This is a genomic window from Agrobacterium sp. 16-172Ci (assembly GCF_053522725.1).
The window spans coordinates 1-57,671 of the sequence record NZ_JBNWBW010000019.1; the positions used below are offsets into that span (position 1 = coordinate 1).

The window sequence follows — 57,671 nt, forward strand, 5'->3', positions numbered from 1 at the left end:
GCGCGGGCGTTTTGTTGACCGGTGCGGCGTCAGCGGCACACGGGCGGGGATCGCCTCGAAGTGATTGCGATATTCCGGCTCGTTGCCATTGGTCTCATAAGAGAGATCGACAATATTGTGGCTTGCCCTGATGATCACATGTTCTTCATAGGCGTGTTCGGGGTGGGCGACCTCGTAAGGCGTGAAACGGCGGCCGGCCTCCAGAATGCGCGAGGTCGACGAACCGAAAACCCGGTCGTGATCGGCTTCGATGGACTGGGTGCGCAGTTTCTGCGCGCGCTCGGCCTCTTCCACCGTCTTGATGCGGGCCGGATATTCGTAAAGCTCGCGCTTCGTCGCATCCGGCATCTGCACCAGCGACGGTGTCATCGTGCCCGGCACCATGCCCGGCGTCTCGAAATTCCAGTCCGCGCCAGCGCGCTGGCCCGAAACATAGGAAAAACGCCGCGCCCAGTCGTTGATGTGGTTACGATCCGAAGACCCCTGCGCCAGACGCACCGTCCCCTCCCCCTGGGCTGCCGGCGACGGCCCAAGCCAGCCGCTGGCGCTATCGGCCACATGCAGCTTGTGGGAACCATCCTCATGGCTGAACCAGTAGAACAGGCCGTCCTCTTCAAAACGGCGGGTGAGATAATCGAGATCCGTCTCGTTCCATTGCACGCTGTAATGCTGTGCGGGCGGCGGCGAGATGATGCCCGATGTATCGGGAGCGGGAATGCCGTGTTCGGAAAACAGCGTCTCGACGACCTCCACCGCCGTCTTGTCCATCCAGATACGGCAATCCGACCGGCGCGACAGAAGCCACATTTGCGGGCGGATCGTCAGCGCATAGGAGCGCATGCCGCGGGTGATAGGCGGGCCTTCATGCAGCTCCGTCACCAGGCCGTTGAAGGGGCGGCGAACACCGCCGCCATCGCCGTCGCCCTGGCTGATCTCGATGGAGATATCGACCAGCCGTCCGATCAGCTCTTCGGGCTTGACCGCTTCCTTCTTGGCACGCACCGTCAGGCGAATGTCGAAGAGCTGCGATACGCCCTCCTCGACGGACAGGCGCTCCGGAAGAAGCTGGTCTTCGCCGAGTGGCGAAGACACCTTCAGAACGCGGCTCGCCTGAACGAAATCGGAAAAAGACGGCTGGTCGTTCATGGGATACTCCTAATCAGGACCCGCGGCTGGACTGCAGGGGCCAGAACCAGATCGTTTCCGAATTGTAGTAGCAGGCCGAAGCGCATTGGGTGGCTTCGGAGCCGCCCCGCACAAGATCGATATGACCGCCGCCGGTGTAGCCGGGGATATTGTTGAACGCCACGACACCGTTGCGCGCGCCGATGCCGTTGCGCGCCGTCGCGGGGGTGAAAGGCTCGGGTTCGCCAAGATAGCTCGTCCGCTTCATCAGGCTGGCAAGGCGGCGCATGTTCACCTCTATGCCCTTTCCGGCATAGGGGCCCTTCTGGATGCGGTGCGAGGCGGGCACGATGTTAATGCCCGACTTCACGAAAGCGATGCTGACGCGGATGGCGCAGGTATTGTGATAGTTCGGATTGCCGATGAAATCGTCCCAGCCGATTTCCGTGAACAGATCACGCTGGCTGAGATAGTTCGGATGCGACGGGTCGCTGCTCGGATAATTCTTATAGAGAGTGTCAAAGTTAACGCGCATCGTTCGTCCCACTAGTTACTTTTCTGCTCACAGGGAAAGGAGACCTTGAGCGCCTCCCGCACGAGAGTGGCTGCCTGTTCATCCAGTTTTTCCGCAGAAAGATCGCCGAGATAGGTGTAGATCCGGTCGGTGAGTTCATGGGGCGCCACGGCGCCCGCACCGCACCAGTCCGATCCGCTTGTCAGATCGGCCACGCCGGCGATATAGGCGCTCGATTTTGCGACGGAAACCAGCCGCCGCATTTCCGGATCAGACACTTCCGGGGCAAGTTTGCCCTCGATGGCCTGCTTGAGTTCAGCACCGGAGAATATCCAAGTCCGTTCCTCGGCAGCCGCCGGCGAAAGACCGGACAGAGCCAGAACAACCGGCACGGAAACAAAAAACGCATATAGGGAGCGCATGAAAAATCCGCCTCGTCCAACGTGGATGAGAAACATCACGACGTGAGCCGCAAAACTGCAATGAAAACGTTCCGGTGCCGGCAAATACCGGCACCGGGTCGCGTCGCTATCAAGCGGCCTTCGTCGTCGCCAGATCGTAAGAGGCGATCATCGGAGACTGCGGCGAGTTGTTGTCGTCGAACGGTGTGTACTTCACTTCCATCTTGGTGAAGTTGAGCTTGATCGTTTCCACCGGACGGTCACCGCTGGAATCCACCGAGTAGCTGGCGATGAGCGTGTTCGTCAGCAGATACTCGATATAGGTGTTGCCCGGATTGCCCGTAGTCACCAGATGGATGGTTGCGAGCTTGCCAGTGCGGCCGGCGCAGGCTTCCTGGAAAAGCTTGGTGGAAGAAGAATCGCTAACCTTGGTCAGAATGACTTCCGAAATGGTCGGTTCGGATGCTTCGCGGTTTGCAGCAGAACCGGCAGAAGTGTTCATGTTGCGCGCTACGTTCCAGTGAATGGCTTCAATATCCATCCACTTGCGGTGTTCCTCATGCGTGGCGTCGCCCTGGATACCGTCAATCTGCAGATAAATTGGCATGCTGTAAGCTCCTGTAGCTGAAATGACCTCTTGCTTCGAGGCCGCGTTACCCTTCGTTTAATGCCGCATGCGTCGGGTAGCCCCTTCCGACGCGGCAACTTCATCCACCCCACCCTCTTCGGGCGCGGCGAATTCATCTGTTTCCCCAGCCGCTTCGGCACGAATGCCGAACCTGTTTTCACCAAAATCGACGACGATCTTGCCCACGCGTTCTCCCGCGATGACTTTTTCGAGGAAAAAGCTGGAAAGAGGCGGCAGGAGATCCTTGCCGATCATGATTTCAATGGCGCGTGCGCCAATTTCACTTGCACCGGCGCGCGCCACCAACGCGTCGCGCGCGGTATCGGAAAGGGTCAGGTCGGCGCCGTATGTTGCGAGAACGCGTTCCCTGATCTTGCCGATCTGCATATCCACGATCCTTGCGAGCTCTTCCGCACCGAGCGGCATGAAGGGCAGGATGATCGTGCGCCCGAGGAATGCGGGCTTGAACTGTCTGGTCAGTTCCGGCATCAGCAGCGCTTCCAGCGCCTCGCCTTCCGGCATCGTATCCGGATCGGCGGAAAGCGCGGCCAGCAGCTCTGATCCGGTATTGGCCGTCATGAAGATCGTGGTGTTCTTGAAATCGACATCGCGGCCTTCGCCGTCGCGAAGCACGCCCTTGTCGAACACCTGATAGAAAATATCCTGGACGCCGGGATGGGCCTTGTCGATCTCATCGAGAAGGAGAACGCCGAACGGCCGGCGGCGCACCGCCTCCGTCAACACGCCGCCTTCGCCGAAACCGACATAACCGGGCGGCGAACCGAGAAGCAGCGAAACCTTGTGCTCCTCCTTGAACTCCGACATGTTGATCGTCGTCAGATGGCTGTTGCCGCCATAAAGCAGATCGGCCAGCGACAGCGCCGTCTCGGTCTTTCCCGTTCCGGACATACCGACGAGGAAGAACACGGCGGGCGGGCGGCGCGGATCGGACAATCCGGCACGGGCGGTGCGCATGGCATCGGCAATGCGGGTAATGGCAGCATCCTGCCCCACGACCCGCTGGCGCATGCGCGCATCCAATGTGCGCGCGCTTTCGATCTGGTCGGCCAGAAGCTTACCGAGCGGAATACCGGTCCAGCGCGATACGACGGATGCAATCGCTTCACGATCGACCACCGTCGGCACAAGTCTTTCGACGTTTACCGGCTTGGTCTCAGCCGCAGGCCGCAGGCGCGACACATTCGATGCGCCGTTTTCAACGGGCTGATCTTCGCTGAGTTCAGCCATTTCCGCATCGTAACGGCCGCGCAGATCGTCGATCCCGCTCTCGAGCTTCTCGACTTCGTCGCGTATCGACTGGATACGGCTCTGCACCTCGTCATCCTGCGGTTCACGCAGAAGCCAGTTCAACTCATCGGTCAGAAGACGCCGCTCGCTTTCCATGGCGCGCAGCCGTTCCGGCAGGGTCTGCCGCGCCAGCGAAACGGCAGCCGCGGCCGTATCGAGAAGGCTGACGGCCTTGTCCGGCAATTGCCGCGCCGGCATGTAACGCGCCGATAATTGCACCGCCGCCACAATCGCCTCGTCACGAACCACAACGTTATGATGGCTGACGAAGCTGTCGGCGACACCACGCAACATGCGGATCGCTGTCGTCTCATCCGGTTCGCGCACATGCACGGGCTGGAAACGACGCGTCAGCGCCGCATCCTTTTCGAAATATTTCTTGTATTCGCTCCAGGTCGTGGCCGCGACGGTGCGCACTTCGCCGCGCGCCAGAGCGGGCTTGAGAATATTGGCCGCATCGCCCTGTCCGGCTGCACCACCGGCGCCGACAAGGCCATGCGCCTCGTCGATGAACAGGATGACCGGCTCGGCCGAGCGTTTTACCGCATCGATCACGCCATGAAGACGGCGCTCGAACTCGCCCTTCACGCCGGCACCGGCCTGCAGCAGCGAAATATCGAGGTTCAGCAGGCGGACGTTGCGCAATTTTTCCGGCACATTTCCGGAAGCGATTTCGAGCGCCAGCGCTTCGGCGACCGCCGTTTTGCCAACGCCGGCCTCACCCACCAGAATGGGATTGTTCTGACGACGGCGCGTAAGAATATCAACGAGTTGGCGCAATTCATCATCGCGCCCGATCACCGGATCGACCTTGCCGTTCCGGGCGTCGGCTGTCATGTCCTGGGTGTAAAGGCGCAGAAAATCGTTCTGGCCGGCGGCCGTCGCGGCACCCGCCGCCGCGGCAGGAACTTCTCTTCCGCTGCTGTCTTCAACCGAACTGCGAAGGCGTTCGAGAGCCGCGCGATCCATCGCCTTCAGCGACGGAAATGCCGAGCGGACGAAAGAGCGAAGCGAGGTTTCCTCGTCCATCGCCAGAAGCAGATCGCAAAGCGTCACGCGGTCGCGCCCGGCCTCCAGCGACGCGAGAACCCATGCCTCACGGCCCGCCGTCAGAATGTTCTGTGAGAGCGACAAAGCCTCGCCATCGCCGATCACGGCCTCTTCCAGGCTGCGGCCGATTTCCGCCTGCAATACCGGAAGTGGAATTTTTAATTCCTCGAATGTTTTCGCATAGATACCAGCATCTACAACCGCCAGCAGCCAATGCGGGATATCCACGTACCTGTGCCCCATACGCACCGCAACGGAAGCCGCAGCTTCAAGCGTGACGCGCAGGTCAGGCTCAAGCGCTTCAACGAGGCGATTGAGATCGATATGCGACATGCAATGAGCCTCCTGCCCGGGTTCATTCCACAACGTGACGTGGAATAACTATGATGATGAAACCGGGTTGTCCACCCCGAAGTTTATTTTTTATCGGGTTAGATTAGGCAGTAGACGCCACAATTTAGACACATTTTGAATAAGTCTGTCTGAGGAATAGCCTTACGTAAGGGAAGTAACTACGAAAAATCCATTACTATTTTCTGGGGATAGACTGCTCTTGAACGCGCCGCATGTTAAAAGAGATATAGAGTTTTTTGGAGATTGCGGAGAAAACATCCGCATCGATTCAAGAACGCGTGAAATATACTACAGAATTAAGGATGAAAGAAACCAGGCGCGCACAGAAGAGCGCGCCGCGTCCCCACAGGATAACTTAAAGATTTCCAGTAGCTGGGACAGTGTCAGCAATCTTGGATTGCAGATTATATATTCCGAAAGCAAGGACATAGAAATATTGGCGTGGCTCGCCGAAGCAAGCCTGCGGTTGCGCGGCTTTCCTGGATTGCGAGAAATCTATGAGCTTTGTGGCGATCTTTTTTACAACCACTGGGACTCATTGCGCTCCATCAGCGACGATAATGATGAGGAAAAATTTGCACCTTTTGCGGGATTGAACGGCATCGGCACCGAGGGAACGCTTGTGCAGCCGCTCCGGCTTGCGCCGCTGATCCCCGGAGGGAAATTTGGAGAGCACAGCCTCTGGGATTTCCAGCTAGCGCAGCGACCCAACGAGAGCAAACGGCGCGAAGAACTGTATCGGCTGGCGTCGGAAGCAGGCGTTGCCGCCATGTCTTCCCATCTGGCCGAGGTCAACGCCTGCCTCTCCAGCTTCGACGCCATCATGGCGGTTCTTTCCGAACGCTGCGGCCAGTCCGCACCCCCCAGCTCCAACATCCGCAACACGCTCATCGAAGCTGCTGCGGCCATTCGCACGCTGGGCGGGCGCGAGCAGGAGCCGGCACCGGTCGAGCAGGCGGCAGCCGCGGTTCCTGGAACCAACGACAACGGGCAACCGGCGGTACGAACAGCCGCGACGTCACCGGAAGGCATATCTTCACGCGATGAAGCGTTTGAAACTCTTCTTTCGGTTGCGCGTTACTTTCGCCGAACCGAACCGCATTCGCCGATCTCTCTTTCCATCGAAACGCTGGTTCGCAGGGGACGCATGGATTTTTCCGAACTGCTGGCGGAGCTTCTGCCCGAGGCACAGGCCCGCAATGCAGTTCTGACGGCCGCCGGGATCAAGCCCGGCGGAGACAACAACGGAAAATAACGAGGCAAGGGGCGGAAACCCGTCCCCTCACAGTCAGCCATGCCAAGGGGCATCAAGGAGGTTGAAATGGCAAGTGTACACGAAAAGCTGGAACGGGTTCGCAAGCCCCGCGTCCACATCAAATACGAAGTCGAAACCGAAGGCGCGATGGTGGTCAAGGAACTGCCCTTCGTCGTCGGCGTACTCGGCGATTTCTCGGGCAATCCGACCCAGCCGCTGAAGCCGTTCGGCGAACGCAAATTCGTTCAGATCGACCGCGACAATTTCGATGAGGTGATGCGCCGCATGACGCCTGGCCTCAACATTGCCGTTGCCAACACGCTGCAGAAAGACGGCACGGACATGCAGGTCAACCTGAAGTTCGAAAGCATGGACGATTTCGAACCCGGCGCCGTGGTGCAGCAGGTTCCCGCCCTCAAGGCGCTTCTGGACGCCCGCAACGAACTGCGCGACCTGCTTTCCAAGGCCGACCGTTCGGAAGATCTGGAGCGGATGCTGGAAGATATTCTGCAGAACAAGACCGATCTCGCAACGCTGGTTTCCGAACTCAAGGAAAAGAACGGCGCGAGCAAATAATCGCCTGTGCGGAGGAAAACCTCCCCGAACGGCCCCGATTGCGGGGCTTCAACTGTTCAAGCGGCATTTCTCGAAGCCGCATGTGGAAGGACTGAAACATGAGCGCTGAAAGCCTGCTGAAAAACGAAGCACAGGCAACGACCGCCGAAGATCAGGGACTGCTGTCCAAGGTGGTTGCCGCAACCCGCCAGACCGAACCGGACCGCGCGCAAAATCTTCTGCGCACGCTGACAGACCAGGCGCTGAAGGGAACGGTCAAATACGACCGCAACCTCACCGTCACCCTCAACCACGCCATTGCCGAACTGGACCGAACGATTTCCGAACAGCTCGCCGCCATCATGCAGGCGCCGGAATTCGCCAAGCTTGAAGGCACCTGGCGCGGGCTCAACTATCTCGTCAAGAATTCCGAAACGAGCGTCAACCTGAAGATCCGCGTCATGAACGCCGGCAAGCGGGAACTGGCGCGCGATCTGGAAAAGGCCGTGGAATTCGATCAGTCGCGTCTCTTCAAGGCGATCTACGAAGACGAATTCGGCACACCCGGCGGCGAACCGCTCGGCGCGATCATCGGCGATTACGAATTCGACAATTCCTTCGATGACGTACAGCTGCTGCAGGGCGTTTCATCGATTGCGGCGGCGGCTTTCGCACCGTTCATCTCGGCGGCAAGCCCGCACATGTTCGGTTTCGAGGATTATCGCGATCTCGCCCGTCCGCGCGATCTCGAGAAGATTTTCGACACCGTGGAATATGCCAAGTGGCGCAGCTTCCGCGAAAGCGACGATTCCCGTTTCGTCACGCTCGCTTTGCCGCGTGTTCTGGCGCGCATGCCCTATGGCCCGAAAACCAACCCGATTGACGATTTCGCCTATGACGAAACCAGGGGTGCGGTGAATGGCGACCTGCAACATGACGAATATTGCTGGATGAACGCCGCCTATGTCATGGGCACGAAGCTGACCGACGCTTTTGCAAAAAGCGGCTGGTGCACGGCGATCCGTGGCGCGGAAAATGGCGGCCGGGTGGAAAATCTGCCCATGCATGTCTTCTCCAGCGATGACGGCGATCTCGATTTGAAATGCCCGACCGAAGTGGGCATCACCGACCGCCGCGACGCCGAACTCGGCAAACTCGGCTTCCTGCCGCTCTGCCACTACAAGAACACTGATTATGCGGTATTCTTCGGCGCCCAGACCGCACATAAGCCGAAGCTCTACGACAAGCCGGAAGCCACGGCCAACGCCGCCGTTTCAGCCCGCCTGCCCTATATCATGGCCACGTCGCGCTTCGCGCATTACCTCAAGGTGATGGGCCGCGATAAGATCGGCTCCTTCATGGAGGCGTCCGATTGCGAAGTGTGGCTCAATCGCTGGATCGCCAACTACGTCAACGCCAATGACGAAGCGGGCGAAGAAAGCCGGGCGAAATATCCGCTGCGCGACGCCAAGGTGACCGTGCAGGAAGTGCCGGGCAAACCCGGCGCCTACAATGCGGTCGCCTGGATGCGGCCCTGGTTGCAGATGGAAGAACTGACGACCTCGCTGCGCATGGTCGCCCGTATTCCGTCGAAGAACTGAACCCGGACCGGGGTGGTCCGCCACCCCGGCCCCGTTCGTCACCCGGAGCCCGCTCATGGCGCATCAGTCCTTTCCGGATGCCCGCATTTTCGCCGACCAGCTCATCGCTCTCATCGACGATGCGCTGACCGGCCAGGTGAACGCCATTCTCCACCACCCTGATTTTCAGGCGATGGAAGCGAGATGGCGCGGTCTGGCCATGGTCGTGCGTGAGGCTGGCCGCGGCGCAGACGTCAAGGTGAAGCTGCTGAATGCCAGCTGGCGCGATCTTGCCCGCAACACGGAACGCGCCACCGACTTCGACCAGAGCCATCTTTTCGAAGTCGTCTATAATCGCGAATTCGGCATGCCGGGCGGCGAGCCGGTCGGCCTTTTGATCGGCGACTACGCCTTTTCCCCCGATGATATTCAGGGCGCCGATTCCATCACGACGCTGTCGCAGATCGGCATGGTGGCTGCGGCCGCCTTCTGCCCCTTCGTCGCGGCGGCAGCACCTTCCGCCGTCGGCCTGCAGGACTTCGCCGAACTCAGCCGGGTTCACGATTTTTCCTCGCTGAAGCAGGATAAATCGCGGCTGCGGTGGAATGCGCTGCGCGCACGCGACGATTCCCGCTTTGTCGGCCTTGTCGCGCCGCGCGTTTTGCTGCGCTCGCCCTACAGGCCCTATGCGCGGGGGCGGGATGACGGATTTCCATTCCGCGAGCATGTGGCGGAAAGCGGCGAGACCCTGCTGTGGGGCAATGCCGCCTTCGCTTTTGCAACGGTAGTGGTGCGCAATTTCGTCGACTCCGGCTGGTTTGCGGATTTGCGCGGTGTGACGCAGGACGCCGTGGATGGCGGCATGCTCTCTTCCCGGCAATTGCCGCCGCTCGATCTCGGCATCGAAAGCAACGGCCTTTCCGCACAGCCGCCCGTCGAAGTGCAGCTGACGACCGGACAGGAACAGCAATTTTCCGATCTCGGCATCGTACCCGTCTCCACCACCTATCTCTCCGGCATGGCGATCTTCAACGCCAACCAGTCCCTGCATGCGCCCGGCCATTATTCCAGCGAAGCGGCAAGACAGAACGCCCGCCTCGCGGCCATGCTGCAATATGTGCTGTGCGCCTCCCGGTTCTCGCACTACCTCAAGGTCATCATGCGCGACGATATCGGCCAGCTCAGCGATGCCTCGACGATAGAGCGTAAGCTGGAAGGCTGGCTTTCCTCCTACACGCTCGGCAATGACGATGCGGAAGCGGCGCTGCGCACGCGCTACCCGCTGCGTTCCGCCGGCATCAACGTCTTCGAGGTTCCCGGCAAGCCCGGAACATTCTCCTGCACCGTGCGCCTTCAGCCGCATTTCCAGCTCGATGACGTCTCCACGAGCTTCCATCTCATTGCCGAAACCATGATGCCGCCCGCCGCCGCATCCCGGTCTCCGGCCGAGCCGCAAAGGATACCCGCATGACGCTGCGCGACGATATTTCCCGCCTTCTCGACGATGACCGGCTGCAGGACGCGATCGGTCTTGCGCGCGAACACGTAAAAACGAAGCCCGCCGACAAGGATGGCCGCCATTTCTACATCGACCTATTGGTCCTTGCCGGCGACTATGAGAAGGCCGATGCGCAATGCAATCTGGCCGCAACATTCTCGCCGCAGGAAAGCGTCGGCTTTTCTCTCTTTCGCCACCAGTTGCGCGCCATGGCCGCACGCAATGCGTGGTTCGAAACCGGCGCGGTGCCGGATTTCCCCGGCGGTCCGTCCGAACTCGATCAACTGGCCATCCGGGCGAATATCGCCGCACGCAGCGGCGATGCGGATGCCGCCAGAACCGGACTGGCTGAACTCGATGAAAAACGCGGCAATGTACCAATCGGCCGCAACGGCAAGAGCGCCGGCGATATTCGCGATCTGGACGACCGGATTCCGCATGCGCTGGAGGTGCTGACCAATGGCGGCCGCTACCTGTGGATCGATTACAGCCGCATAGAAAGCCTCGCCATCGACCCGATGAGCCGCCCGCGCGACCTCGCTTTCCGCGGGGCTGAGCTGACGTTGCGCGACGGCGCGGTCGCATCCGTGCTGCTTCCGGCCATCTATCACGGTGCGAAGGACGATGTCAGCCTCCTCCTCGGCCGGGAAACCCGATGGAGCGAGGAAGACCAGCCTCTGGCAACCGGGCAAGGCCAGCGCTGCCTGCTGATTGGCGACGATGTGGTGCCGTTCCACGAGATCGGCTCCCTTTCCGCCGCCTCCGACGATGAAAGGCAGATCGCCCGTGGTTGATCCGCTCGAGCAATATCGCGCGCGGCAGAGAACGCTGTCACGCTCCGTTCTGGACCGGCTGCTCGATGACGCGCCGGACTCGGAAACGGATATGCTCGTCAGCCTGAAGGATCAGGCACGCGAGATGCGCGAGGTCATCCGCCGCGATCTCGAGGCATTGCTCAATACCCGCCGTAACCCCGCCGGTCCGCCGGCGGCGCTGAAGGAACTGTCCGATGCGCTGGTGAGCTATGGCGTGGACGGCATTCTTTCGGCCAATCTGGTGACGGATGCCTCCAAGGCGCGGCTCGCACGCAGCATCGAGCGGCGTATTTCCCTGTTCGAAACCCGCCTTGCCGACGTGCATGTGACGATCCTCAAAAACCGCACGGATGGCGACCGCGCCCTTCGCATGCGCATACAGGCAAGTTTCCGCCTTCAGGAAGGCATGCCGCCGATCAGCTTCGAATCCCGGATCGATCCGTCCACGCAGCGTTTCCTGGTGGAGGCGACGAATGGCTGACGGCTTTCTCGAAAAATACAATGATGAACTCTTTGCGCTCCGAAAACGCGCATCGCGTTTCGCAGCGGCGTTTCCGAAGATCGCCGGCCGGCTGCGCATGACGGGCGATGTCGCCGACGATCCGCATGTCGAGCGGCTGATCCAGAGTTTCGCCTATTCCGCCGCCCGTGTGCGCCAGAAGCTGGACGACGAGTTTCCGGAACTGTCGGACAGCCTCCTGGAAACGCTCTACCCGCATTATCTTGCGCCAATCCCGTCCATGAGCGTGGTTCAGTTCACCCCAAGCACGGCGCTCGCAACCGTGCAGACACTTCCCCGGCACAGCGAAATCCTTGCCGAACCCGTTGGCGGCGAAAGCTGCCGTTTTCGCACCACGCAGGCAGTGGAAATCGCGCCGCTGCAAATCGCAGCCGCAACGCTGTCCGGCCAGCCGATCGACGCGCCTTTTTCGGCCTCGTTTGCCGGCGCCGCCAGCTGCCTGCGGCTGTCGCTGCGCAGCACGGCGCCGCGCGGCGGCACTTTCCCGGAAATGGGCCTGACGAAGCTTCAGATTTTCCTGGCTGCCGCATGGCAGCAGGCCACGGCGCTTTACGAGCTTTTGACCAATCATTGCGTGGGCATGGCGCTTGCGCGGCACGCCGAGGACAAGGAAGCCGTTTTCCTGCCCGCCGGCAATCTCACGCCATCGGGTTATACGCGCGATCAGGCCATGTTGCCCTATCCGGCCAACAGTTTTGACGGATACCGGCTTCTCACGGAATTCTTCGCGCTGCCGCAGAAATTTCTCTTTCTCGATATCGACGGGCTACAAAAATGGAGCGGCGGCGATTGCGAACTTTACATCTATCTGGATACGGCGGACACGCAGCTTGAGCGCATGGTGTCGGTCCGGGATTTCGTATTGAACGCCTCGCCGGTCATCAACCTGTTCAAACAAAGCTGCGAACCGCTCAGCCTCGATGGTACGCGCACGGAATATCGGCTGCTGCCGGATGCACGGCGGCAGCGGACCCGCGAAATCTATGCCGTCGAGAATGTTCAACTGACCAGCCGTTCCGGACAGACGGAAAAGACCTCCCCGTTTTTCGGCCGCACCCAGCGCAATAACGGCGCGAACGTTTTCTGGCAGATACAGCGCCGTTTCGATGACGACGGTTCTTCCGATACGGACATCGCTTTCGTGGATCAGAAGCGCGGACCGCTTGGACCGCTCGACATGGTGGCGAGCATCGATACGCTGTGCATCAATCGTGAACTGCCGAGCCAGCTTCCCTTTGGCGGCGGGCACCCCTTCCTGCAGCTTTCGTCCGGCAACGAGGCTATAAAATCCATCCATGCGCTGATGCCGCCGACGGCGGCGATCCGCGTCAACGAGCGCTCGGCGCGTGAATGGCGGCTGATCTCGCATCTCCTCCTCAACCATCTCTCCCTCACCGACAGCGGCGGCGCGCCGCTGAAGGACATTCTTTCGCTCTATTCCTTCAGGGACAGCCCGGAAACGCGGCAGCTGGTGGAGGCGATCAGCAATGTCGAGGCGCAGAATTCCCACGCCCGGATCGGCTCGGCCATGGTGCCGGGAACGGATATCACCGTGGAGTTCGACCCCGCGCTGATAGCCCGGCCCGCCGCATTTGTTTTCGCCAATGTCCTCAATCATTTCTTCGGGCTCTACACGTCGATCAACAGTTTCACGCGGCTGACGGCAACGATGCGCGGCCACTCCAAACCGATTGCCCGCTGGCCGGCCCGCGCGGCCGACCGGCCGCTGCTCTAGGAGACCGGGATGGAACAGCAGACGCCAACCATGAAAGACCGGCAGGCGGCGCTTCTCAGCGACGATCCCGGCCGTTTTGAGCCCGCCACCGCGTTTCGCGTCGCCCAGCTGGTTTCGGCGGATGACGGGATTGTCGTCGGCGCTCATGGCGGAACACAGCCGACCCCGCTGGCGATCAGCGGTTTCAACCACAAACGCGGCCAGGCCGAACTGAAATCCGCCTTCGCGCCCATTGTCGGGCCGCTCGGTTCGCTGCCGCCGGCCTATGGCGAATTGCTGCAGCGGGAAGAGCGCAATCGCTCCGGCGCGCTGGCGAGCTTCTTCAATCTGTTCGCCGCAAGGTTCAGCGAACTGTTCGTATCCGCGACGGAAAAATACCGCCTTGCAAGGGGATTGCGCTGGTCGGCCGAGCAGAGGGAGAACGGTTTTCGCAAAACCCTGCTTGCACTCACCGGGTTCCGCACGGCCGGTCTGGTGGAAAAGGCAGGCGTGAGCGAAGATGCGCTCCTGCGGTTCAGCGGCCTTCTGGCCGGCCGCAACCGCAATGTCTCGGCCCTGACCTCCATGCTTTGTGAATTCACGGGACTTCCGGTGAATGTCGAACAGTTTCGCCGGCGATGGGTGGCTTTGCCGCTTCACGAACAAAGCCAGCTCGGACAGGCATCCGGGCTGAGGCTCGGACAGAACACGACGGCGGGAAGCGCTGTCGAAGATATGAGCGGCGGTTTCCGGATCGTGATCGGTCCCGTCGCCTATGCGGATTATCTCGCCCTGACGCCCGGATCAAAGCGGCTTGCGGAGATATTTTCGCTGACACGCCTGTTCGTTGGAAGCGCATTGCATTTCGATGTGCAGGTGATCCTGAAAAAGGAGGACATTCCCTTTTGCCGCCTCGGCCAGTCCGATGCCCCCGCCCGCCTCGGCTGGAACAGCTGGGCTCGCGTGGCGCCCGCAGAAAAAGACAGCGCCGATGCTGTGGTGACCGAGCGGGAAGGCTCGGCGATTTCCGCGTGAGGGCACGGATATGAAGCTTGCACTCAAGGACACACGAAATATCGGAGCCGCAAGAGCCAGTCAGTGGAGCTTCGAGCGCGGCCGCCGCGTCATCGGCCGGTCTCGCGATTGCGACTGGCAGATCGATGACAATGAGCGGCGCGTTTCCAAGCTGCACTGCACGCTCAGCCGCGATGGCGAAGGTTTTACGATCCTTGACCAGAGCGCGAACGGCACGCTGGTCGATGGCCGCCTGCTGCTGGAAGGCGAAAGCGCGCGTCTGCGCGACGGTTCGCAGATCAACATTGGCGGGCAGGTTTTTCAGGTCGCCATCAGCGGCGACGCCGAGCTGGATTTTTCCGATCCCGACGCTTCCTTGCGCATGAGTGACGAGCCACTGACCATTTCGGCGATCCTTGCCGACATCGCCCCGAATGGCCGTTCGGCCGGCGGCGTGATGGGCAACACCGCCTCCGCCGACGACTGGTCCGAAACATGGCGCGAGGGCGCGAAGCGGAAGGCGAAATCCATTTCGCGAATTGTCGAGATCGGCTGGAGCGAACCGCCCGCAGCGCGCGCAATAGGCGCTGTTCTGCCTGATAACTGGGACGAGGAACCGGTTGCGAGCAGCGAGCACGAACATACCGACGCGCTGAACACGCCGGTGATGATCTCACGTCCGGTTTCGGCCTCAGGTAACGAGGATTTCGACAGCGTTTTCCCGGAAACGGGCGAAGACCTGACCCTGGAGAACGCATCAACTGCCGATGCTTCGACTGCGCAGGAGATCGGCGATCTTCTGACCGTGCTGGAACAGGAAAGCGCCGATTGTCTGGCCATTCTCGACATTGAAGGCGAGCGCACCGGCCACGGTTCGTCAGCCTCCCTGAGCGAGCGGGTGGAAACGCTCATCCGCCAGCAGCGGCGGCTCGCCGCCTCTCTTGAAACCCTTATCCACGGCTGCACGCAAAAACTCGAGCCGAGGCTTCTCGAAGCCTCCGTCGATGCCGGCAACGATCTTCGTGCCAAAATCGAGCGCCGCGACTGGCAGGGACTGATCATGAAGACCGATTACTGGTCCACTTACAAAAAGCAATTTGAGGAAAACGGCCGTCCATTGCCTGTCAGGCAGTTCCTGCAGCGGGCAGCGCGCGGTGAGGCCGCGCCGACGCAGGAACCTGACGCGATAACGGCCGATGCAAAGGGGGTAAACAACCACGATGAGACATGAGAACCGTGTTGCCTGGAGCGAGGGCATGTTTCTTCGCGTTCAGCATTTTCAGCAATCCGACCGATGGACCGAACGGCTGGTGCGCAACACCACGCGCAACCTCTCGCCCTACCCGTGGGGCATCGCCGAAATCGGCGTGGACCGTAGCGCGCTGTCGATAGGGCAATTCGCCCTGTCGAACCTGCGCGGCGTTCTTCCCGATGGAACGCCTTTCGAAGCGCCGGAGGATTCCGACCTGCCGCCGCCGCTCGATCTCGACGAAAGCGTCAAAAACGCCGTTATCTATCTCGCCCTGCCGGCCCGGCAACCCGGCAAGGCCGACATGTCCGCCAGCGGCCGCAACGATGCGAACAATGTGCGCTTCACCGCCTCAAGCTATGAGGTCTCCGACACCAATATCGAGACGGATTTCGTGGCCCCCATCGATGTCGGCCGTCTCAGCCTGAAATTCCTGAAAACCGGCGACGATCTTTCCGGTTACGATCTCATCGGCCTTGCAAGGGTCATCGAGGTCCGCTCAGACCGCGCGGTCATTCTTGACCCGGATTTCATTCCTCCGAGCCTGAGCTGCGCGGCGGCGCCCCGCCTCAACGAATTGCTGACGGAGCTTCTGGGGATCGTGCGCCACCGCGCCCAGGCGATTGCCGAACGCATCGGCGATCCGACGATCAGGGGAACGGCGGAAGTGGGCGATTATTTCCTGCTGCAAATCCTCAACCGGGCCGATCCGCTGCTGGCGCATCGCTGCGCCAACGCCACGCGTTTTCACCCCATCCGGTTTTACGAAGACTGCATCCAGCTTGCTGGCGAGCTTGCAACCTTCACCACGGACAAAAAGCGGGCGACGGATTTCCCGCCCTATCGGCACGAGGACTTGAAAGCCACCTTCGCGGCAGTTTTCGACGATCTGCGCACATCGCTGTCAGCGGTCCTGGAACAGGCGGCCGTTGCGATCGAGCTGGTGGAGCGCCGCCACGGCGTCCGCGTCGGCACCATCCACGACCGCACGCTGCTGCGCGATGCCGGCTTCGTGCTTGCGGTGCGCGCGGATATGGCCGCCGAAGACATTCGCCGCCGCCTGCCGGCACAGATCAAGGTTGGGCCGGTGGAGCGGATTTCCGAACTGGTCAACGTGGCGCTGCCGGGCATTCCCGTGCGCTCCCTGCCGGTCCTGCCGCGGCAATTGCCCTATCGGTCCGGCACCGTCTATTTCGAGATCGACACACAATCACCCCTCTGGAAGCAGCTTGAGACCTCCGGCGCGATTGCCCTGCATCTGGCGGGCGAGTTCCCCGGGCTTGAGATGGAAATGTGGGCGTTACGCGAATGAGCAAGGAAAACCCCTCTTCCTGGCAGGATTTGCCAACGGTGGTCGAAATCACCGAGGAAAGCCGCAGACGCAACCAGAATGCCCGCAACATGGCGGCGGTCCTCGAAGACATTGTCGAGACCGACGGGCCGGCCGGGCGACCGAAGGCAAGCGCGGCCGCCATGCCGGTCGATCAGCTGCTCTCCGGTTTCCATTTCGGCGGCGGCGATGTGCCGACGCTCGTGCAATCGGCCGCTCCCCTTCTCAACCTCGCGCATCTCCTGCGGTTCAGCGATGCGGAGCCGGATCCCGATCAGCTTCGCCGCGCCTGCATTGAGGCGATCACCCGCTATGAGCGCGATCTCGCTTCCGCCCGCATCAGCCCCGAGCGGGCAAGGGCGGCGCATTATGTCGTCTGCGCCACGGTGGATGATGTGGTTCTGAGCAAACCCTGGGGCGTGCGGGCAGGCTGGGCGCGCTCCGGCCTTGTCTCCACTTTCCACAACGATGTCACCGGCGGCGACCGGGTTTTCGACATTCTCGACCATTTCCATCAGTCGCCCGGCGCCAGCAAGGATCTGCTGCTGCTGATCTATCTATGCCTGTCGCTGGCTTTCGAAGGGCGCACCCGCGTTTCGCCAAAGGGTGCGCTGGAGCTTTCGCGCATCCGCGACAGCCTCTACAAGACGCTGATAGGCCAATACGGCACCTTCGAACGGGAGCTTTCGCCGCACTGGAAAGGCGTGGAAGCCCGTCATACGCCATTGCGCACGATGGCCGCGCTGTGGACCCTGCTGTCCCTGATGGCGCTTGCCTTCGCGCTTGGTTATCTCTTCTTCACGCTGTCGCTCAACAACGCATCCGATGTCACTTTCGAGAGGCTCGCCCATCTGCCGCCGAACGAGACGCCGAGCGTGCTGATCGCAAGCCCGCCCCAGCCGCCGGCGCAGGTCGAAACGCCCAAGGTCGTGGAACCGCCGAAGCCGGTGGAGCCACGGCAACCCTCCCGGCTTGAAAAGCTGATGGCCTTCCTTCAGCCGGAAGTCGAAAAGAAGCTGGTCACGCTGGCGGATGTAAACGGGCGGCTGCGCATTCGCATCAACAATTCGGGCCTGTTCTCCACCGGCAGCGCCGATGTCAGCCCGCAGTTCCGCGATCTCATCCAGCGTATCGGCGGCGCCCTTGCGGCCGAAAAATTCCGCGCCGTCGTCATCGGCTATACCGATACCGTGCCGATCAAGACGGTGGAATTTCCGTCCAACTGGCACCTTTCCGAAGCCCGCGCCAAGGCGGTCGGGGACATTCTTTCACAATTCACCGGCCCGGAAGCGATCCTGACGGAAGGCCGTGCCGACAGCGACCCGATCGCCGACAACAAAACGGAGGAAGGCCGCCAGATCAACCGCAGAACGGAAATCATGGTCCTGACCAATCCCGATGAAAAACTGAGCGACGCCGGCATTCTCTCGCCGACCATAGAGAACAGTTCGGGACAGCAGCCGCAAGAGGCACAGCCATGAATCCATTGAGCTATTTTTATACGATCCGATCCTATGTCGAGAGCTATGCCGCTCTCATCGGCCGCCGTTTCCTGTCGCTGTTATGGGTGGTCGCGCTCTGCATCGTCATCTGGTTTTACGGCTATCTGGTCGCGCTGGGCGATTTCAAGCCATTGGGAACGACGCAGGCCCGGCTCATCGCTATCGGCATCGTTCTTACCATATGGCTGATCTATATCGCCGTCACCATTTATCGCGGGCGCAAGCAGGACAAGGAACTCGTCGACAGTATCGAGCGCGAAGCTCTGGCCAACCGCCAGGCCGAAGTCGGCGAGATCCAGATGCGTCTCAAGGAAGCGCTGGCGCTGCTGCGACGGGTCACGAAAAAACGTTTCGGTTATATTTACGACCTTCCCTGGTACGTGATCTTCGGCGCACCCGGCTCCGGCAAGACGACGGCGCTCACCAATTCCGGCCTGCAATTTCCGCTTGGCGATGCGCTCGGCGAAAACGCGGTAAAGGGCATCGGCGGCACGCGCAACTGCAACTGGTGGTTCGCCGACGAGGCGATATTGATCGACACCGCCGGCCGTTACACCACGCAGGACGACCTCGATGGCTCATCCAAAGCCGGCTGGGAAGGGTTCCTCGGCCTTCTGAGACGCTATCGCCGGTCGCAGCCGATCAACGGCGCGCTGATGACATTGTCTATCCCCGATCTTCTCACCCGCGATCCCGAGGAACAACGGCAGGAACTGCGCTCCATCCGCCAGCGGCTTTCGGAACTGGACGAATATCTGCATGCCCGCGTTCCGGTCTATATCGTGCTGACCAAGGCCGATCTGCTGCATGGTTTCGTGGAATTCTTCGACGGTTTCAACAAGACCGACCGCCAGCAGGTATGGGGCACCACCTTCAAGCTGGATGAGAGCTATACCGCCGAGAACCTGCCGCAACGCCTGACGGAAGAGTTCGAACTGCTGCAACAACGGGTCGATGCGATGCTGATCGAGCGCCTGCAGCAGGAGCAGAATGCCGAGACGCGCGGCCGCATCTTCCGTTTCCCCGCCGAACTTGCGCGGTTGAAAGACCGGCTCCATGAGGCCCTGACCGAACTTTGCGCACGGTCTCCGCTCATCGAAGCGCCGCTTTTGCGTGGCGTTTATCTCGCTTCGGGAACGCAGCCGGAAACGGAAAGGTCTCCCGCAGCGGCCAGAACCCGCCGAAGCTACTTCCTGTCGCGGCTGTTCAAGGATGTCATCTTCCCCGAAGCCGCGCTGGTGATGCGCGACAAGCGCCTTTCCGGACGGCAATTGCTAGTGCGGCGCATCGCCTATGGTGTTTCGGCCGCAGCAGTCGCCATCGTCTTCACCGGCTGGATTTTCACCTATTTCGCCAACACGCAGGCGCTTGCCGAAGCGGATCGTAAACTTGGCGCTTATGAACAACTCGTTCAGGGCATTCCCGTGCGCGATGTTTCCGACGCCGATTTTCTCCGCATCCTTCCGGCGCTCGACAATCTGCGCGATGTCAATTCCGGCTTTGCCCGCGAGAGAGTGTGGAATGTCAGCTTCGGGCTTGATCAGGAAGACAAGATCGCCGGACGGCAGCGCGACGCCTATCAGCGCGCGCTCAACGCCCTGCTCCTGCCGCGCATGATCGTGCAGCTTCAGAAACAGCTCAAGGACGAAAAGGATATCACGCGCACCTTCAATTCGCTGAAGCTCTATGGAATGCTTGGCGGCATGGGTGCGCTGGACCCCGATTTCCTGACCGTGCAGACGCACCAGATGTTCGCATCCCTCTATCCCGGCGATGGAAGGGCGGCGGCGAGAGAAGCGCTCGACCAGCATGCGAAAGCGCTGGCGGACGGCGTGCTCGCCCCGATTGAGCTGGACGCACGGCTCATCGCCACTGCCCGTGAAACCATCCGCGACCAGGCTGTCGGCACGCGCGCCTATGATATTCTCGCCGGTCTTCCGCAGACGCGGGAACTGATGGAATGGACACCAGCCACGGCCTTCGGCCCGCTGGGAGAGCGCGCCTTCGAGCGGCGCAGCAAAGCGCCGATGGCGGAAGGCATCGAAGGTCTTTTCACCGCGGAGGGATATCGCAGCGTCGTCATCCCGCAGGTCGCCCATGCGGCCCGTATCGCGCTTTCCGAAGGATGGGTGCGTGGTTCCGATGATGCCATAAGGGGTGCCACGGTCGAGCAGGTGGCGCAGGCCGCGCTGCAAATCTATTTCGACCGTTTCGAGAAAAAATGGGCCGATACGCTGGCCGACCTTCGGGTCAAGCCGTCCCAGACCCTTGGCGACGCCGTGGAAACAACCCGCGCGCTTGCCAATGAACGCAATATCTTGGTGGAGGCTGCGAGATCGATCGCGGAGGCGACCGATCTGCGCCCCGGAGCAAACCCCGCCGCCCTCGCCTCCGCCGCTGAAGGCGACGCGACGGCAGCCGTTCTGGCCGCCACGGTGAACGCGGCCGATCCCTATGCGAGACTGCGGGACATGCTGGCGGCGAAGGGCGCGGCCACAACGGGCGAGCAGGCCAATGGCGGCAAGGCCGGAGGCTCGCCATCGGAACAGTTGCTCGCGCACTTCAAGATGCTGAACGAGCAGCTTGCCCGCTCGGCAACCACCTCCGACGAAGTCGCCAAGGTGTTCGACGTGGACAGCCAGCTCACCAAGGCCAATCAGGATCTGTTGCAGCAGGCCCGTGAATTGCCGGCGCCCCTCGATGTGTGGGTGGCGGGCGTTGCGGCGGATGTCGGCTCGCTTGCGGTCAAATCCGCCCGCAGCCGCATTGCCGAACTCTGGGCGGCCGATGCGGCATCGCTGTGCTCTTCCATCGTGACCGGGCGTTATCCTTTCGACAGGTCATCTTCCCGCGATGTCGCCATCGCGGATTTCACCCGTCTCTTCGGGCCGACCGGGGTTTTCCAGTCCTTCTTCAAACAGCGTATGGAAGCCTTTGTCGACAAGACGACCAACCCCTGGAGCTGGAAAGGCACTTTCGGCGCCGCCGGCATTCCAAGCAGCGCCGTCGCCCAGTTCGAAAATGCCGATAAGATTTCGCGTGCCTTTTTCCCGAATGGCAGCGAGACGCCGGCGGTGTCGATCAATGTCAAACCCGTTTCGCTCACCAATGCCTCCAGGGCGGTGATGCTGGAAATCGAAGGCGAGCGGGTGGTTTATTATCACGGCCCCATTCAGGCGAAATCGATCACCTGGCCCTCGCGTGAAAACACGGCGAGCCTGTCGCGCATCGCGTTCCAGCCGGGCGGCTGGCAGCAGGCGAAAACCGAAAACGGCGACTGGTCGCCATTCCGGCTGTTCGACGGCGCCGACATCGAAAACCAGTCGGGTGACCTGCTGCGGGTGCGATTTGCGAATGGCGCTCAGGCTGCCGAATTCGATATTCAGTTCGGCTCGGTTCTCAACCCGTTCAGGCTGGACGCCATCGCCGGCTTTGCCTGCCCCGCGCAATTTTAGCGGCGGGACGGCGCACCGTTTTTTTAAAGGAGGGGGATCTATGATGAAAGCAAAGACGAAAAGCACCGCGGTCAATAACGACTGATGGCCAATCAGGCATCGAGGCCCGCGGAGACCGCAGCGGAAAGTGATCGCATCGGTTTCTTCGGCAAGGTCCCCAGCCATGGCGACTTCATCTCCGACGGGCTTGAACGGGAGCTGATCGGGACATTTGACGACTGGATGCGATCCGGCCTGCATGCCTGCGCGGACCTGTTTTCGGGCCGATGGCCCGAAATATTCACGTCATCGCCGCCCATTCGCTTCATCATCGAAAGCGGTATATGGGGAAACTGCGCCTATGCCGGCGTGCTGGTGCCCAGTGCAGACCGGGTGGGGCGCAAATATCCGCTTGCCATCATTGCCCAGCTCAATAGCTTCCGGAAACATCCGAGAACACTTTATCTCGACGACACCTGGTTCATGGCCGCCGAGGCGCTGGCCGAGACATCCATGACGGGCGATTTCGACATGTCCCGGTTTAACACCTCCGTTAAAAAACTGCGCCTGCCGAAACCACGGGAAGAGGATGACGCGCCGGAAATGGTGCGCGGCCGCGCACCGACCAGCCTCTGGTGGCGCATCGATCCCGTCAGCCGCCGCGCCCGCGGCCTCAAATTCGACGGCAAACCGAAAGCTTCCGATTTCCTTCGCCTCTTCAGCGACATGGCAGGCAAGGGCGAAGAGGACGGCTCGACATCCGTACAGCCGCAGGAAAGTGCGAAACACAAAACTCCGCCGGTGATGACGCCCGCGCCCGCACCGGCAACCGAACAGCCGTCATCGGTCGTCTACAGCTATGCCACGCACCCCGGAACACGGCTCTCCCTGAACGCGGATTCGCTCTTCGTTTCCCAGAGCCCTGCCCTCTTCGCCATAGCAGATGGACAGGGCGACACGCACAGCGCCGTGGAAGCAGCGCGTCTGGCCACCAATATTCTTGCCGAGACACCCGATGCCGAAAGCCCCGAGGTGATGGCGCAGCAGATCAGGGGAAAGCTCGGCACCGTCAACAGCCTGCTTCTTTCCCGACAAGCCATGGGTGCCGACGGCAGGCCGATGGCAAGCGTCATCATTGCCTCCATTATCGGCCGCAGGCTGAGTGTCCTGTGGTCCGGCGATGCGCGCGCCTATCTCCTGAAAAACGGAACCATGCACCAGCTTTCGCGCGATCACGTCGTTGTCGGCATGAAAAGGCAGCTCGCGCAATGTGTCGGCCTTTCCCAGCAGTTCCGGCCGGATATCGTAGGGGAAGACTGGGGGTCGCAGGACAGGCTGCTCCTGTGCAGCTATCCGCTGGTACAAATCCTGAAGGAGCGGGCCATTGCCGAGATTGTCGGCAACACCCCGATCAAGGACTGCGCCAGCGCCCTGATCCAGGAAGCGCTGATCGAGGACGCACGCGAGAATGTCAGCGCCATCGTGATTGGAAACCGCCTTGAGCAAGGGTAAACAACCGGGCGACGGGCCTGCCTATCCGCAGGTTGCCGAGCGCTTCTCCGATCTGTGGCAAAGCATTCGCCATGACGGCACGCGGGAAAGGCCAGCCGAAGAACAGAAAGACCTCATCGATCAGGTCAGAAATGCGCTGGACCGGAAAATCTCGCATTTTTCCGATGCAAGACCCAGCTGGATCGCCGACAGTTTTGCCCTCGAACGGATTGCCTACGAGAGTAAAAACACCCTGCTGCTGCAGGTGCGGCACCGCGATCTCGGCTCCCTTCACGCCCTGAAAACCACGCCGCCGGCGTTGAGAAACGACGCGGCGCTGCTGCAAAGATTACGCGAGGAGGCGCAGCTCGGCCTGACATTGCGCCATCCTTGCCTGGTGGAGACATCGGCGCTGCTGAGACTGGCCGATGGCCGGCCGGGCCTGTTACAGCCTTGGTTTTCGCAATCATTGGCGTCGCTTGCATCGCAGCGGGCGGTTAGCGCGCCGCAGGCGATCGCAATCCTTCGCCGCCTGCTGGAAGGGCTGAGCGCCATACATGCACGGGGATATGTCCACTGCGATGTCACGCCAGCCAATATTCTGCTGGAGGACAGCGATTTCGAAACGGGCAGGCTTGGCGATTTCGGCATTGCGCTGGAGATCGGCCAAAAACACGCAGACCGGGGCATGAGCTTTGCCGCCTCGCGCGAATTTGCAGCACCGGAACGGATGCGGGACGCAACCGCGAAGCCGGATCAGGATATATTCTCCGTGGGGCGGCTTGCCCGGCGGCTTATCGCGACGGATGAGATGCGAACAACGCAAAGGCTGGCGGATTTTGCGGACGCCTGTTGCCAGGACGAACCCGCGTCGCGTCCGCAATCGGCAATGGAAGCGCTACAGCTTCTGTAGCGCCACATTGGTCAGTTGCCGCTGCCAGGAAGCGGTGCTGCCGCCGTCGGCACGCTCTTCTGGAACACGGTCAGGAGCTTGGCCGAATCCACCAGCGGAGCGTTGCTGGCATAGAGCACATCGCCCTTCTGCATCTGGAAGAGCTGCATGAGGGCGATGCTGGAAGCATCGCGCATATTGACGTGATAAATCACCGGCCGCATGGTCGTGGCCGTCGCGACCGGGCCTTTCGCGCCCGATACGGTTGCCGACGGCACCTGAATGATCTCGTTGCGGAAGACATAGACATTGCGCGCGTCCGCACGGTCATCCAGCAACCCGCCGGCGCGGCCGACAGCCTGAGCGAGGGTCAGTTTTCCGGCTTCGAACTGGAATTCGCCGGCGCTCTTGAAAGCGCCGAGCGCGGTGTAGCTCGCGGCGTCGCCATCGATCATGATCTGATCGTCCGGCGACAGGCGGATATTCTGGCGGTCCTCCCGCATGACGCGGTCAAGCGGCGCGCTCGCCCTGTGCGAGCCGCGAACGACGGTAACCGTGGCAGCGCCCGGAGCGACGGTCGGGCCGCCGGCCTGATTGAGCGCATCGAGCACCCGCTCCTGACGGGCGGTGAGCGTTATTTTTCCGGGGTTTTTCACCGCACCGCTCAGCATGACGGCGCTTGTCGGCTTGTCGACGACGGTGACGACGGCCTGCGGGTTCACGGCCGATCCCTTGAGCCCGGCGACGACCTGCGATTGCAGCCCCTCGGGCGTCGAATCCACCACCCTCTGTTTGCCGACGAAGGGGATATTCACCGATCCGCTCTGGTCCACCGTAAAGCGTCCGAGATTGAGCGTCTTGCTTTGCGTTGGGGAGAAAAGCCCGTCTTCGCCGGTATCGAGCACGGTGATGTCGATCACGTCGCCGCGACGCAATCTCTGGGCGTTGTAGCCGGTGTTGCGAAGTGCTGTGAGGCCGGGGCCGGAGGCATTCTGCAGGCTTCCGGCGGAAACCGTGGCCGCCGGTGCATTCGCCAGCTCGATGACGGGGATTTTCTCGTTGGTTCGAGGGAAGGTCGCAGATCGGATATTGCCTGCGGTCGGTCCGTCAGATGGCTTTGCACATGCGCTCAAAAGAGCCACCAGCAAAACCGCCCCCAACTTTTTCATCCCTCATCCCCTTGATGATTCAACCTGACGCAGAGATAACATCCAGACACGTCATCGCAACAACTTTAGCGGTTGCAATTTAGCGAAAACTTGTCTTCCGGAGAAAAGGTGTGACCATTCCGCAACCTTTTCGGAACCGCCTGCCGCAAACCCCAACAATGTACCGATGAGAAATCACCAGTCCTCAGCGGCTGGCGCTGGCCAGCGACATTCGATGGAACGGTTTTGCAGTCGAGGAGTTTGTTTTCTGCAAACCAAGACAGGAGCAAGAACAATGGATCACACCAATCACGTACGCCTGGTTGAAACCGAACTGACGCCGTCCGTTCTTGAAGGCGCCACCGTTTATGGTGCAGACGATCACAAGGTCGGCAAGGTCGATCATGTCCACGGCGTCGGGGCCGGCAGCACCGCCATCATCGATGTCGGCGGCTTTCTTGGTATCGGCGCAAAGCCGGTCGCAGTACCGCTCAGCGATCTTGATTTCATGCGGGATGAGGACGGCGATGTCCACGCGGTCACTTCATGGACCAAGGACCAGCTGAAGGACATGCCCGAGCATCGTCATTAACAGCGTTGTCATTCACTAAGAGGAGCGCCCGGCTGTTTGCCGGGCGTTCTTTTATTTTCGGGCAGGCGTTTGCGCGTCAGCCCCCCGCGCACATCAAACGGCGAGGAAACCGCCATCGACCGGCAATACGGCTCCAGAAATCATGCGGCTGTCATCCGACAGGAGCAGCGCGATGCTCTGAGCCACCTCTTCCGCTTCGGCGAACCTATTGAGCGGATGGCGAACCATCATCGGCTGGCTTTTCGCCGGGTCGTTCCACGCTTCCGCGGCCAGTTCGGTGAGGGTGATGGTCGGCGCAACCGCGTTGACGCGAATGCCGTGCGGGCCAAGCTCCTTGGCAAGAACGCGGGTCGCCCCTTCCAGCCCGGCCTTGGACGCGGCGTAGCAGAGGTGATCCTGAAAACCCCGGTGACCGGCGATGGAGGTGATGTTGACGATGGCGCCGCCGCCGCCCTTCGCGACGCGGGCGCGGGCAAATTCCTGACATGCGACCAAAGCCGCGCGCAGGTTGATGCCGAGAACGGCTTCATAACCCGCATCGCTCATATCCAGCACGCTTTCGAGCACGTTGATGCCGGCGCTGTTGATCAGGAAATCGCAAGGGCCCGCTTCCTTCATGGCGGCGCGGGTGGCGGCGACATCGGCAAGATCGACGCGGATCGAACGGCCGCCGATTTCGCTTTTCAGATTGTCGAGATCGGACTGCGTGCGGCTGATCGCCACCACTTCCGCACCGCGCGCGGCCATCAGGCGAGCGCAGGCGCGGCCGATGCCTTTGCCTGCGCCCGTGATGATGACGGATTTTCCGGAAAACTGCATGGAATCCTCTTTATTTTGCGGCCGATACAGCCGGATGATCTAAACTTTTGACAGCGCTCAGGAATGGCTGGCAGAACGAATGGCGCGCGCCGCATTTTGCAGCGCCAGAAACGCGTCGTAACGCGCCTGATGAACCTTCTGAAAATCTGGATCTGGCGCAGCACAGCTGTCGATACGCGACATCGCGGGCATGGCGACCATCAGGTCCCGATAGGTCCCGGCGGCGACGGCGCCCAGCATGGCCGAGCCGAGAAGCACCGGCTCCTCGCATTCAGTCAGTTCCACGGGAAGCCCCGTCGCGTCCGCCAGCAGCTGCCGGGCAAGCGGATGCGCACCCGCCCCGCCGCTGACGCTGATGGTTTCCACCGGCGCACCATTGCGGGCCTGCGTTTCGATGATCTGGCGAAGCCCGTAACCGAGGCCGAGAAGCCCCGCCACATAAAGCGCGACAAGGGAATCCACACCCGTCTCCATGCCGTAACCGGCGATGACGGCGCGGGCATGGGGATCGGCAAACGGCGCGCGGTTACCGAGAAATTCCGGCACCACGTGAAAATCCTCGGCGATCTTTGCGGCAGCGGACGCGGATGCGGCAAGATTGAGCGCCCGGTCAGCGAGCCAAACCGGCAATGCTTTATCTTCCTTAGCGGCAAGCGCCTTCGCCTCTGCATAGGCCGGGTGCAGTTGCACGAGATAATCGATGGCAGCGCCGGCAGCGGACTGGCCGCCTTCATTGAGCCACGCGCCCGGAACCATGGCGGAATAATAGGGTCCCCAGACGCCGGGCACGAAGGCGGGTTCGGTGGTGGTCGTCATGGTGCAGGACGAAGTGCCGAAAACATAACCGAGGCATCGCGACGCATCGCCGCCCGCGGCCACCGTGCCGACGCCGCCGGCATGGGCGTCGATCAGACCTGCCGCAACCGCGGTTCCCGCAACCAGACCCATGGCTTTTGCAGCGTCTTCCGTCAAACCGTTACCCAGCGCCGTGCCGGGATGGACGACGCTTTGACCGATGCGGCGAAAACCCTGCTCGGCGAGATCGCCAAGCCCGATGCGGGTGAAATACTCCGCATCCCAACGGTTCTCATGGGCCAGATAAGTCCATTTGCAGGTCACCGTGCAGGCGGAGCGATCAAGCGCGCCCGAAGCCTTCCATGTCAGAAAGTCCGTGAGGTCGAAGAAGTGCTCTGCCCGGGCATAGATGTCCGGCCTGTTTTCGCTGAGCCACAGCAGTTTCGGCGTCTGCATTTCCGGGGAAATACGGCCGCCGACATATTTCAGCACGGCGTGTTCGCCGGCATTGATGCGCTCCGCCTGTTCGACGGCGCGGTGATCCATCCAGACGATGATGTCGCGCTCGGGATGATCGGGCGCGCCAACCGGCAGGGTCTCATCTTCCGGTCCACGCACCACCAGCGAGCAGGTGGCATCGAAACCGATACCGGCGACCTCGGCGGGATCGATGCCGGCACGGGAAACGCTTTCCCGAACGCTGTCGCAAACGGCCTGCCATACTTCGCCGCTCGATTGTTCGGCAATGCCGCCATCCTCGCGATGCATGCCGATCGGGCGTTTGGCGGTGGCGAGAAGCTTGCCCGATACGTCGAAGACACCGGCGCGCGCCGAGCCGGTCCCGACATCGACGCCAATCAGATAGGAAGCCATTTGCGATACTCCTCGGAGCGGATCATCCGGTGCTTGAACAGGGTTGAGCGGCGGGACCGTTTCCGGTTGTCCCGCCGCTCCAGAGATTTTTAAACGCGGTCGAAGTTGGTCGGCAAGACCAGCATGTCGCGGATGGTGACCGTGCGCTTGCGCGTCAGCATGTAGACAACGGCATCGGCCACTTCGCTCGCGTCGATAAGGCTGCCCGATTCCTTGGCCTTGCGGAGGTTTTCCTCCGGCCAGTCGGCCAGCAGTGCGGAAACGACAGGGCCGGGAGAAACCTGAGCGACGCGCACGCCGTGCGGGATCATCTGGCGGCGCATGCCCTGCACGAAGCTGGTGATCGCCCATTTCGAGCCCGAATAGACCGGCTCCCAATAGGTGGGGAAGTGGCCGGCAATCGAGCAGGTGACGACGATATCGCCGGTCTTGCGCTCCGACATATGCGGCACGACGGCATGGACGTTCTTCATGACGGCGTTGACGTTGAGGTTAAGCATCTTGTCGATGGCTTCCGGCGTCGTCTCGGTAAGATCGCCGCCGATATAGGTGCCGGCGTTGCAATAGAGAATGTCGATATGATCGACCTTTTTGAGGATCTCGGGGATCATCGCGTTGCAGCTGTCGGCATCGAGCAGATTGGTGACCTGCGGGATGGCGCGGTCGCCGAGCTTGGCGACCAGATCATTCAAGGCTTTCTCATTCCAGTCGACCATGACCACGGTTGCGCCCTGCTCCAGCAGCGCTTCGGTGGTGGCAAGCCCGATGCCGGATGCGGCGCCGGTGATGACCGCAATCTTGCCTTGCAGCGATTCAGACATTTAATTCTCCTGCGTTTATGAAGATGTTTCCGGGCCGGCTCAGCGCCATTCGCGCCCGATATAGATGGCCAGCAGGATGATGCCGCCCTTGATGACATCCTGCAGATAGGGGTTGATGCCCATCAGGTTGAGGCCGTTATTGAGGATGCCGAGCAGTACCGCACCGATGAGCGTGCCGAGGATGAGGCCCCTGCCGCCGGCAATCGCCGTGCCGCCGAGAACGACCGCTGCGATGGCGTCCAGTTCGAAGCCGACGCCAGCATTGGGCTGACCGCTCATCAGGCGGCCGGTGAGGATGAGCGCGGCGAAAGCGGCCGTCACACCCGAAATGCCATAGACGGCGAGCTTGACGCGCTGGGTCTTCACGCCCGAAAGACGGGCCGCCAGTTCGTTTCCGCCGAGAGCATAGACATGGCGGCCGAAAGCCGTGCGCTGCAACAGTACCCAGGCGATGGCATAGATCACCACCATGATGACGACCGGCACCGGAACGACGCCGATACGGCCGACGCCGAACCAGGAAATCCAGCTCGGAATGCCGCTGACGGGGTAGCCACCGGAATAAATGAGGCCGAGACCGCGCGCCATGCCCATGGTGGCGAGCGTGACAATGATCGCCGGCATCTTGCCCCAGGCGACGAGCGCGCCATTGAAGATGCCGATGCCGAGACCGATGAACAGGCCGGCCGGCAGGGCAATTGCAGGCGAGAGGCCGGTATTCACCATCAGGCCAGCGGACAATGTGCCGATCAGCGCCATGACCGCGCCGACCGACAGGTCGATGCCGCCGGTGAGGATAACGAAGGTCATGCCGACGGCGAGGATGCCGACGACAGAAACCTGCCGCAGCACGTTCATGATGTTGTTGAGGCTGAAGAAATTGTCGCTCGCAAGCCCCATGAGGATCGATACGACAATCAGGCCCGCCAGCGGCAGGGCAAGCGGCGAGCGCAGCATGGCGCTGAGACTGAAACCGCCCGTTTTCGCGGCAACGCCGGTGTTTGCATCAAGCGACATGTTCAACTCTCCCGGTGGTGGCGTTTGTCATTATTGTTTCTGAATTGATGTCGTCTCCCTCGACCGTGGCGACGATGCCGCCGGAACGGAAGACGCAGACCCTGTCGGACATGCCGATCACTTCCGGCAGCTCCGAGGAGATCATGATGATCGAATGGCCCCTGGCGGCGAATTCCCGCATCAGCGCATAGATTTCCGCCTTAGCGCCGACATCGATGCCGCGTGTCGGCTCGTCGAAGATCAGCACGCGCATGTCATGGTTCAGCCAGCGGGCGATGACGATCTTCTGCTGGTTGCCGCCCGATAGCGTGTCGACGCGGGCATAAGGCCCCTGCGCCTTCACCTGCACCTGCGCCATGGCCTTTGTCGTGTGTTCCAGTTCCTTTTTGAGATCGAGGAACCAGTGGGCCTTGCGGTATTTGCGGTAATTGTTGAGCGAAATATTCTGCAGGATGGAGAAGCTGGTAATCAGCCCCTCCTCCTTGCGGCTTTCCGGCAGCAAGCCGATGCCGCGCATCAGCGCTTCATCAGGGCCGGAAAAACGCGTCTCCACACCATCGAGCTTGATCTTGCGACGCGAGGCTGAATGCGCCCCGAGCATGGCGAGAACAGTTTCCGTACGGCCCGAGCCAACAAGCCCGGCAAAACCAAGAATTTCGCCCTTGCGCAGCGCGAAACGCGAGACAGGACCGCCCTTCTTCAATTGCAGCTCTTCCACCTCGATAACCTTTGCGGCGGAAGGATCGAGCTCTGGCTTCGGCGGGAAACTGGCTTCGATGCGCCGGCCGACCATCATCTCGACCAGACGGTCATTATCGACCTCCGACGTCAGGCAGGAACCGATCAACTCGCCATCGCGCAGAACGGTGATGCGGTCGCAAATCTCGAATATTTCTTCGAGGTGATGCGAAATGAAGATGATCGCCACGCCCTGACGCCGCAGCTCGCGCATGACCTTGAACAGGTGTTCCGTCTCGGAGGGGGTGAGCGTCGCGGTCGGCTCGTCGAGCACAAGAATGCGGGCATCCAGCGACAGTGCCTTGGCGATTTCGACAAATTGCTGCTGGGCAACCGAAAGGCGATGCACCGGCACATCAAGCGGTACATCCACGGCCAGACGGCCCATGATTTCGGCTGCGCGCCTGCGCATCGCGCCCTTGTTCAAAAGGCGAAGCGGCCCGCGAATTTCGCGGGCAAGGAACATGTTTTCAACGGCATCGAGATAAGGGATCAGGCTGAATTCCTGAAACACGATGCCGACGCCGGCGGCAATCGCCTCGTCATAATTGGCGAAGCGGCGATCCTTGCCGTCGATGCGGATCGTTCCCTCGGATGGCTGCAAAATGCCGCACAGGATTTTCATCAGCGTCGATTTGCCGGCGCCGTTTTCGCCCAGAAGCGCATGCACCTCACCGGCGCGCGCCTCAAGGTCGACGCCGCGCAGGACTTCGATCTTGCCAAAGCTTTTTCTTATTCCATTCAGTTCCAGCATTTCACCCTCCTCAATGGTCGGGATTTAACCCCGCCCCCATACTAGATGGGGACGGGGCCTGGGAGGAGTTCTTTACCAGCTGAACTCGCCGGCGTTCTTGCTATCGACGACCATGACGTCGATCGGAACTTCCTTCGGCACGACGCGAGCGCCCCACTTCTGGGCGAGCGCCATGGCAAGGCCGACGCGAACCTGATCACGCGGGAACTGTGCGGTGGTTTCGATGAAAGGACCACCCTCGGCAATCGCCTTCACAGCTTCCGGAGCACCGTCGACCGAGGTCAGCTTGATGTCCTTGCCGGAACCCTGGATCGCAGCCAGAGCGCCCATCGCACCGCCGTCATTCACCGAGAAGATACCGGCGAGGTTCGGACGCGACTGGATCATGTTTTCAACGACGCCGAGAGCAACGGAGCGGTCCTGACGGCCGTTCTGCGTGTCGACCAGCTTGATGTCGGCGAATTCGGCAAGCGCTGCCTTGCAGCCTTCAACGCGCTGCAGGATCGGCACGACCGGGATACCGTCGAGGATTGCGACTTCACCCTTGCCACCGAGCGCCTCACCGAGATGCTTGCACGACTTGTAACCCGCGTCACGGTTCTTCGAGCCGACGAAGGTGTCGACCGGGCCGTTTGCGTTGGCGTCAACCGCAACGACGATTACACCGGCAGCCTTGGCAGCGTGAACGGCGGCTTCGATGCCGGCGCTGTCGGTGGGGTTCAGAAGCAGGATATCGATCTTCTGCTGCAGCATGTCTTCAACGTCAGAAATCTGCTTTGCCACATCGTGGCCGGCATCAGTCACGACAACGTCGGCGCCGATGCTTGCGGCGGCTTCCTTCAGCGCTTCCTGCATCGATACGAAATAGGGGTTGTTCAGCTCCTGGAAGGTCATGCCGATCTTCAGCTTTTCCTGCGCCAGCGCCGGAGCGGCCATCATTGCAATTGCGGCTGTCGCCATCAGAAACTTGGACTTCATTTTCATCTCACTCTTCCTCCCGGTTGGAAAATTGGGGCAACAAGACCCCGTTTCCGGACAGCCCTCTGCCCGAATTCTAAAAAATTGGCGATGTGTCGCTGGTTTAATCCGCCATCACAGCTGCCTTCTGGGCTGCGAATATCGTGCGGAACCTCGACGGCGACATTCCCTTCAATTTCAGGAAATGCCGGTTGAAATTCGAAAGATTGGAGAAGCCCACATCGTAGCAGACCTCCGCCACCTTGACCTCCTGATCTGCCAGCAGCATCTGGCAGGCAAGATCGATGCGTAACTGATTGCGATACCGCACCAGCGTCGTTCCCGTGTGACGCTTGAAGGCGCGGGAAAAGGCGCTCTGGCTCTGGCCCACCATGTCGGCGAGGTCGATTTCCTCGACCTGTTCGGTCAGGTGCTGGCGCAGATGCGACAGCGCGCGGTTGATGCCGCTGTCGCCAATGCCGGTCAGGTCCAGCTCGTAGCTCAGGCTTGCAAGCACCTCGGAAGACGGCGCGTTGACCAGCAGATCGAGAATTTCCCAGAAAAGCGCGAGCCGCGTCAGCCCCTGCGCCTCGATCAGCCGAAGGATCAGCGGACGAACGCGATCGCTTGTCTCATCGTCGAACAGAATGCCGCGGCGGCTGCGGTCCAGCAGCGCACGCACCACCTCCATCTCGGACATTGAGGCGCAGGCATCCTCGATAAAAGCCTCCGGAAACTGGATCACGAGAGAGCGTGTGGGCACGATCTCGTCCGGCTCGATCTCGCTGATCCAGTTCTGGGGGAGATTGGGACCGGTCATGATGAGCTGACCGGGGCCGAAACGACCGACGAAATCACCGATATAAAACGTGCCTGACGTGGCGACGACCAGATGGATTTCGTATTCGGGATGATAATGCCAGCGCACGGTACGGAACGGATAGCCATGCCGCCAGGCGGCGAAAGATTCGCCCTTGCGGATGTGCACCAGTTCCAGATCGGGCTGCATCATAGTTCCTCCCATCAGTCGCGTCCGCCGTATTTGCGGACAGGAGCCATTTCCTCTTTATGGCTCGTCCCAGGCGTTGATGAGGAGCATATGGCGGGCGGCTGCGGTACATCCACATCACGCCGAAGAAATTGCCGATACTTTTTTGACTCTTTTTTGTCGAAAATTGAAGAGTCGCCCGAAAGGGCTGACCATAAACGCGGCGATGGGGCCGATTTTTCCGCTCAATTTGGCGTGATGCGCTCAAACAATGCGCAACCAGAAGCGATTTTCGTTGAAATTTTGACGTGTAGCCTGCCGGATGCCGGCAGGCTACACTCATACTTTTCCGCAACATCTTTGCCGCTCAATCATCAGCGGCTGGCTTCGTTACTGCGGCATCACGATCTGCAGTTTCACATCCGTTTCCCGTGCTTCAACCGCACGGTCGAAACCGGCAATGCTGTCTTCGAAGGGAATGGTCGCGGAAATCAGCGGCTTCAGATCAACCTTGCCGGAGGCGATGAGCGCAACTGCCCGGTCGTAAACATTGGCATAACGGAAAACCGTTTCGACCCGCAGTTCCTTGGCCTGCAGGCCGACAATATCGACCGGAACCGGATCGACAGGCATGCCGACCAGCACGATCGCGCCGCCCGGCCGCGCCAGCTTTGCCATGCCGAGCACGGCGGGTGCTGCGCCCGAGCATTCGAAGACGATATCGCAGCCCCAGCCGTCGGTCGCCGCCGAGACGGCCTCGGCGAGATTGCGTTCGCGGATGTTGACGGTTTCGATGCCATCATATGCACCGATGATATCGAGCTTCGGCTGGGCGAGATCGGCAACGATGACCTTGGCGCAACCGCCGGCAAGCGCCGCCAGCGCTACCATCATGCCGATCGGACCAGCTCCAGTGACGACAGCGATATCGCCCGGCTGGATACGTGCCCTAAGCGCCGCCTGCATGCCGATGGCGAAAGGTTCGACCATGGCGCCTTCGGCGAAGGACACATTGTCGGGCAGCTTATAAGTGAAGGCGGCGGGATGAATGACCTCGGGCGTCAGGCAGCCATGGATTGGCGGCGTCGCCCAGAAGCGGACAGCCGGATCGACATTGTAGATGCCGAGCTTGGTGGCGCGCGATGTGGGATCGGGAATGCCGGGCTCCATGCAGACGCGGTCGCCCACCTTCAGATGCGTCACCTCGTCGCCGGTTTCGATCACCGTTCCAGACGCTTCATGGCCGAGCACCATCGGCGCGTTGACGACGAAATGACCGATCTTGCCATGGGTGTAATAATGGACGTCCGAGCCGCAGATACCGACCGTGTGGGTGCGGATGCGCACATCCCTGGGCCCGAGTTCACCGGATCCTGCTCCACCCGGAATGTCAAAATCCCTGAGCGAGAGCTTGCCCTTTTCTTCCAGCACCAGTGCCTTCATCTCATCCTCCGTGGTTTGCGATACGTCTGGCAGCGAATTCAGTGAGCGTGATGGCGTGCAACCCCGGCAAAAGTAAACAGAAATCGGCCGGAACGGCCGGTTTTTCTTCGCTCCGGAAAAACTGTATCGGACAGCCCGCGATTTCTCATCATCCGCGGCGCGACACTATCCTCAAGAGGCAGGAAAACCGGCATGATTCGTCCGCCCATTTCGCGATCATCGCGTGCTTGAAAGCCTCTGGGACCGGTAAACCCGTTCGCTCACATTTTTTCGCCGGGCAACACGCTTGCCTGCCTCACCCACTCCACGAACTGCGCTTCATCGAACGCATCCTCGCGGATATCGAGGTAACGGACTTTCGGATGTTTGGAAGTGCCGGGCGGCAAGGGCTGCAAGGATGCGCCGTTAAGGAAGGTCACCTTGATATATTTCGTGAAGCAGTGAAGGCTGAGGAACCAGATGTCGTCCTCCATGCCGTAAAAGGGCGAATTCCACTTCACAGCCTTGCGCACACCGGGCACGACACCTTCGATCAACCTGTCGATACGGCCACCCACCGCGCTTTTCCAACCCGGCATGGCGGCGATATAGGCCTGCACCGGGGTGTCGCCATATCCTTTTGCAATCTGAGGATTGCCACCCGACAGAAGCTTCGGCGTCGCAACCGATGGCTTGCTTCCGGAGACTTTGTCTGACTTCTTGCCGACCATCACCTTGGCCTCATGGGTCTCACAACAAGTGCTACCAATAACATGATCTGTGTCTATTCCAGATCTTTCTACACATTTTCCGTGATGATCGCCCAGCCGACGCGGAATAACAGATCGGCAGCTTTGCGGGTCAGTCTTTCCTGACCCGCAATCCCTCCAGAAAGGTTCGGAAACTTCCGACAGCCCGTTTCGAGGTCGTTTCCGGGTCGTCGGAATTGGCTATCCATTGGGCGGCGCTGCTGCTCGCCGCATTGATGAAGCGGGCGCATGCCTCCGGATCGATGTCGCCGATGGTGCCTTCTTCCCGGAGCGCATCCAGGCTTCGGGCGACAGCCGAGATACAGCCATTGGCATTCGGCCAGCGCGACGGATCGCCGAGCACGGCCGGCCCGTCACGAAACATGATCCGCTGGATTTCCGGTTCGAGAGCCATGCGCACATAACCGACATTCTCCTCGACGAAACCCTCCCATCGGGTCGCGGCCCTCGAGGAGATGTCACAGAGCCTCTTCGTCATCTCCGCATCGATCTCGGCCACAACCGCCAGCAACAGGCCTTTCTTGTCGCCGAAATGGTGATAGAGCGCGCCACGGGTGAGACCGGCTTCGGCGGTGAAGTCGTCCATCGACGCTTCCGCATAACCGATGCTGCCAAAGGCCTTGCGGCCGGCAGCCAGAAGCTTCGCCCGCGTCTCGGCAATCATTTCACTGCGAGGTTTGCGCATTTCTTCTCCATTTTCCACATACGACGCGTATATTAGTTGACATACGCGTCGTATGCAATTATCTCATTCACATACGCCACGTATGTATGTGGTGGACACCCTTAGAACAAGGTGCATCCCGATGTCTAATCCATACAGAGAAATTTTCCGGGCTCCAGGCGCAAAAGGCTTTTCCGCCGCCGGTTTCTTCGCCCGCCTTCCCATTGCCATGGCCCCGATCGGCATCGTCGCCATGCTTTCCCAGACTCATGGCGAATATTGGCTGGCCGGCGCCGTCTCGGCAACCTTCGCATTGACCAATGCCGCCCTCTCCCCGCAAATCTCCCGGCTGGTGGACCGCAAGGGGCAGAGCAAGGTCCTCATCCCCGCCACCATCGTCTCGGTCATCGCCTTTGCGGCGCTGATTATCGCGACAAATCAGAGATGGCCCGCCTGGACACAGTTCCTTTCCGCCTTCCTCGCCGCCGCCATGCCGAGCATTCCCGCCATGATGCGCGCCCGCTGGACGGAAATCTTCCGCGACCGGCCGGAGTTGAACACCGCCTTCGCCTTTGAATCCGCCGCCGACGAACTTGTCTACATCTCCGGCGCCTCGCTTTCCGTTGGCCTTGCGGTTTCGCTCTTTCCGGAAGCGGGCATGATGATCAGCACCACCTTCCTGGCGCTTGGCACCTTTGCCTTCCTTCTGCAACGCGCGACCGAGCCCAAGGTGCGGCCGGTTGAAAGCGGCCGCCGGCAGCGTTCGGCCATCTTCCTGCGGCCGGTCCAGATCATCACGCTCGCGCTGATCTTCGTCGGCTCCACTTTCGCCACGGCCGAGGTGAGCGCCGTCGCAATCACCAAGGCGCTTGGTCAACCGGAAGCCGCCAGCCTCGTCATCGGCGTCTATGCCATTGGCTCCTTCGTGGTCGGCCTCATCCTCGGCGCGCTCAACCCCAAAATGCCGCTGCAACGGCAATTGCTGATCGCCGTCAGCTTGCTTGCACTCACCGCCCTGCCGCTGCTTGTCGCCAACACCTCGGTAGCACTCCTCGCTTTCGCCGTTTTCCTCAGCGGCGTTGCAATCTCGCCGATTTTCATCACCTCGTTCGGCCTGATCGAGCGCCGCGTGCCGGAATCGATGCTGACGGAAGGCGTGACCTGGGTAATGACCGGCATCGGTATCGGCATGGCGCTCGGCGCCTTCGTCTCCGGCTGGGTGATCGACAATTTCGGCCCGGATAACGGTTTCTGGGTCTCCGTCGCCGCAAGCCTTTCGACAGTCGCCATCATCGCGCTCGGCCAGCGCAGCCTCTCCGGAGATCGCGGACGGCCCGGCCCGGTAGCTGCAATGCAGCAGCCCGCGGAGTAAGAACAGAGGATCAAGGTCATCCCGGGCGAGAAGCCGCTCGGGATAAGCCTGAATTGCATGGGCTGGGACTGCGCATTCAGCCCATGCGTTCGGACACATGTTCTCCGGGAGACGCGGGAAAGACGACCGTCCTGTTTCCGTTCAGAAAGACCCGGTGATGAATATGGGCGTGGATGGCCCGTGCAAGAACCTGGCTTTCCACATCCCGGCCGAGGCTGACATAATCCATCGCACTCTGGGCATGGGTCACGCGGATCGTATCCTGCTCGATGATCGGCCCTTCATCGAGATCGGCGGTGACGTAGTGGGCGGTCGCACCGATCAGCCGCACGCCGCGCTCATAGGCCTGCTTGTAAGGGTTGGCGCCCTTGAAAGACGGCAGGAAGGAATGATGGATGTTGATGATACGGCCTGACATTTCCTGACATAGCCGGTCCGACAGGACCTGCATGTAGCGCGCCAGCACCACGAGCTCCGCTCCGGTATCCTGCACCACCTGCAGGATCGCAGCTTCCGCCTCGGGCTTCGTTTCCGGCGTGACACGAATGTGGTGAAAGGGAATATCCTCATTCACCACCTGCTTCTGATAATCAAGATGATTGGAAATTACGGCGACGATCTCGACCGGCAGCGCACCGATGCGGGAGCGATACAGCAGATCGTTCAGGCAATGGCCGAAGCGCGAGACCATGATCACGACTTTCGTCTTTCGCGAAAGGTCATGAATATCGTAATCCATATCGAAATCGGCCGCGACGGAACCAAACCCGTCAAGCAGTGCATCGCGTCCCGATCCCTGTTCGGAAACGAAGCTCAGCCGCATGAAGAAGCGGCCCGTCTCCTGGTCGGTGAACTGCGAACTGTCGTTGATGTTGCAGCCGGACCGGGCAAGATAACCGGAGACGGCGGCGACGATGCCGCTGCGCGCCGGACACGCGACTTTCATGATATAGGTGGTCAAATCCTGCTCCCCTGGGTCTTTGCGGCGCGGACGGATCGCCCGCGCTTTCGCGCCGATTGCCGATGAACCGCCGGCCGTGGCCAGGACGGCGATTGAGACTTGCCGAAGCCCGGCAGGGCCGCTTACGAACCGTAGATCGGGAAGGCGTCGCAAAGCGCTGCGACCTGCTCCCGCACGTCGGCCTCGACTGCGGCGTCACCCTCGGCATTCGCCGCCAGCGCATCGATGACACGCAGGATCAGCGCACCGATCTGTTCGAATTCGGCGACGCCAAAACCGCGCGTGGTGCCGGCGGAGCTGCCGAGCCGGATACCCGAGGTGACGAAGGGCTTTTCCGGATCGTTGGGAATGGCGTTCTTGTTGCAGGTAAGCCCCGCCCTGTCCAGCGCGATTTCGGCGATCTTGCCGGTCACGCCTTTCGGGCGCAGATCGACCAGCACCATATGGCTGTCGGTTCCGCCAGAGACGATCCCCAGACCACCCTTTGTCAGCACGGCGGCAAGCGCCTGCGCATTGGCGATGACCTGGCTGGCGTAATCCGCAAAGTCCGGGCGCAGCGCCTCGCCGAAAGCCACGGCCTTGGCGGCGATGACATGCATCAGCGGACCGCCCTGATTGCCGGGGAATACCGCCGAATTGAGCTTTTTGGCGAGATCGGCATCGTTGGTGAGGATAACGCCGCCGCGCGGACCGCGCAGGGTCTTGTGGGTGGTGGAGGTGACCACATGGGCGTGCGGCACGGGGTTCGGATATTTGCCGCCGGCGATCAGCCCGGCATAATGGGCCATATCGACCATTAGATAAGCGCCTACCTCGTCAGCGATCTTACGGAAGCCGGCGAAATCGATCTGGCGCGGATAGGCCGATGCGCCCGCCACGATCAGCTTCGGTTTCGTCTCCAGCGCCCGTGCCCGTACCTTCTCCATATCGATCAGATGGGTTTCGGCGTCGACCTCATAGGAGACGACATCGAACCATTTGCCGGACATGGTGACCGGCGAACCATGCGTAAGATGGCCGCCATGGGCCAGCGAAAGCCCCATGATCCGGTCGCCGGGCTGAAGCAGCGCCAGAAACACCGCCTGATTGGCCTGCGCGCCGGAATGCGGCTGCACATTGGCGAATTCCGCGCCGAAGAGCTGCTTCAGCCGGTCGATGGCGACCGCCTCGACCTTATCGACGAATTCGCAGCCACCGTAATAACGCTTGCCGGGATATCCCTCGGCATATTTGTTGGTCAGCTCCGAGCCTTGCGCCGCCAGAACATCGGCGGAAACGATGTTTTCCGAAGCGATCAGCTCGATCTGCGTCTTCTGGCGGTCGAGTTCCTCGGCGATGGCGTCGGCGATCACCGTGTCCGAAACGGTATTATGCGACAGTCGGTTGAGCATTGTTTCCTCCTTCGAGATCAGGCGATGTCCGCCGCAAGTTCCTTGCAGCCGGTTTCAAGCAGATGGCCAAGATGCGATACGAAACTGTTCCAGACATCCATGCGGAAACGGTTTTCCGCATCGCGCCGGAGCACCACGCTGACGCCATCGAAAATCGTCCGGCGTCCCTCGCCGACGGCAATCGTATCGATGTCGCGGGCGCAGCCCAGCGTCAGCAATTCGGCAGCCTGCGGACCTTCGATCAGGAGCGTCATTTCTCGTCCGGAAATATCGACGAGACTATGCGGATGGCTGGCGTAAACGCCTGCGCAGGCGGCAATCAGCCTGTCGACCGCGCTGACAGGTGCAAGCACGGTCCATTCGTCGGGGCCAAGGCGCAGGACCTCGATGTCGCCTGAAGCGGCGCGGAGGCCGATCCGGTCCGGCAGGGTAAGGCCAAGGGCGGCGTTGAGCGAGGCGAGATCGCCACGCGCCCGCAGCGACAGCCGCGCCTGCGCGGCCAGAATGCTGACCCGGGCTGCTTTGCTCTCGGCCAGCGTGCCGTGAACGGGGGAGGAAACGCGCATGTTCATTGTCATCTCCTAGAGCATTTCCAGTAAAGGCGAATTCGCCTTTACGTCCGGAAAATGCGCAAAAACAAAGAGTTATAGCATATCTTGCGAACTTGTGTTCGCCGGATATGCGCTAGTCAAATCTTCAGGCGGGTATTTTCGGGATCGACAAAGACCATCCCGGTGATTTTCGCGGCAATGGTGCGGTCCAGCATCGGAATGTAGACGGTCTCGCCCATCCGATCATGGCCGCCCTCAACCAGCGCCAGCGCAATCGGTTGGCCGACGGCGTCCGAGTGATAGGACGAGGTGACGTGACCCACCATTTTCATGGGGATCGGCTGTTTCGCATCGAAGACGATCTGCGCGCCCTCTTCCAACTTCGAGCGGTCTTCGGTCAGAAGACCGACGAGATGGCGACGACCCTTGGCGACGAGATCGGGGCGGGCAAGGCCGCGCTTGCCGACGAAATCCGGCTTGTTCTTGCCCACGGCCCAGCCCATCGCCGCATCATAGGGCGTAACCGTACCATCGGTGTCCTGGCCGACGATGATGTAACCCTTTTCGGCGCGCAGCACATGCATGGTTTCCGTGCCGTAAGGCGTGATGCCATATTGCTGGCCGGCCTCCCACAGGATTTCCCAGAGCTTGCGGCCGAGCGGCGCCGGCACATTGACCTCGAAGCCGATCTCGCCGGTGAAGCTGACGCGGAACAACCGCGCCGGCATGCCGGCAACGGTGCATTCCACGCAGGACATGTGCGGGAAAGCCTCTTCCGTCAGTTCGATGCCTTGCACCAGCGGCGCGAGCAGCTTCGCCGCGTTCGGGCCGTTCAGCGCAATGGTCGACCACTGTTCGGTGGTCGAGGTCAGCCAGACATTGAGATCGGGCCATTCGGTCTGGAGGTAATCCTCCATCATGTTCAGCACGCGGGCGGCGCCGCCGGTTGTGGTGGTGACATGGAAACGGTCCTCGGTCATGCGGCCGATGACGCCGTCATCGCGGATGAAGCCATCATCGCCGAGCAGCAGGCCATAACGGCAGCGGCCGGCGGCAAGCTTCGTCCAGGGATTGGTATACATGCGGTTCATGAACTCGACCGCATCGGGACCGACCACCTCGATCTTGCCGAGCGTCGAGGCATCGAAAATGCCAACGCTCTGGCGCACCGCCCGGCATTCACGGCTGACCGCCGCATCCATGTCTTCACCCGGCTTCGGGAAATACCAGGCGCGACGCCATTGCCCGACCGGCTCGTAAACCGCACCGTGCTCCTCAGCCCAACCGTCGATCTGAGTCTTGCGCGTCACTTCGAAATGCGCACCACGGTGATAACCCGCAAAAGCGCCGAAGGTCGTTGGCGTATAGGGCGGACGGAAGGTGGTCAGCCCCACCTGCGGCTGGCGCTTGCCCAGCGCTTCTGCCGCGATGTTGAGACCGTTGATGTTGGACATCTTGCCCTGATCGGTCGCCATGCCGTTGGTGGTGTAGCGCTTGACATGTTCGATGGAGCGCATGCCCTCACGCACGGCAAGCCGCAGATCCTTGGCGGTCACGTCATTCTGGTAATCTACGAAAGCCTTGGCCTTGCCGGCATCGCGGTCGCTCGGCAGTTCCGTGTGCGAGACGCCGTTGCCGGTACGGTCATGTTCCACCGCATGGCTGGAACTATTGGCGGCCTTGCCGAGTGCGTCGGCGACTTCGCGACCCCGTTCCGCACCGTCCTTCAGCGCCGCCTCGATGCCCCACAGCCCTCGCCCGGCCCCGGCAATGACGCAATCCTCGTTAGTGAGGGCAGGAAGGAACGTAGTCCGTTCATCATCCCAGGCGATCTTGCCCTGCGTATGGGAAAAGAGATGTAGCGACGGCGTCCAGCCGCCCGACATCAGCACCGCATCACAGGCAATCTCCTGTCCCGCACCGACCGACGCGCCACTAACCGCATTGACCCGGACGGACTTGACCCGCAGCCGGCCCGAGGTCGCCGTGACCGTATGCGACAGCTTGACCGGAATGCCGAGCGCGCGCGCTTCATTGACCAGTTCCTCGCGCACCTTGGCGCGGGTATCGACAATAGCCTGAACACGCGCGCCCGCGCCATGAAGATCGAAGGCCGCATACCAGGCGCTGTCATGGCTCGTCACCACCACCGGCCGGTTACCGACCTTGACGCCGTAACGGTTGAGATAGGTCTGGGCAGCCCCCGCCAGCATCACGCCCGGACGGTCGTTGCCGTGGAAGACCAGCGGCTTTTCCAGCGCGCCCTGCGCCAGCACCACCTGGCGAGCCCGCACCCGCCACAGGCGCTCGCGCGGCGTATCTTTCGGCACGGTTTCCAGATGGTCGGTCAGCTTTTCGCAAAGGCCGATCATGTTCTGGTGGTAATAGGCAATCGCCGTCGTGCGGGTCATGACCCTGACGCCGCGCTCCTTCAGCGCCTTCAACTCATCCGCAAGCCAGTTCCATGCGGGCTTGCCGTCGATCTTCGCCTGCGGTTCGGACAAAAGCGTGCCGCCGGCTTCGGCATTTTCATCGACCAGCACGACCTTCAGACCATCGACCGCCGCCGCACGCGCTGCCGCAAGACCGGCGGGACCGGCACCGACGATCAGCACATCGCAATGCAGGTTGCGCGAGGCATAGGTGTCGGGGTCCTCCTCCGTCGGCGAAACGCCGAGACCCGCAGCCGCGCGGATGAAGGGCTCATAGACCTTGTTCCAGAAGCTCTTCGGCCACATGAAGGTCTTGTAATAGAAGCCCGCCGAAAACAGCATATAGGCCATGTCGTTTACCGCGCCGATATCGAATTTCAGGCTCGGATATTTGTTCTGCGAGGTGGTTTCCAGCCCGTTCCAGATTTCCTGCACCGTGGCGCGGGTGTTCGGTTCGAAACGTCCGGCACTGCGGCGGGTGCCGATCAGCGCATTCGGCTCCTCGGAACCCGCTGCCACCGGGCCGCGCGGGCGGTGGTATTTGAACGAGCGGCCCATCAGATGCACGCCATTGGCGAGAAGTGCGGAGGCGACCGTATCGCCCTTCACGCCGCGATAGGTCTTGCCGTCGAAGGTGAAGCTCACGGAGCGGGCGGCATCCACGCGGCCACGGCCGGAAACGCGATAGGAGTTCATTTCGACACCTCGGAACTGGCTGGTGCACGGGTCAGGGAAGAAAGTTCAGGACGCGGCTCGCCGGCCCGATAGGTCGTGAGGAAACGGTCGCTCACCGTATCACGCACGGCGTTGAAGAAGCGGCCGCAGCCATGCAGGTGCCGCCAGCGCTCGAAATGCGGACCTTTCACGTTTTCGCGGATGAACAGGAATTCTTCCCATTGCTCATCGGTCTGCGACGAGGGATCGGCGGCGCGGGTAATATGGGCCTGCCCGGCATAGGTGAATTCGGCTTCCGGCAGAGTTTCGTTGCAATAGGGGCAGCGGATCAGCAGCATGATTCTATCCTCAGTGCGCCACGGCTGCGGCGGCGGCCTCGTCGATCAGGCGGCCGGAACGGAAGCGTTCCAGCGTGAAAGGCGCGTTGATCGGGTGCGGTTCGTTTTTGGCGATGGTCCAGGCGAAGGTATGGGCAGCGCCGGGCGTGGCCTTGAAACCGCCGGTACCCCAGCCGCAATTGACGTAAAGGCCGGCAACCGGCGTCTTGCCGAGAATGGCCGAGCGATCCGGAGTCACATCAACGATGCCGCCCCATTTACGCAGCATCCGCATGCGGTTGAAGATCGGGAAGATTTCGACGATGGCCGCGATCGTATGTTCGATCAGCGGCAAGCCGCCGCGCTGCGAATAGGACGTATATTGGTCCGTGCCCGAACCGATCACCAGTTCGCCCTTGTCCGACTGGCTGATATAGGCGTGAACCGCGTTCGACATTACCACGCAGGGGAAGATCGGCTTGATCGGCTCCGACACCAGCGCCTGCAACGGATAGCTTTCGAGCGGCAGACGCACACCGGCCGTGTCCATGACGACCGAAGTGTGACCGGCGGCGGAAACCGCGACCTTCTTTGCCTTGATGAAACCCCTCGCCGTCTCGACGCCCGCGACGGAGCCGTCAGCGTTGCGGCGAATGGCCGTGACCGGGCAGTTCTGGATGATATCGACGCCGCGGGCGGCAGCGCCGCGCGCATAACCCCAGGCGACCGCATCGTGGCGCGCCGTGCCGGCCCGTTCCTGAAGCGCGCCGCCCATGACCGGATAGCGGGCATTCGGCGCAATGCTGAGCGGCGGGCAGTATTCCTTGCATTCTTCCGGGGTGAGCCAGCGATTATCGACGCCATTCAAACGGTTGGAATGGATGTGGCGCTTGAAGCTCTGCACATCGTGCACATTATGCGCCAGCATCAGCACACCGCGCCTTGAATACATGACGTTGTAGTTCAATTCCTGGCTCAAGTTCTCCCACAGATCGACGGCGTGATCGTAAAGACGGGCGCTCTCGTCATAGAGATAGTTCGAGCGGATGATCGTGGTGTTGCGGCCGGTATTGCCGCCGCCGAGCCAGCCCTTGTCGATGACAGCGACATTGGTGATGCCGTGCTGGCTGGCCAGATAATAGGCAGCGCCAAGACCATGGCCGCCGGCGCCGACGATGACCACGTCATATTCGGCTTTCGGCTGACTGTCGGGCCATTGCTCGTCCCAGTTCTTGTGGCCGGTCACGGCATTCCGCAAAAGATTGAAAGCATTAAAACGCGTCATGAGCGGACCCGATGGTTGGAAAATCTCGTGTCGCAAAAGCTAGGAGCATTTGCCGCGCCCCGGCTGGACAATCGCGTCTGTTTGCATGAATATTTGCGTCATGACCTTACCCCGCGCCAGAAAACGCCTCAGCGTCGCCTTCCTGCTTGCCGACCGCTTCACGCTGTCGGCCTTCGCGAATTTCGTCGATGTGCTGCGCCTTGCGGCCGATGAGGCGGACCGTTCGCGGCCTATCCTGTGCGAATGGTCGGTGCTCTCGGCGACCATGAGCAGCGTACAATCGAGTTGCGGCGTGAAGGTGCAGCCGGATACACGGCTGATGGACGCCGGGCACTACGACTATATCGTCGTTGTCGGCGGTTTGATCAGCGATCACAGCGCCCTGCCGCAGGAGGCGCTGCGCTTCCTGAAGGAACGGGCGGCGGCGGGCGTTCCCATCGTCGGGCTATGCACCGGCGTTTTCATCCTGCACGAGGCCGGCCTGCTCGATGGTTATCGCTGCTGCGTAAGCTGGTTCCACCGTCAGGATTTTCTCGACCGTTTCGATACCGTCCAGATGATCTCCGACCAGATCTTCGTCATCGACCGCGACCGACTGACCTGTTCCGGTGGCCACGGCGCAGCGCATCTGGCAGCCTTCCTCGTCGAGCGTCATGTCGGCCAGTCCGCCGCCATCAAAAGCCTCAACATCATGATGATCGACAGCGCGCTGAGCGGCGAAAAGCCTCAACCCGGCCAGCAGAGCACGCGCAAGGCCAACGATCCCCTCGTCAAAAAAGCAATCCTGCGGATGCAGCAGAATATCGAGGTTCCGAGAACCGTGCTGGAACTGGCGAATGATCTCGGCCTTGGCCGCCGCAGCCTCGAACGGCGTTTCCTGAACGACCTCAGCGCAACGCCTTCGAAGGTCTATCTCGAGCTTCGACTGGATCGCGCTCTGTCGCTGCTGCGCACGACGCGTGACAGCATCACCCAGATTTCGCTCGCCACCGGTTTTTGCGATGCGCCGCACCTTTCCCGCACGCTACGAGCCGAGCGCGGTTTCACCCCCAGCGAATATCGCAAGACTCAGGCCGGCCACGTCGCAACCGAAGAGGAATTCGCCGTCGGCGTGCTGCTTCCACAATCCTGAAAATCTTGCCTCTGTTCTAGGAACCCGCCCCCATGAAGGTCAGCCGGGTAAGAGCCGTATAGCTGGATTCCGAGGCCATCAGGGCTGCGAAGACGAGCACGAGAACCGGCGGAAGCAGGATGGCGTAGACCAGAACCAGCCGTTCCCAGGCCATATGCATGAAAATCGCCATGATCAGCCCCGCCTTCAGGATCATGAAGAGGATGATGAGAGACCATCTCGGATAACTCTGAATGCCAAGATAATCGACCATATAGGAGAAGGCGCTGAGGACGAAAAGCAGTCCCCAGACCACCATGTAAAGTCTTATCGGATGCTGCTGTCCCTGTTGTGACTGTTGCTGTGCCATGATGCCATCCTCACTCACCACAGATAGAAGAATGCGAAGATAAAGACCCACACCAGATCCACGAAGTGCCAGTAAAGCCCGGTTATCTCGACGATCTCATATTGCCCCTTTCGGCTGGTGAAGAACCCCCGCCTTTCCTCATCGAAATCTCCCCGCCACACCTTGCGCGCGACGATGAGAAGAAACAGGACGCCGATGGACACATGGGTGCCGTGAAAGCCCGTGATCATGAAGAAAGCCGAACCGAACTGCGCCGCACCCCACGGGTTTTCCCAGGGGCGAACGCCCTCCGCGATCAGCTTGCTCCATTCGAATGCCTGCATTCCCACGAATGTCGCTCCAAGCGCTGCCGTCGCCACCATCAGCGCGGCGGTTTTGCGACGGTCGCGGCGATATGCGAAGTTGACGGCCATGGCCATCGTGCCGCTGCTGCTGATGAGAACAAAGGTCATGATGGCAATCAGGATCAGCGGAATGTGCCGGCCGGCAATCGTGAGCGCGAAAACCTCGCTCGGATTGGGCCAGGCCGCGGTGGCCGACATGCGCGCCGCCATATAGGCCAGCAGGAAACAGCCGAAAATGAAGATATCGCTCAGGATGAATATCCACATCATCGCCTTGCCCCAGGAGACGTTCTTGAACGCCCGCTGGTCCGATGACAGATCGGCGGCGACGCCGCGCAGTCCCGCCGGCCGCAGATGCGGATCACTTACCGCTCTTTCCTCCATGGATGCGGCCATGATCGACACTCCTCAGGTGACCAATTGACGGCAGAGATCGACGAAACTGTTCGCCCAACCGGCGAAAAGCGCAAAAAGGACCAGCCAGACGATCAGCATGAAATGCCAGTAGATGGCGCACAGCTCCACACTCAGGCGCATCCTTGCCGACAAGGGCTCGCTCCGGGCACGGATTGCGGTGCGTCCAAGCACGAAGAGCCCGCCCAATATATGCAGGCCGTGCAGGCCCGTGATCATGTAGAAGAAGCTGTTCGATGGGTTATCCGCCAGAACATAGCCTGCGGAGATGAGTTGCTGCCACGCCAGGAATTGACCGGCGACAAAGAAAACAGCCGTTGCAAAGGCTGTCACAAGAGCCGCGTTCAGCCTGTCGCGATGATCTGGACGGATTTCGGTTTTCGCCCATTGCAGCGCCAGACTGCTGGCGGCAAGCGTCGCAGTATTCACCCATAACAGTCTGGGGATCGGGATACCCCACCAGTCGGCGCCGCCCATGCGGCCGAGATAGGCGCTGATGAGCAAGGTGAACAACGCACCGACAACCGCCAGAAATATCCCAAGTCCGACTTTCGCAATCGTCGCCGACGATCCCTGCATCTGCTGCGCATCGCCTGCCAAACCGACTTCCAGCCAGGGCTTCGAGGCCAGCCGCTGCCGCGCCATCCACCAGCCGATGATGCCGGCGATCCCGGCCATGAAGACGAGGATGGCGCTCATGACAGGGCCCTTTCGGAAGGTCCGGCCGCCGCCGGCTGGTTTTGCGGCAGGAAGTCCTCAGCCGCGCCGGGCACGCTGTAATCATACGGCCAGCGATAAACGACCGGCAGTTCCTTGCCCCAGTTGCCATGAACCGGCGGGGTCTGCGGCGTCTGCCATTCCAGTGTCGTGGCCCGCCACGGATTGCCGACCGCCTTTTTGCCCCAGCGCAGGCTCCACTCGAGATTGAACACGAACAGCAGTTGAGCCGCACCGACGATGAGCGCGGCCACGGTGATGAATATGTTCAACGTGTGCGCCGAATCTGGAATGAAGGCGGTTTCGCCCAGCTCATAATAGCGGCGCGGCACACCCATCAGCCCGAGATAATGCATCGGGAAGAAGATGGCATAGGCACCGAGAAAGGTGATCCAGAAATGGACGTGCCCCATCGCCTCGTTCAGCATCCGGCCCGTGACTTTCGGATACCAGTGGTGAATCGCACCGAAGATCACCATGATCGGCGCGACCCCCATCACCATATGAAAATGGGCGACCACAAACATCGTATCCGAAAGCGGCACATCGACGACGACATTGCCGAGGAAGAGGCCCGTCAATCCGCCATTTATGAATGTGACGATGAAGGCGAGCGCAAACAGCATCGGCAGGGTGAGATGGATATCGCCGCGCCAGAGCGTCAGCACCCAGTTATAGACCTTGATCGCCGTCGGCACGGCGATGATCAGCGTCGTGGTTGCGAAAAAGAACCCGAAATTCGGGTTCATGCCGCTGACATACATATGATGCGCCCAGACGACGAAGCTCAGCGCCGCGATGATGACGATCGCCCAGACCATCATGCGGTAGCCGAAGATATTCTTGCGCGCATGGGTGCTGATCAGATCCGAGACGATACCGAAGGCGGGAAGTGCGACGATATAGACTTCCGGATGGCCGAAGAACCAGAACAGGTGCTGGAACAGGATGGGACTGCCGCCATCCTGCTTCAATTGTTCGCCCATCTCCACGATGGCCGGCATGAAGAAGCTCGTGCCGAGCAGCCGGTCGAACAGCATCATGACCGCGGCGACGAAGAGCGCCGGGAAAGCGAGCAGCGCCATGGCCGTCGCCGTGAATATGCCCCATATCGTCAGTGGCATGCGCATCAGCGTCATGCCCCGCGTGCGTCCCTGCAACACGGTGACGACGTAATTCAGCCCGCCCAAAGTAAAGCCGATGATGAACAGGATCAGCGATGACAGCATCAGGATGATGCCCCAGTCGCGCCCGCCCGGCGTTCCAGAAAGAAGCGCCTGCGGCGGATAGAGCGTCCAGCCTGCGCCCGTCGGCCCGCCGGGTGCGAAGAAACCGGCCACCAGCACAAGGACGGCGGAGAGGTAGAGCCAGTAGCTTAGCATATTGGCATAGGGAAACACCATGTCGCGCGCGCCGAGCATCAGCGGGATCAGGTAGTTGCCGAAACCGCCGAGAAACAATGCAGTCAGCAGGTAGATCACCATGATCATGCCATGCATGGTGATGAACTGATAATAATATTCCGCATCGATGAAGGAGAAATAGCCGGGAAAAGCGAGCTGCAGCCGCATCAGCCAGGAAAGCACCAGCGCCACCATGCCTATTGCGATGGCTGTCAGGAAATATTGAATGGCAATGATCTTGGCATCCTGGCTGAAGACATATTTCGTCCACCAGCTTTTCGGATGATAAAGCTCGACGTCCTCGACTTCAGCGGGCTGAATGACCTGCCCGGCGCCGGATCCAATCTCGACCATGTTCCATCCTCCCTGTTCTCCCGATGCGGCCTTCCCTTCCAATCTGCACGGCGCTTATCTGGCCGCCGACGTTTCCGCCGAAGCCAGCAGTTTCGAGAAAGTCGGCTGCTGCTGCAGCCAGGCCTGATAATCGGTCTCGGTATCGACGACGACGGTACCGCGCATCTGCGGATGGCCCACACCGCACAGTTCCGCGCAGAGAACCTCGAAAGTTCCCGTCCGGGTCGGCGTAAACCAGTAATAGGTGACCGAGCCGGGGATCATGTCCATTTTGGCCCGGAACTCCGGCACATAGAAATCATGCACGACATCGACCGCGCGCAGCAGCATTTTCACCGGCCTGCCGGCGGGCAGATGCAACTCTCCGCCTTCAATGATGACGTCGTCCATTCCGGCGGGATCGTTCCTGTTCAGGCCGAGCGGATTGCCGGGTCCAATAGCGCGCGTATCCGCCCGCCCGAGCCGTCCGTCCGCTCCCGGCAGGCGGAAACTCCATTGCCATTGCTGACCGACGACTTCCACTTCGCTTGCACCGTCCGGTACGGTTACGAACTGGTTCCATACGAAGAGGCCCGGCAGAAGCATTGCAGCCACCCCAACCCCGGTTCCGCCCGCCAGCCACCATTCCAGGCGCTTGTTTTCGGGCTCGTATGCCGCCCGGTTTCCGGCGCGGTGCCGGAAGCGGAACACGCAATAGGCGACGAACAGCACAACGGCCGAGAAAACGAAGCCGGTGATCCAGAAAGTGATGATGATCGTATTGTCGATATAGCTCCAGTTCGAGGCTATCGGCGTCCACCACCACGGGCTTAGCAGGTGGAATACGATCGATCCCACCACCAGCAGAACGAGAATCACAACGACAGCCATCGTCTCCTCCCGTGACCCGGCCACGAACGCTTCACAACTCCATCGCGAGGTATATTAGAATTATCTCATAAATTGATCGGGCGAGCAATTATGGTAGCGCCTGCGGCAGGGTCCCCTTCCTGTACTACGGCCTCAATCAAGAAGGCACTCGCGGAAAGCAGACAGATCGGAAGAAACGATACCACATGGCATCCCCGCACTCTCCATGGTCATCCCAACCGCTGCGGCTTCCTCAGCGGGGCCGCAACGGCAGTAAGGATGATCTACGGATAGATTTCCTCTATGAATTCAGGGCGTACGGCGTGAATAATCGGACACGATCAGTTTCCGATAGAGGTGCCAGGTCGCGTGGCCGAGGATGGGCATGACGACCGCGAGGCCGATAAATACCGGGATCGTGCCGACGACGAGCAAGGCCGCGACGATCAATCCCCAAAGCGCCACCGGAACCGGGTTGGCAAGCGTGGCGCGGATGCTCGCATCCACCGCCGCAACTGCGCCGACATCCCGGTCGAGCAGCAGTGGGAACGCCACCACCGTTGTCGCCAGCACGACGACCGCGAAAACGAAGCCGGCCAGATTGCCCCAGACGATGAGGGAGAGACCTTGCGAGGTCGTCAATACGTCCGACAGAAAGGTGGAGAGGGAGACCGGACCGGTCGCATCGAAAGTCGCAGTGTAGATGCTCTGCGCAACAATCAACCAGACGACGAAAAGCACGAAAAGCATGACGGCGACCGCGATGATCGACGGCAGGGCCGGAGAGTGCCGAACCTCCAGTGCGTGCCGCCAGGAGCTATCCAACCCCTGCTCGCGTCGTCGACTGATTTCATAAAGCCCGATGGCCGCGATCGGACCAATCAGTGCAAAACCCGACATCAGCGGATAAATAACCGGCAGCAGATTGGCGCCGGAACTCCACATCACCAGAAAAACACCGGCGATCGGATACATAAGACAGAGAAAAACATAGTGGGACGGCTTTTCTTTAAAGTCCTCAAGTCCCAGCTTCAACGCATCCACAATATCCGGGATGCCAATCTTGCGGACTTCCGGGCGGGCAAATTCGCCACTCGCACCGGCCATGACATGGAATGCCGTCATAGCACTTCTCCTCCTGCGCCATGATCCGGCTGGCGGTACAGGAACGCTCGGTGACCTCTATCGACGCGTCAAACCGCAACCGGCTGTTTTGTAATTTATCAAATTCTGTCGCCTTTGTCGCCTGTTCTTTAAATTGGAGAAATCAGATGCCCGCTGCCGGCATGGTCGACAGAACCGCACTCGTGCAGGTTTTGGATCGTTGCCAGCTCCGTGCACTGTCTATGGCGCGTGCGAAGCGAGCATGGTCTTTGGCATCGACCGATCCGTCGGGCGCGAATATCTCGGCATCGCCTCGTAGGGCCGCGACATCGACGCCGCACAGTTCCGCCAGGCCGAGCGCCGTCAACTCGCGCATGGCGGGCACGCAGATGGTTCGACCGCTGGCGGCAGCCAGAAAGCGGGCGAAATAGCGGCTGTTCGACAAGCCGCCATCGATGGAGATCGTATCGCCTATGGGGGCGACCGCCGATGCCGCCTCGATCAACCGCGCCGTCAGCAGGGCAATGCCTTCCAGCACGGCGCGCACCATGTCACGCCGCTCGGTCGCGTGGTCCATGCCGATGAACAAAGGCACCGCCTGCCTGTCCCAATAGGGCGCGGCAAGGCCCGAAAGGGCGGGCACGAAGACAAGGCCGCGGCGAATGGCCGATGGTCCCTCGAAACCGTCGAGTTCGGCATTTTCAGCATAGAGGCCGATCTTTTTCGCCCATTCGAGCGCCGCGCCGGCATCATAGATCCCGCCTTCGATGGCGAAAACAGCGGGGGCGCCCTGCATTTGCCAGCCAATGGTCGGCAGAAGCTCTCCCGTCGCCGGCCGCCCGTGACCGGCAACGGCCAGCAGAAAGGCTCCGGTTCCGAAGGTTATCTTGCAATCGCCGGCCTTGCGGCAGCCATGCCCATAAAGCGCTGCCTGCTGATCGACGATGGAAACGCGGATAGGCGTTCCCTCGGCCGCGCCGAAGCCGCCATCGACAGGGCCGATTGTGGGCAGGCAATCCAGCGGCACGCCGTGAAGCGCGCAGAGTTCCGGGCTCCAGTCTCCGGTTGAAAGATCGAGCAGACCCGTGCGCGACGCCGTTGCAAGGTCGGTGCGGAAACAGCCCGTCAGCCGGTCCAGAAAAAACGCATCGGTGGTGCCCAGCCGCAAACGGCCTGCCGCGCGTGCCTGTGCCACCGCCGGATTGTGCCTGACCAGCCAGGCCAGTTTGCTGGCCGAAAAATAGGGATCGAGCGGCAGCCCGCAAATCGCTTTCGAACGATCCGTTGCCGAAGGCGGCAGGGCGGAGAGCGCTTCGGCGGTGCGGGCATCCTGCCAGACGATGACCGGCGACAGCGCCTCCCCGCTCACGGCATCCCACGCCAGGCAACTCTCGCCCTGATTGGCGATGGCGATGGCATCCACCGGCCCGGCGGCAGCCAGCACTGCGCGGATGTTGCCCAGCAGTTCTTCCGGATCATGTTCCACATGGCCGGCGGCCGGATAAAATTGTGCGTGACGCCGGCTCGCCACGACCTCCGCCGTGCCGCCATCGCTCACCACAAGGCACCGGGTCGATGTCGTTCCCTGATCGATTGCGGCAATGCGCATCAATTGGTCTCCTGAAAGTGAAAAGCAATCCGCCCCGCTTCAAACGCAGCGCCGGGAATGGGCACCAACACACGGCGTTCAGGACGCCAACGGCCGGTCTTGCTCCACACGTCCGTCCCGTCGAGATGCAGCGAAAGCCGGCCTTGAACGGGTCTGGTGAAACGAAGCTGAAAATCGCGAAATGCGGGTCTGTCGAGCCCACCCGGCCGCAACATGGCGGGAACCGCCAGCTTGAGCGGATCGGCGAAGGTGACGGGCACTCCCGGCGCGCCGCATGGTTCCCGGGCGAGATCGTCGGCCACCGCCGCGCCAACCCGACGCCCTTCGCGAAACGCCCAGCCGCCCGTTTCCACGGCTCGCAAGACATTCCCGCCGGCGAAGAATATCGGGTTGGGCATCCGTCCGTCCTGATCGATCAGCGGCCCGGCACTGCCTGCCGCAACATCCACGGCGGATGCATTGAGAAGCGCTGCTTCCGGCGTGAAGCGCCCGGTGAGCAGAACACCGTCGCATTGGACCGTCATGATGCGACCATCCGCCAGACGGATATCGGCCTCCTCCACCCGGCCGCGTCCGCGAATATCCGTAAGTACCGCGCCACAATGAAAGGGCACCCCGGCCAGTCGCGGAAACCAATGGAAAGGCGACCGCGCCAGCGGATGCGGTTCCGGCTCGATCATCGCCACAGGCCGGGCGCGATGCGTCAGGCAGGTTAGAAGCGCGGAAAAGGAAACCAGTTCCGAACCGACGATGAGCGGCCGACGAAAGGGCATGATGCCGTGAAAGGCGACATAGGATTGCAGCGTGCCGGTGGTGACCACACCCACCGGCCGGTCGCCGGGTAAAAGCCGCGCGGAGCGTGGTTTTTCCCGCGCGCCGGTCGCAAGCACGATACGCCGGGCCTTCAGCGTCTCGACGCCGCGCGCCGACGTCACCAGCAGCGCGCCATCCTGTCCGAGTTCCACCACGGAATGACCGGTGCGGATATCGACACCCGCATCCTGCGCCTGCCGCTGCAGGCGTTGCGCATAGGCCGGGCCGAAATAGACGCGTCCGAACTCACGCATGCCGAAGGGCGAATGCAGGCAATGCCGGGTTGCGCCACCAAGGGCCGGCTCACGCTCGAGGATCATCACGCGGGCGATACCGCGCGCTTTCAGCTCCAGCGCCGCCGACACACCTGCCGGGCCGCCGCCGACCACGATTACATCCGCACTCATCGGTCGCCTCCCTCGTGAACGGCAAGCGGGATCGCCAGGCGGTCGCCCGTCATCGCGGCCAGCCGGGCGTTGCAATAAAAGCCCAGACAGCGACCCATGCCGGCGCGGGTGCGGCGCCGCAGCCCACCGAAATCGCCCGGCGGCACCGGGCTTAAAAAGGTCGCCTCGATCTCGCGCCGCGTGACGAGTTCGCAATGACAGACGATTTCGCCGTGATCGGCACGCTGCCAGTCCCGCTCGCAGGTTTCCGTCAGGTTGGGTATCGTCACGTCGGGAACTGAGGGCGGTGGGACAAAATGCGTGCCGAAACCTTCGTGAAGCTTCAGCGCATGTTGCGCCAGACCGAGGGCGGCGCTGAGGCCGGTGGAGCGAATGCCGCCGAGCGTGATGGCCCGCCGGTCCGGCCGGGCGGAAATGCGGTAATGCTTCTTTTCAGACGCCGGTCGCAGACCGGCATAAACGGCGGTTACGGAAACGGAAGCTAGCGCCGGAACGATCTCCGCACCGCGCTCCAGCAGTACTTCCAGCGTCGCCGTCTCGACCGTCGCGCGCTCGCGGTCTTCCTGCTCTTCCGCCGTCGGGCCGACGAGAACATTACCGAAGGCGGTGGGGCACACGACGATGCCCTTGGTGATTTCGGTCGGAACGGGCAGGACGATGCGCGGCACATGCCGGCGGGCAGCCTTGTCCAGCACCACGAACTGCCCCTTGCGGGGCTTGATGGCAAAGTCAGGCGAAAGCCCCAGACGCGCGTCGACAATATCGCCGAACAGCCCGGCGGCATTGACAATGCTTGCGGCAAGGATAACGCCGGCCGTCGTCTCGATCCGCCACGTGCCGTCGAACGCACCGGACAGAACTTCCGCGTTGCGCACCAGCTGCGCGCCGAGCGCCACCGCCTGCGTGAGATAGCCGAGCGGCGCGGACCACGGATCGATGATATGTTCGCCCGGAACGTCAAGCGCAGCGACAAGGCGGTCGGACAGGCCCGGCATGGTTTCGCGAGCGTGCCCCGCTGTAAGAAGCTCAAGCCCGGCAATGCCGTTGCGCCGCCCCTGATCCGCAATCGCCTGCAGTTTTTCCGCCTCGTCCGGGTTCCAGGCGCAGACCAGTGCGCCTGTTTCGACGAGGCTGAGGCCCATCTGCCCATGAATGGAGAGATATTCCGCCCGGCCTGCCTTCACCAGTTCCAGTTCCAGACTGCCTTCCGGCGCATCGAAGCCGGTATGGAGGATGGCGCTATTGGCCTTGGAGGCACCGGAGAGGATATCGGGGCCTTTCTCGATGACCACCACCTTCGCACCGGCCAGCGCGAAACGGCGGGCGACCGCGCAACCGACCACACCGGCGCCAATGACGGCGACATCAAATTCCGTGGAGGGAGTTTCAGCCATGGGCTTCCCTTTGCCTTCGTCTTTCAAAGCGAAATCAGCAGGCGCGACGGATCGCGCCGATGCAGCAGCGGCGTTCATAAACGGGAGTGAAATTCGCGCCTGTGACAGTAGGGGCAGCCAGCGCCAGCCGGCAGCCCCCACGACTTTATTTCACGAAAGTCTTGGTCAGGCCCGCCGTGCGGTCGACGATGAGGACGACGGCAAGGGTGAGGACGATCAAGAGAACGGAAATGGCCGCAACGAGCGGATCCGCCTGCGTTTCCACATGCTGATACATGGCGACGGGAAGCGTGGTGATGCGCGGACCGGTGAGGAACAGCGAAATTACCGCTTCGTCGAACGACACCAGAAAGGAAAGTGCCGCCGTCGCCACGACGCCCGGCGCGATCATCGGCATGGTCACGCGTCGGAAAATCGTGAGCGGCGATGCCCCGAGCGTGGAGGCGGCCTCCTCGAAAATCAGCGGCAGGCCGGCAAGCGAGGTGGTGAGAACACGCAGCGCATAGGGCAGCACGATGATGAGATGGGCGATCACCAGACCGGTGAAGGTGCCGAGCAGGCCCGCACCGGCAAAGACGATCAGGATCGCGAGGCCGAGAACGATGGTCGGCAGCAGCAGCGGCGCGGTGAAGAAGGCGAGAAGCGCATCCGCTCCGATCACCCGCATGCGCACGATGGCATAGGAGGCCGGCAGCGCTATCAGCATGGAGAGCGCGGTGACGATGATGGCGAGAAGGGTGCTGGTGCCGAGCGCTCCCATCATCTTGGAATTGTGCATGAGATCGACATACCAGCGCAGGCTCCAGCCGGAGGGAGGAAAGGTCATGTAGCTATCGGCTGAAAATGAGATCGGCACGACGAGAACCACGGGTGCCAGCAGGAAAAGGAACATGATGAAGGCGACGATTTTCAGCGCCAGCGGAGCGGGACGTTCTTCCATCTTCGATCTCCTTTAAAGAATGGCCCGCAGAAGCCGGGAATAGAGCACCAGGGCAGCGCCGAAAATCACGAGGATGATCATCGACAGCGTCGCGGCGAGCGGCCAGTTGAGCGTCACGATGGCCTGATCGTAGATTTCCGTCGCGAGAAGGAAGACGCGCCCGCCGCCAAGCAGCTTGGGGGTGATGAACGAACTGACGGCGAGAACGAAGGAAAGCAGGCAACCGAGCGCGACGCCGGGCATGGTGAGCGGCACGATGATCCGCCAGAAT

50 protein-coding genes (1 of these 50 running past the window's edge) are annotated in these 57,671 nt (G+C 61.2%); 17 read left to right on the forward strand and 33 right to left on the reverse strand.

Features of this window, described 5'->3' with window-relative positions; all coding sequences use genetic code 11:
• The 5 genes from tssI to tssH all read right to left on the reverse strand — a co-directional run.
• A partial coding sequence (gene tssI / locus ACQZ40_RS16875) for a type VI secretion system tip protein TssI/VgrG (RefSeq protein WP_448748294.1) occupies window positions 1-1,146 on the reverse strand: 1,146 nt, incomplete at its 3' end.
• Window positions 1,147-1,159: 13 nt separating this feature from the next.
• Window positions 1,160-1,660 carry a type VI secretion system amidase effector protein Tae4 gene (locus ACQZ40_RS16880; protein ID WP_059761067.1) on the reverse strand — a complete coding sequence of 167 codons (501 nt, stop codon included), beginning with the start codon at window positions 1,658-1,660 and terminating at the stop codon, window positions 1,160-1,162.
• A gap of 11 nt (window positions 1,661-1,671) precedes the next feature.
• On the reverse strand, window positions 1,672-2,061 hold the full coding sequence (locus ACQZ40_RS16885) for a Rap1a/Tai family immunity protein (RefSeq protein ID WP_220318205.1): 390 nt from the start codon (window positions 2,059-2,061) through the stop codon (window positions 1,672-1,674).
• Window positions 2,062-2,170: 109 nt separating this feature from the next.
• Window positions 2,171-2,647, reverse strand: a complete 477-nt coding sequence (locus ACQZ40_RS16890; protein WP_003504561.1) for an Hcp family type VI secretion system effector — start codon at window positions 2,645-2,647, stop codon at window positions 2,171-2,173.
• A 57-nt stretch (window positions 2,648-2,704) separates the two neighbouring features.
• Window positions 2,705-5,359 (reverse strand): type VI secretion system ATPase TssH, encoded by a 2,655-nt coding sequence (gene tssH / locus ACQZ40_RS16895; protein ID WP_448748295.1) that lies wholly within the window; start codon window positions 5,357-5,359, stop codon window positions 2,705-2,707.
• Between the two features lie 220 nt (window positions 5,360-5,579).
• Between tssH and tssA the strand changes: the two genes are divergently transcribed.
• From tssA to ACQZ40_RS16965, 14 genes are all read left to right on the forward strand, one after another.
• Window positions 5,580-6,635 (forward strand): type VI secretion system protein TssA, encoded by a 1,056-nt coding sequence (gene tssA, locus ACQZ40_RS16900; protein ID WP_125146544.1) that lies wholly within the window; start codon window positions 5,580-5,582, stop codon window positions 6,633-6,635.
• Window positions 6,636-6,701: 66 nt separating this feature from the next.
• Window positions 6,702-7,211, forward strand: coding sequence for a type VI secretion system contractile sheath small subunit (gene tssB / locus ACQZ40_RS16905; protein ID WP_035263819.1), 510 nt, complete (start codon window positions 6,702-6,704; stop codon window positions 7,209-7,211).
• Window positions 7,212-7,309: 98 nt separating this feature from the next.
• Window positions 7,310-8,791, forward strand: coding sequence for a type VI secretion system contractile sheath large subunit (gene tssC / locus ACQZ40_RS16910; protein ID WP_035263814.1), 1,482 nt, complete (start codon window positions 7,310-7,312; stop codon window positions 8,789-8,791).
• Between the two features lie 55 nt (window positions 8,792-8,846).
• Window positions 8,847-10,241, forward strand: coding sequence for a type VI secretion system contractile sheath large subunit (tssC, locus tag ACQZ40_RS16915; protein WP_078052834.1), 1,395 nt, complete (start codon window positions 8,847-8,849; stop codon window positions 10,239-10,241).
• Window positions 10,238-11,062: a type VI secretion system accessory protein TagJ gene (locus ACQZ40_RS16920; protein WP_448748296.1), complete on the forward strand. Its 825-nt coding sequence runs from the start codon at window positions 10,238-10,240 to the stop codon at window positions 11,060-11,062. The genes tssC (ACQZ40_RS16915) and ACQZ40_RS16920 overlap by 4 nt, the downstream gene beginning before the upstream one ends.
• A complete protein-coding gene (tssE, locus tag ACQZ40_RS16925; protein WP_220318201.1) occupies window positions 11,055-11,564 on the forward strand; it encodes a type VI secretion system baseplate subunit TssE in 510 nt (169 codons plus the stop codon). The genes ACQZ40_RS16920 and tssE overlap by 8 nt, the downstream gene beginning before the upstream one ends.
• Window positions 11,557-13,338: a type VI secretion system baseplate subunit TssF gene (gene tssF / locus ACQZ40_RS16930; RefSeq protein ID WP_448748297.1), complete on the forward strand. Its 1,782-nt coding sequence runs from the start codon at window positions 11,557-11,559 to the stop codon at window positions 13,336-13,338. The genes tssE and tssF overlap by 8 nt, the downstream gene beginning before the upstream one ends.
• A 9-nt stretch (window positions 13,339-13,347) precedes the next feature.
• The gene (gene tssG / locus ACQZ40_RS16935; RefSeq protein ID WP_142845613.1) at window positions 13,348-14,352 is read left to right on the forward strand and encodes a type VI secretion system baseplate subunit TssG; all 1,005 of its coding nucleotides are present in this window, start codon (window positions 13,348-13,350) and stop codon (window positions 14,350-14,352) included.
• Window positions 14,353-14,362: 10 nt separating this feature from the next.
• Window positions 14,363-15,562, forward strand: coding sequence for a type VI secretion system-associated FHA domain protein (locus tag ACQZ40_RS16940; RefSeq protein ID WP_448748298.1), 1,200 nt, complete (start codon window positions 14,363-14,365; stop codon window positions 15,560-15,562).
• A complete protein-coding gene (gene tssK, locus ACQZ40_RS16945; protein WP_078052839.1) occupies window positions 15,552-16,892 on the forward strand; it encodes a type VI secretion system baseplate subunit TssK in 1,341 nt (446 codons plus the stop codon). The genes ACQZ40_RS16940 and tssK overlap by 11 nt, the downstream gene beginning before the upstream one ends.
• A complete protein-coding gene (tssL, locus tag ACQZ40_RS16950; protein WP_448748299.1) occupies window positions 16,889-18,391 on the forward strand; it encodes a type VI secretion system protein TssL, long form in 1,503 nt (500 codons plus the stop codon). Before tssK ends, tssL begins: the two co-directional genes overlap by 4 nt.
• Window positions 18,388-21,867 carry a type VI secretion system membrane subunit TssM gene (tssM, locus tag ACQZ40_RS16955; RefSeq protein ID WP_448748300.1) on the forward strand — a complete coding sequence of 1,160 codons (3,480 nt, stop codon included), beginning with the start codon at window positions 18,388-18,390 and terminating at the stop codon, window positions 21,865-21,867. The genes tssL and tssM overlap by 4 nt, the downstream gene beginning before the upstream one ends.
• An 84-nt stretch (window positions 21,868-21,951) precedes the next feature.
• Complete coding sequence (tagF, locus tag ACQZ40_RS16960; protein WP_448748301.1) at window positions 21,952-23,358, forward strand: type VI secretion system-associated protein TagF; 1,407 nt, start codon at window positions 21,952-21,954, stop codon at window positions 23,356-23,358.
• Window positions 23,345-24,250 carry a protein kinase domain-containing protein gene (locus ACQZ40_RS16965; protein ID WP_448748302.1) on the forward strand — a complete coding sequence of 302 codons (906 nt, stop codon included), beginning with the start codon at window positions 23,345-23,347 and terminating at the stop codon, window positions 24,248-24,250. The genes tagF and ACQZ40_RS16965 overlap by 14 nt, the downstream gene beginning before the upstream one ends.
• Window positions 24,251-24,261: 11 nt before the next feature.
• Here the strand turns inward: ACQZ40_RS16965 and ACQZ40_RS16970 are convergent, their stop codons facing one another.
• Window positions 24,262-25,398: a polysaccharide biosynthesis/export family protein gene (locus tag ACQZ40_RS16970; protein ID WP_125146534.1), complete on the reverse strand. Its 1,137-nt coding sequence runs from the start codon at window positions 25,396-25,398 to the stop codon at window positions 24,262-24,264.
• Between the two features lie 274 nt (window positions 25,399-25,672).
• Here ACQZ40_RS16970 and ACQZ40_RS16975 point away from each other — a divergent pair, with 274 nt between their 5' ends.
• Window positions 25,673-25,969, forward strand: a complete 297-nt coding sequence (locus ACQZ40_RS16975) for a PRC-barrel domain-containing protein (RefSeq protein WP_003522015.1) — start codon at window positions 25,673-25,675, stop codon at window positions 25,967-25,969.
• Window positions 25,970-26,062: 93 nt separating this feature from the next.
• Here ACQZ40_RS16975 and ACQZ40_RS16980 read toward each other — a convergent pair whose 3' ends face one another.
• From ACQZ40_RS16980 to ACQZ40_RS17025, 10 genes are all read right to left on the reverse strand, one after another.
• Entirely contained in the window at window positions 26,063-26,788 is a 726-nt protein-coding gene (locus ACQZ40_RS16980) for an SDR family oxidoreductase (RefSeq protein WP_125146533.1), read from the reverse strand.
• 57 nt (window positions 26,789-26,845) lie between these two features.
• Window positions 26,846-28,456, reverse strand: coding sequence for an FGGY-family carbohydrate kinase (locus ACQZ40_RS16985; protein ID WP_448748303.1), 1,611 nt, complete (start codon window positions 28,454-28,456; stop codon window positions 26,846-26,848).
• A gap of 89 nt (window positions 28,457-28,545) precedes the next feature.
• Window positions 28,546-29,277 (reverse strand): SDR family oxidoreductase, encoded by a 732-nt coding sequence (locus tag ACQZ40_RS16990; protein ID WP_065654942.1) that lies wholly within the window; start codon window positions 29,275-29,277, stop codon window positions 28,546-28,548.
• A 39-nt stretch (window positions 29,278-29,316) separates the two neighbouring features.
• Window positions 29,317-30,294: an ABC transporter permease gene (locus ACQZ40_RS16995; protein ID WP_004438211.1), complete on the reverse strand. Its 978-nt coding sequence runs from the start codon at window positions 30,292-30,294 to the stop codon at window positions 29,317-29,319.
• Window positions 30,284-31,786: a sugar ABC transporter ATP-binding protein gene (locus tag ACQZ40_RS17000; RefSeq protein ID WP_448748304.1), complete on the reverse strand. Its 1,503-nt coding sequence runs from the start codon at window positions 31,784-31,786 to the stop codon at window positions 30,284-30,286. Before ACQZ40_RS17000 ends, ACQZ40_RS16995 begins: the two co-directional genes overlap by 11 nt.
• Window positions 31,787-31,858: 72 nt before the next feature.
• Window positions 31,859-32,770, reverse strand: coding sequence for an ABC transporter substrate-binding protein (locus ACQZ40_RS17005; protein WP_078052849.1), 912 nt, complete (start codon window positions 32,768-32,770; stop codon window positions 31,859-31,861).
• Window positions 32,771-32,867: 97 nt separating this feature from the next.
• The gene (locus tag ACQZ40_RS17010) at window positions 32,868-33,752 is read right to left on the reverse strand and encodes an AraC family transcriptional regulator (RefSeq protein WP_080858199.1); all 885 of its coding nucleotides are present in this window, start codon (window positions 33,750-33,752) and stop codon (window positions 32,868-32,870) included.
• 369 nt (window positions 33,753-34,121) lie between these two features.
• Window positions 34,122-35,174 carry an NAD(P)-dependent alcohol dehydrogenase gene (locus ACQZ40_RS17015; protein WP_065654939.1) on the reverse strand — a complete coding sequence of 351 codons (1,053 nt, stop codon included), beginning with the start codon at window positions 35,172-35,174 and terminating at the stop codon, window positions 34,122-34,124.
• 260 nt (window positions 35,175-35,434) lie between these two features.
• The gene (locus ACQZ40_RS17020; RefSeq protein WP_174037479.1) at window positions 35,435-35,884 is read right to left on the reverse strand and encodes a DUF1801 domain-containing protein; all 450 of its coding nucleotides are present in this window, start codon (window positions 35,882-35,884) and stop codon (window positions 35,435-35,437) included.
• Between the two features lie 130 nt (window positions 35,885-36,014).
• A complete protein-coding gene (locus tag ACQZ40_RS17025; protein WP_020812322.1) occupies window positions 36,015-36,608 on the reverse strand; it encodes a TetR/AcrR family transcriptional regulator in 594 nt (197 codons plus the stop codon).
• 121 nt (window positions 36,609-36,729) lie between these two features.
• On the opposite strand from ACQZ40_RS17025, the gene ACQZ40_RS17030 reads away from it, so the two are divergent.
• Window positions 36,730-37,959: an MFS transporter gene (locus ACQZ40_RS17030; protein WP_448748305.1), complete on the forward strand. Its 1,230-nt coding sequence runs from the start codon at window positions 36,730-36,732 to the stop codon at window positions 37,957-37,959.
• 76 nt (window positions 37,960-38,035) lie between these two features.
• Here the strand turns inward: ACQZ40_RS17030 and purU are convergent, their stop codons facing one another.
• The 6 genes from purU to ACQZ40_RS17060 form a co-directional block, all read right to left on the reverse strand.
• Window positions 38,036-38,920 (reverse strand): formyltetrahydrofolate deformylase, encoded by an 885-nt coding sequence (purU, locus tag ACQZ40_RS17035; RefSeq protein WP_448741609.1) that lies wholly within the window; start codon window positions 38,918-38,920, stop codon window positions 38,036-38,038.
• Between the two features lie 122 nt (window positions 38,921-39,042).
• A complete protein-coding gene (gene glyA / locus ACQZ40_RS17040) occupies window positions 39,043-40,311 on the reverse strand; it encodes a serine hydroxymethyltransferase (RefSeq protein WP_448748306.1) in 1,269 nt (422 codons plus the stop codon).
• A gap of 17 nt (window positions 40,312-40,328) precedes the next feature.
• Complete coding sequence (locus ACQZ40_RS17045) at window positions 40,329-40,883, reverse strand: sarcosine oxidase subunit gamma (protein ID WP_448748307.1); 555 nt, start codon at window positions 40,881-40,883, stop codon at window positions 40,329-40,331.
• Between the two features lie 116 nt (window positions 40,884-40,999).
• Window positions 41,000-43,990, reverse strand: coding sequence for a sarcosine oxidase subunit alpha (locus ACQZ40_RS17050; protein WP_448748308.1), 2,991 nt, complete (start codon window positions 43,988-43,990; stop codon window positions 41,000-41,002).
• Window positions 43,987-44,307, reverse strand: a complete 321-nt coding sequence (locus ACQZ40_RS17055; protein ID WP_003504489.1) for a sarcosine oxidase subunit delta — start codon at window positions 44,305-44,307, stop codon at window positions 43,987-43,989. Before ACQZ40_RS17055 ends, ACQZ40_RS17050 begins: the two co-directional genes overlap by 4 nt.
• A gap of 10 nt (window positions 44,308-44,317) precedes the next feature.
• Complete coding sequence (locus tag ACQZ40_RS17060; RefSeq protein ID WP_078052863.1) at window positions 44,318-45,571, reverse strand: sarcosine oxidase subunit beta family protein; 1,254 nt, start codon at window positions 45,569-45,571, stop codon at window positions 44,318-44,320.
• 85 nt (window positions 45,572-45,656) lie between these two features.
• On the opposite strand from ACQZ40_RS17060, the gene ACQZ40_RS17065 reads away from it, so the two are divergent.
• A complete protein-coding gene (locus ACQZ40_RS17065; RefSeq protein WP_448748309.1) occupies window positions 45,657-46,703 on the forward strand; it encodes a GlxA family transcriptional regulator in 1,047 nt (348 codons plus the stop codon).
• A 16-nt stretch (window positions 46,704-46,719) separates the two neighbouring features.
• On the opposite strand, the gene ACQZ40_RS17070 is transcribed toward ACQZ40_RS17065, so the two are convergent.
• From ACQZ40_RS17070 to ACQZ40_RS17120, 11 genes are all read right to left on the reverse strand, one after another.
• Window positions 46,720-47,052, reverse strand: coding sequence for a cytochrome C oxidase subunit IV family protein (locus tag ACQZ40_RS17070; protein WP_080857789.1), 333 nt, complete (start codon window positions 47,050-47,052; stop codon window positions 46,720-46,722).
• A 14-nt stretch (window positions 47,053-47,066) separates the two neighbouring features.
• Window positions 47,067-47,792, reverse strand: a complete 726-nt coding sequence (locus ACQZ40_RS17075; protein WP_448748310.1) for a heme-copper oxidase subunit III family protein — start codon at window positions 47,790-47,792, stop codon at window positions 47,067-47,069.
• A 12-nt stretch (window positions 47,793-47,804) separates the two neighbouring features.
• A complete protein-coding gene (locus tag ACQZ40_RS17080; protein WP_080857788.1) occupies window positions 47,805-48,509 on the reverse strand; it encodes a cytochrome c oxidase subunit 3 in 705 nt (234 codons plus the stop codon).
• The gene (locus ACQZ40_RS17085; RefSeq protein ID WP_448748311.1) at window positions 48,506-50,284 is read right to left on the reverse strand and encodes a cytochrome c oxidase subunit I; all 1,779 of its coding nucleotides are present in this window, start codon (window positions 50,282-50,284) and stop codon (window positions 48,506-48,508) included. Before ACQZ40_RS17085 ends, ACQZ40_RS17080 begins: the two co-directional genes overlap by 4 nt.
• A gap of 54 nt (window positions 50,285-50,338) precedes the next feature.
• Entirely contained in the window at window positions 50,339-51,154 is an 816-nt protein-coding gene (locus ACQZ40_RS17090; RefSeq protein ID WP_080857786.1) for a cytochrome c oxidase subunit II, read from the reverse strand.
• 288 nt (window positions 51,155-51,442) lie between these two features.
• Window positions 51,443-52,258: a DUF2189 domain-containing protein gene (locus ACQZ40_RS17095; protein WP_080857785.1), complete on the reverse strand. Its 816-nt coding sequence runs from the start codon at window positions 52,256-52,258 to the stop codon at window positions 51,443-51,445.
• Between the two features lie 142 nt (window positions 52,259-52,400).
• Window positions 52,401-53,846, reverse strand: a complete 1,446-nt coding sequence (locus ACQZ40_RS17100; protein WP_448748312.1) for an FGGY family carbohydrate kinase — start codon at window positions 53,844-53,846, stop codon at window positions 52,401-52,403.
• Window positions 53,846-55,066, reverse strand: a complete 1,221-nt coding sequence (locus ACQZ40_RS17105; RefSeq protein ID WP_448748313.1) for an NAD(P)/FAD-dependent oxidoreductase — start codon at window positions 55,064-55,066, stop codon at window positions 53,846-53,848. Before ACQZ40_RS17105 ends, ACQZ40_RS17100 begins: the two co-directional genes overlap by 1 nt.
• Complete coding sequence (locus tag ACQZ40_RS17110) at window positions 55,063-56,460, reverse strand: FAD-dependent oxidoreductase (protein WP_448748314.1); 1,398 nt, start codon at window positions 56,458-56,460, stop codon at window positions 55,063-55,065. The genes ACQZ40_RS17105 and ACQZ40_RS17110 overlap by 4 nt, the downstream gene beginning before the upstream one ends.
• 145 nt (window positions 56,461-56,605) lie before the next feature.
• Window positions 56,606-57,400: an ABC transporter permease gene (locus ACQZ40_RS17115; protein ID WP_003521980.1), complete on the reverse strand. Its 795-nt coding sequence runs from the start codon at window positions 57,398-57,400 to the stop codon at window positions 56,606-56,608.
• A gap of 12 nt (window positions 57,401-57,412) precedes the next feature.
• Window positions 57,413-57,671 carry the end of an ABC transporter permease gene (locus ACQZ40_RS17120; RefSeq protein ID WP_003521979.1) on the reverse strand. The gene runs 620 nt beyond the window's last position, so only the last 259 of its 879 coding nucleotides appear in the window; its start codon lies off the right edge, out of view; it ends in the stop codon at window positions 57,413-57,415.

Coding starts and splice junctions, on each gene's coding strand:
- ACQZ40_RS16880 (WP_059761067.1), bottom strand. CDS start 1,660: ATGCGCGTTAACTTTGACACTCTCTATAAGAATTATCCGAGCAGCGAC.
- ACQZ40_RS16885 (WP_220318205.1), bottom strand. CDS start 2,061: ATGCGCTCCCTATATGCGTTTTTTGTTTCCGTGCCGGTTGTTCTGGCT.
- ACQZ40_RS16890 (WP_003504561.1), bottom strand. CDS start 2,647: ATGCCAATTTATCTGCAGATTGACGGTATCCAGGGCGACGCCACGCAT.
- tssH (WP_448748295.1), bottom strand. CDS start 5,359: ATGTCGCATATCGATCTCAATCGCCTCGTTGAAGCGCTTGAGCCTGAC.
- tssB (WP_035263819.1), top strand. CDS start 6,702: ATGGCAAGTGTACACGAAAAGCTGGAACGGGTTCGCAAGCCCCGCGTC.
- tssC (WP_035263814.1), top strand. CDS start 7,310: ATGAGCGCTGAAAGCCTGCTGAAAAACGAAGCACAGGCAACGACCGCC.
- tssC (WP_078052834.1), top strand. CDS start 8,847: ATGGCGCATCAGTCCTTTCCGGATGCCCGCATTTTCGCCGACCAGCTC.
- ACQZ40_RS16920 (WP_448748296.1), top strand. CDS start 10,238: ATGACGCTGCGCGACGATATTTCCCGCCTTCTCGACGATGACCGGCTG.
- tssF (WP_448748297.1), top strand. CDS start 11,557: ATGGCTGACGGCTTTCTCGAAAAATACAATGATGAACTCTTTGCGCTC.
- tssG (WP_142845613.1), top strand. CDS start 13,348: ATGGAACAGCAGACGCCAACCATGAAAGACCGGCAGGCGGCGCTTCTC.
- ACQZ40_RS16940 (WP_448748298.1), top strand. CDS start 14,363: ATGAAGCTTGCACTCAAGGACACACGAAATATCGGAGCCGCAAGAGCC.
- tssK (WP_078052839.1), top strand. CDS start 15,552: ATGAGACATGAGAACCGTGTTGCCTGGAGCGAGGGCATGTTTCTTCGC.
- tssL (WP_448748299.1), top strand. CDS start 16,889: ATGAGCAAGGAAAACCCCTCTTCCTGGCAGGATTTGCCAACGGTGGTC.
- tssM (WP_448748300.1), top strand. CDS start 18,388: ATGAATCCATTGAGCTATTTTTATACGATCCGATCCTATGTCGAGAGC.
- tagF (WP_448748301.1), top strand. CDS start 21,952: ATGGCCAATCAGGCATCGAGGCCCGCGGAGACCGCAGCGGAAAGTGAT.
- ACQZ40_RS16970 (WP_125146534.1), bottom strand. CDS start 25,398: ATGAAAAAGTTGGGGGCGGTTTTGCTGGTGGCTCTTTTGAGCGCATGT.
- ACQZ40_RS16975 (WP_003522015.1), top strand. CDS start 25,673: ATGGATCACACCAATCACGTACGCCTGGTTGAAACCGAACTGACGCCG.
- ACQZ40_RS16980 (WP_125146533.1), bottom strand. CDS start 26,788: ATGCAGTTTTCCGGAAAATCCGTCATCATCACGGGCGCAGGCAAAGGC.
- ACQZ40_RS16985 (WP_448748303.1), bottom strand. CDS start 28,456: ATGGCTTCCTATCTGATTGGCGTCGATGTCGGGACCGGCTCGGCGCGC.
- ACQZ40_RS16990 (WP_065654942.1), bottom strand. CDS start 29,277: ATGTCTGAATCGCTGCAAGGCAAGATTGCGGTCATCACCGGCGCCGCA.
- ACQZ40_RS16995 (WP_004438211.1), bottom strand. CDS start 30,294: ATGTCGCTTGATGCAAACACCGGCGTTGCCGCGAAAACGGGCGGTTTC.
- ACQZ40_RS17000 (WP_448748304.1), bottom strand. CDS start 31,786: ATGCTGGAACTGAATGGAATAAGAAAAAGCTTTGGCAAGATCGAAGTC.
- ACQZ40_RS17005 (WP_078052849.1), bottom strand. CDS start 32,770: ATGAAAATGAAGTCCAAGTTTCTGATGGCGACAGCCGCAATTGCAATG.
- ACQZ40_RS17010 (WP_080858199.1), bottom strand. CDS start 33,752: ATGCAGCCCGATCTGGAACTGGTGCACATCCGCAAGGGCGAATCTTTC.
- ACQZ40_RS17015 (WP_065654939.1), bottom strand. CDS start 35,174: ATGAAGGCACTGGTGCTGGAAGAAAAGGGCAAGCTCTCGCTCAGGGAT.
- ACQZ40_RS17020 (WP_174037479.1), bottom strand. CDS start 35,884: ATGGTCGGCAAGAAGTCAGACAAAGTCTCCGGAAGCAAGCCATCGGTT.
- ACQZ40_RS17025 (WP_020812322.1), bottom strand. CDS start 36,608: ATGCGCAAACCTCGCAGTGAAATGATTGCCGAGACGCGGGCGAAGCTT.
- ACQZ40_RS17030 (WP_448748305.1), top strand. CDS start 36,730: ATGTCTAATCCATACAGAGAAATTTTCCGGGCTCCAGGCGCAAAAGGC.
- glyA (WP_448748306.1), bottom strand. CDS start 40,311: ATGCTCAACCGACTGTCGCATAATACCGTTTCGGACACGGTGATCGCC.
- ACQZ40_RS17045 (WP_448748307.1), bottom strand. CDS start 40,883: ATGAACATGCGCGTTTCCTCCCCCGTTCACGGCACGCTGGCCGAGAGC.
- ACQZ40_RS17050 (WP_448748308.1), bottom strand. CDS start 43,990: ATGAACTCCTATCGCGTTTCCGGCCGTGGCCGCGTGGATGCCGCCCGC.
- ACQZ40_RS17055 (WP_003504489.1), bottom strand. CDS start 44,307: ATGCTGCTGATCCGCTGCCCCTATTGCAACGAAACTCTGCCGGAAGCC.
- ACQZ40_RS17060 (WP_078052863.1), bottom strand. CDS start 45,571: ATGACGCGTTTTAATGCTTTCAATCTTTTGCGGAATGCCGTGACCGGC.
- ACQZ40_RS17065 (WP_448748309.1), top strand. CDS start 45,657: ATGAATATTTGCGTCATGACCTTACCCCGCGCCAGAAAACGCCTCAGC.
- ACQZ40_RS17070 (WP_080857789.1), bottom strand. CDS start 47,052: ATGGCACAGCAACAGTCACAACAGGGACAGCAGCATCCGATAAGACTT.
- ACQZ40_RS17075 (WP_448748310.1), bottom strand. CDS start 47,792: ATGGCCGCATCCATGGAGGAAAGAGCGGTAAGTGATCCGCATCTGCGG.
- ACQZ40_RS17080 (WP_080857788.1), bottom strand. CDS start 48,509: ATGAGCGCCATCCTCGTCTTCATGGCCGGGATCGCCGGCATCATCGGC.
- ACQZ40_RS17085 (WP_448748311.1), bottom strand. CDS start 50,284: ATGGTCGAGATTGGATCCGGCGCCGGGCAGGTCATTCAGCCCGCTGAA.
- ACQZ40_RS17090 (WP_080857786.1), bottom strand. CDS start 51,154: ATGGCTGTCGTTGTGATTCTCGTTCTGCTGGTGGTGGGATCGATCGTA.
- ACQZ40_RS17095 (WP_080857785.1), bottom strand. CDS start 52,258: ATGACGGCATTCCATGTCATGGCCGGTGCGAGTGGCGAATTTGCCCGC.
- ACQZ40_RS17100 (WP_448748312.1), bottom strand. CDS start 53,846: ATGCGCATTGCCGCAATCGATCAGGGAACGACATCGACCCGGTGCCTT.
- ACQZ40_RS17105 (WP_448748313.1), bottom strand. CDS start 55,066: ATGAGTGCGGATGTAATCGTGGTCGGCGGCGGCCCGGCAGGTGTGTCG.
- ACQZ40_RS17110 (WP_448748314.1), bottom strand. CDS start 56,460: ATGGCTGAAACTCCCTCCACGGAATTTGATGTCGCCGTCATTGGCGCC.
- ACQZ40_RS17115 (WP_003521980.1), bottom strand. CDS start 57,400: ATGGAAGAACGTCCCGCTCCGCTGGCGCTGAAAATCGTCGCCTTCATC.